Genomic DNA, 57671 nt, shown 5'->3' with positions numbered 1-57671 from the left:
CTATAGTATGGGTCGCGATGAAAATATTATCTAATGTTTTAGGAAACTTAATATCCACAACAATTAAAGAATGCCCAAAGTCTTCAGTAGGTTCAAATCTTAATTGAATCAAATCTCCAAGTTGTATATGCTTCATATCTACTTCTGAGGCAACTGGCCCTGGCCCATTGTTTTTAGTCAGAAATTTATAAAGGTATTTTACACTAGTCCAAGCAGGGGCTCTGTTGTTGATGTTTTCATAGTACCAGCCATACTTATCATAGTTCATCGGGCATCCACCTGCATTAATGACTTGAGAACAAAAATTTGTACAATCCCCGCCCATTTCATCAAAATTCGTATAACTAGGATTCCTCTTCAAAGCCCACTTGTTTGCATAATGCACAGCACTCATTCTATTATAACTATAAATCATAAAACTTCCCCTTTTTCTTATATTGAAACCCAAATTATTCATAGAATGTTTAAAGTGGAGCATTTTATGAATATGCTAGGAGCGAAAATACGTAGTAGAGTTTTAAATTTTCTATAAATAATATGGATTTAAGCAATACTCCTTGAAAAATGTATTACTTATAACAGTATATATGTGATTTACAACAAAAAAATTAGTGATTTTTTATGTTAAATTCAGATAATTATGTTATGATATTACTATAGAAATCGCAATAAATCTTTTATATTAGAGGGGAGTAGTGCGTATGACAATAATGTCTTCTCGTTTAATTAGACACCAAATCTGCATAGAAGAGTTGCGGAATTTGGGTGCCAAGGTAATTTCCATTCAAGGGATAATGTTTTATGTGAAATTTAAAATAAATGAAACTAAATTATCCTATATGTATCATATAAAAACTGACAATACTTACTATCTCGAAAGAATCAAGCCCTATTTCATGACTATAGGAGACTTTCATTCAGAAGAAGACATAATAGATATAATAAAGATCGATCTTGAACAATTCAGAAATGCAATGAATAGTAAGAACTTTAATAATTTCATTGAGATCGATAAAAGTATCACAAAGCTAGTAAGATATTTTGAAGACCTTTATCTATATTATAATATTTCAAAGGATGATATGGGTACTATAAAAGAAGAAGTAGGCCATCTTTTAGACAAGATTGTAGAAATTAAAAACAATAGCCAAAGAGTTTATCATAAGAAAGATCCAGATGTTTTAAAATGAAAACGCGTCAAAAACGCGTTTCAGGCTGCCTAACAATCCGAATTTCTTCGTTGTTGCCTAGGCCAAGAACCCTTACGTATGTCTGTATACGCTACGGCCTCTCGGTTTCAGCACGCCTCGAACTTCGAATTGTTAGGCAGCCTAACATCTTGTTGACTTTGTCAACAATCTGAAACGCGTCAAAGACGGGTTTTTTTTACATTCTTTCCGGTGCTGCTACACCAATAAGTTTAAGTCCATTCTTAATAGTTTGCTTACAAGCTGAAACTAATGCAAGTCTAGCCTTTTGTAATTCTTGATCTTCAACTAGTATAGAATGATCATGATAAAATTTATTGAATGCTTGGGCGAGGTCAATTGTATATCTAGTAACCACAGCTGGTTCATATTTCCTTGCGGCATCAAGGATAACATCTGGAAATTTATTTAGTATTCTTATTAAGTCCATTTCTTCCTTCTCAGACAATAAGCCAAAGTCTATATCCTTTGTATAGTCTATATTTGACTTTCTAAGTAAGCTTGATGCTCTAGCATGGGTATATTGAACATATGGACCGGATTCTCCATCGAAATTCAAGGTTCTGTCCCAAGAGAATGTGTAATCTTTAATCATATTGTTTGATAGTTCTTGGAACACAACTGCTCCAATACCTACTTCCTTAGCAACTCTTTCTTTTCCTTCTAGGTTTGGATTCTTTTGGCTTATGATTTCTTCAGTCTTTTCAACAGCCTTAGTAAGAACATCCTCTAAAAATACTACTCTTCCCTTTCTGGTAGACATAGTACCTTCTTCTAAACTTATCATTCCAAATGGAACATGTATACAATCATCGGCCCAATCGTGGCCCATCAAATCAATTATTTTTATCCATTGTTTGAAATGTAGGTTTTGTTGAGATCCAACAACATAGATATTTTTATAGAAATCATAGTGTTTTTTTCTATATATAGCAGCAGCTAAATCCCTTGTCATATAAAGAGTTGAACCATCCTTCTTAGTTATTAAAGCCGGTGGCATTCCATATTCTTCTAGATCAACTATTTCGGCTCCTTCTGACTTCTTCATAAGGTTGTTTTCCCTCATGGCATCAAGTACGGCTGGCATTTTATCGGAATAGAAGCTCTCACCTGCATAGGAATCAAACTTAATACCTAGCATGTCATAGACCCTATTGAATTCCATTAAGCTCACGTCTCTAATCCACTGCCAAAGTTCTACCGCTTCTCCATCATTATCCTCTAACTTCTTAAACCATATTCTAGCATCATCATCAAGCTTAGGTTGTTTTTCGGCTTCTTCATGAAACTTTATATAAAGCTTTAGGAGTTCCGGTATAGGGTTTGTTTCTATAACTGACTTATCACCCCATGCTTTTATAGCAACGATCAATTTACCGAATTGAGTACCATAATCTCCTAAATGGTTAATAGCTATAGTATTATAGCCAATATATTTATATATATTATTTATTGCACTACCAATTACCGTAGTCCTAATATGTCCTATATGAAATGGTTTAGCAATATTAGGTGAAGAAAACTCAACTATTACGTTTTTCTGCTGACCAAGGTCAGAGGAACCAAACATATCACCCTTATCCATTACCTCATCAATAACTGTTTTAGCATAAATCTTTTTGTTAATAGTGAAGTTAATATAAGCAGCGGCAGTATCAATATTTTCAAACAACTCATTTCCCAAAATAGCTTCGGCTATATCCTTTGCTATTAAGTTAGGAGCTTTCCTAAATATCTTGGCAAGCTTAAAACAAGGAAATGCAAAATCCCCCATATCAGAATTAGGTGGGATCTCAATCATGCCTATAATTTCTTCAAAATTCAGCTCGGATATTTTTTCATCTAAAATATTGGCAATTTCTTTTTTAAAATCTATCATTTTTTTACCTCCTAAGTTTTCTTATATGTATTGTTAAACTATACAGCTTAACAATTTTGATAATAATAAAAACTCGTCTCTTAATAAACTTAAGAGACGAGTTTGATTCCCGCGTTACCACTCTTATTGGTACTAAAATGTACCCTCTTTTTTTCCCATTAATGGAGGAAACCCATTTAGCATACTAAATTCAGCTAAAATCTCAAAGGTGCGTTTCAACTAAAACCGTATATCGGGCTTCCACCATCCCCGATTCTCTATAATACATATTAAAGCCTAATCTCCTTTTCAAAGACATGAAAATTTATTTGATTTTGAAATATAATTTACCATATTTGAAAAATTAAATCAAGTATTTTAATAAATAAATTTTACTTAGACTATATTAGCTTTTATTTCTTCAATTTATTTGTTAAAATTATTATATCTTTTTTAAATGGAGGTATTCACATAATCTATGATTAAAAATAAAAAATTTTACTTAACTTATATCATCATAGCCATTAATATTTTAATTTGCATTTTGATGTTTTTAATAGACAAATCCTTTGACTTCAACATATATACACTTATTAGATTTGGAGCTAAACACAATTCAATGATAGCTTCGGGTCAATATTATAGGCTGATTTCCCCTACGTTTTTACATTCAGACCTTACCCATCTTTTCTTTAACATGTACGCTTTGTTTATACTAGGTAAAAACATAGAAATTATATACGGAAAATCTAGATTTATAATCATTTATTTAGTAGCAGGTGTATTCGGAACTCTTGGGAGCTTTATATTCACCAAATCCATTGCAGTAGGAGCATCTGGAGCCATATTTGGTTTATTGGGAGCCCATGTCTCCCTTTATATAAGCAAACCTAATTTTTTCAATAAAAAATTCCTTAAAGATATATTGACAGTTATAGGAATAAATTTATTATTAGGTATTATTTTCCCAAACATCGATAATTGGGCTCATATCTGTGGTCTTATAGGCGGGTTTATTATTAGCTGGTCAATTGGAATAGAAGGTCAAAAGACCTTCACTTCAAAAAAAGTAATGGCTCAATTATTAACCCTTATACTATTGTGTACTTCCTTGATAGTAGGTATTAAGCTTACCCAAAATAGCTGGGAATATAATCTTTTTAAGGGAGAACAATATTTAGAAAGCAATAATATAGACAAAGCAGAGAGGGAGTTTAAAATAGGTATTTCTAGAAATGATGACATGGAAATTTTCCACTATTATCTTGGGCATATTAATTTGGCAAAAGGAAATTCTCAAAAAGCTAGGTACCATTTTGAAAAAGCAGTAGAAATAAATCCTAAATTTACTGAGGCCGAAGAAATTCTAGAAAAAATCAATTAAAATTTAGTTTCTATAGTAGCCTTAGGTATAGAAAAATACACCTCAAATGTTAGATATATTTGCCTAACATTTGAGGTGTACTTGTATCTAAAATTACTTTTTGTTTTCTATTTATCGGGGAATAATCCCTCTAGGAAAAACATGGGTTCAGAAACCTTTACTCCATTAAAGCTCTCTAAGGCTTCCCCTTCAACTATTATCTGTGCAGTTTCATTTCCCGGCACTGCAACCACTGAATTAACTATTCCTCCCACAGCCAACATTGCATCACTACTAGACATTTTCTTTTCTTTAAAGTCCTTAGAAAGATTAATTATTACATTATTATCTTCTCTTTCTATAGATAATAATTTAGTACCTTCAGGAACTGGACTAATAAATTCACCCTTTGGTTCATAATTAATAAGCTGTTCTATAATAAATTCTTCCATTGACTTGTCCTTAAAGCCTTCATCATTTATATTAACTGTAAAATATTCGTCATAAAGGAATGGTTTATCCTTATACCTTAGATACAGTATATATTCCACGTCTTCTTGGGCTTCTTCCTTTGTTTCCGTATCACTAGCAGCATCCACAGTTTCCATTTGACTTTGTACATCGGGTTGTTCTAAATCCACTTCTTCAATTTCATCCTTTTTCTTACATCCTGAGAATAAACTCAAGGCTAAAACGGCTATAAGTAAATAACTCAATATTTTTTTCATTTGTTTTTCCCCCTTAAAAATAAATACCCTTCATATGGATTACATATATTCTTTATAATTTTCTTCATCAAGCACTAAAATATTATTTTTCTTAAGTAATTCTGCTGTAACCCCACTTCCCTCTTTAAGCTTACCATTAAAATTTCCATCATAGATATTAGTACTCCCACAGGATGGACTTCTTTTCTTTAGTATAGCGACCCTTACATTATATAGGTCTGCTATTCTTAATGTTTCCTTAGCACCCTTGATAAATTGTGTAGTTACATCTTCCCCTTGTTTATTCTTTATCCTACCTACTCCATCTAAAACAGCTTTGCCATCTCCATTTATTATTTCACTGGGAATCCGTGGAGTTGGTAACCCCCCAAGCTGTTCAGGACAGGCTATAACAAACTCCTTATCCCTTAAGAAATCTAGTAGTTCTTTATTTAGATTACTTTCCCCATTATATTTACAGTCTAAGCCAATAAGACATGCGCTAACAAGGATCATACCGGGCTCACTCCTTACTTTAAATCAACAATAGTTACTCCTGATCCACCTTCACCATATATTCCTTCTCTATATGCCTTAACATGGGTATGTCTCTTAAGAAAATCCTTGATTCTCTTTCTTAAAGCCCCTGTTCCCTTTCCATGAATAACGGTAACTTGTTGAAGCCTGGCAAGGTAAGCGTCATCTAAATACTTATCAAGATTAATTGATGCTTCCTCAAAGGTTTGACCCCTTAAGTCAATTTCATTTCTTATGCTTTGGGTTTTGGATTTCATTATTGAGCCTATATTTGTTTTTTTGATATTACTTTTTTCTTCATTCATAAGTCTTAGATTTGAAATATTTACATTAATTTTCATTATACCAACTTGGACGGTTAATTCACCGTTATTATTTGGCTTAGTTAATACAGTTCCCTCTTGATTAAGGTTTATAACCTTGACCTGATCACCCATATTTAAATCTTTAGGTGGTTGAGAATAAACAGTATCATCGCCAAAAAACACAGGTTCATGGAGTTCATCAATATTGTCCTTCATTTTTTTTCTTAGTTCTTCAATTTTTTTATTTCTTTCTCTTCCAACATCCTTAGATATATCTCTTAATTCTTTGATTATTTCATCCGCTTCTTTTTTCGATTCCCTCAATAACTTTCTAGCTTCCTCTTTGGCTTCTCTGATTTCTTTATCCCTTTGCTGCTGCAGCTTGTCATATTTTTTTTCATAATCTTGTTTAAGTCTTTGCACTTCCAATCTCAGTTTAATTGCTTCATCTCTTTCCTGCTCAGCAGTTTTTCTATTGTTCTCAATGGTCGATATTATTTCCTCAAATTCAATATCTTCTTTTGTAATAAATTCCTTAGATTTGTTTATAATATCTTCACCGAGACCAAGTCTTCTTGATATCTCCAATGCATTTGACTTACCAGGCACTCCAATAAGCAGTTTATATGTAGGACTTAATGTCTCTACATCAAACTCCACACATGCATTTTCTATGCCTTCATTCGCCAGTGCAAATTGTTTTAACTCACTATAATGGGTAGTTGCTACGGTTTTTACACCCTTATCATAGATATGGGTTAAAATGGCCATGGCTAAGGCAGCCCCTTCAGTGGGATCTGTCCCTGAGCCTAACTCATCTAATATGACTAAATCATCACATGATACATTATCTAATATCTCAACAATATTTGTCATATGGGATGAAAAAGTACTAAGACTTTGTTCAATACTTTGTTCATCACCTATATCTGCATAAACACTATTAAATATAGAAATCTCTGTCCCATGATCCGCAGGTATATGCATTCCTGATTGAGTCATAAGCACCATAAGCCCAAGGGTTTTTAGAGTTACAGTTTTTCCCCCTGTGTTTGGTCCAGTTATAAGCAAAGTATTAAATTTATCTCCTAGCCAAAGGTTAGTGGGAACCACTTCCTTTGGATTAATCAAAGGATGTCTTCCATTTTTTATTCTTATATACCCTTTATCATTCAACTCCGGCTCCATACCCTTCATGTCAAGTGATAATTTTGCCTTTGCGAATATGAAATCCAATTTTGCCAGGACTTCTTGATTAATCTTGATATTTTCTGCAGCTTCACCAACCTGTGCTGATATTTCCCTAAGAATCCTTTCAATCTCTGCCTTTTCCTTGAGCCTAAGCTCCTTTAGTTCATTGTTCATTTCCACTATAGCCATAGGCTCAATAAATAGCGTTGCTCCACTGGATGATTGATCATGAACTAGACCTGGAACTTCTTTCTTATTTTCCGCCTTAACGGGAATAACAAACCTATCCTGTCTTATGGTTATGATTGCATCCTGTAAGTACTTTTGAGTTCTTGAAGAATTTATTATTGCATTTAGCTTATTCCTTACAGCAACATTTTTATTCTCAATCTGTCTTCTAATATTTTTTAAAGCATGACTAGCATTATCAGATATTTCATCTTCACTAATAATAGCTTCCTCTATTCGACTTTCAATATTTTTATAGGTACTAATACTTGATATCAAGCTTTGTAGAGGTGAAAAACTATCATCCTCTGGGGCTTTAATGAAATTTCTTAGAACCCTTGCAGTTCTTAGTGTATCTCCTACCTCAAGTAGTTGTCCAGGATATAGGTATGAACCTATTTCCGCAATTTTCAAATACCTTCCAAGATCATATATAGGTCCTATGGGTATACTACCCTTCTGAATCATTAAGCTAACAGCCTCAGATGTCTCCATCAACCTATTCTTCACTTCATTAAAATCCTTTATTGGTTTAAGCTCTTCTACAAGTTCTCTTCCAAGATTAGAAGTTGCTTTATTTTTTAATTTGCTTTTTATTTTTTCATATTCCAAAACCCTAATGGTTCTTTCATTCATAAATATATTCTCCTTATACTCTTAAATAACGCCCCTAGAAAAATTTCCTTTAGTAAAATCTCCTTTAGCTTCCCTCCTAAGTCCATTATTTCCATTCAAAATCCCTTGAAGCATTTCCTGGTAAGCTTTTACTATACCTATTATTTCATTTTTATATTCATTTGTAAACTGTAATCTTAGAATCCCGACTCTGCTTTTAACAATTTATTCCATACCTATCCCTCAAGCCCTAGCTTGAATTTTTACATACACCACAGCTTTTTTCACATTATCACTCCTAAATCAATCAAATCAAGGATGATATTCGTATATTATAGAGAGTTCCAAGTAAATCTTAATTTATACATGTACAAATACTCAGTGTTTCTGGGAGTTTTGGACATGTATAAATTAAAGTTCTGACTGGAATCTCTATAGATTTAGCCAAGTAAGAGTTATGCAATTTCCTCAAATACAATAAAAAAGTAGTAGTATTATTATATCACTACTACAGAAACAAATTTCATTATAAGCATTATTTATCGAAAACCTCAATAAATTCTTGAAGCTCCTTTTTGGTTTGCACTAACTTAACCTCACTTTGTACAAGTTTATTTTTTAAATCCTCATTGATTTTTTCTGCTTTTTTAAGCTTATTATCCTTGATATTTGCTTCATAACTTAACCTGTTTACTTCTTCCCGTAGCTCCATATGATTAGCCTCAATATTCCTTAAGCTCTCCTTCATCCCTTCGTATTCCTCTAGTAGACTCTGATAATTTTTTTCTCTTTTATCCATTTCCAAAGTGGATGTTGCAAGGAGTTCCTTAGTTTTTTCCAATTCTTCAAAGGGCCTTCCGTGTTCAGTTTCGAGTTTATGGTGTTCATCCACTAATTTAAAATACTCATCTCCAATATTAACAGCTGTCAAAACAGCTATCATAGCTGTGCTAAACTTTTTATTTTTATCCGCTATTTCGTTCATTTTATCATCAACATAGTTAGAGACCCTTTGCATAAATTCCCTCGGTTCATCGCCAACAATTGTATATTCCTGTCCAAATATTTTTACTATGACCCTATTTTTATTTATCATCTATTATACAACCCCTTTAGATTAAACAAATCCTATAAAATACATATTTCTATATGAGAATAAAATTTCCTTCTATAACTTTTATGCTAAATTAAAGTTTTGACTGGAATCTCTATAGGGATTTTAGTATAAACCCTAACTTATACCATGAAATTTCTCTATCATTGGTTTTAGATTCTAAATATATTTTATCATATTTTAAGTTTAAATTATCTGCAATATATAATAAACAAAAAATAGCAGTCAAATAATATATACCCCCATTAGTCTAGTTAGTAACGAATATTTCTATTTAGAATTTGTTTTAAAAAATAAACTAGTCATCTTACTCGTCCCTTTAATTATTTTCCCTATTACTTTATCCCTTACATACAGGGAGTACGCCCACGATAAAGTGCCTAGAAAATAATCAAAATCACTTAGCAATCTGACTAGTTTATTTTTTTATATGCCTAACCCATGGGTTACTTCTATTTATCTTAGCTCAGCATTTAACTTCTCCCTTAATTGGCTTAATATCCTATCAAATACTTTGTTTACCTCTTCATCAGTAAGTGTTCTATCCATTGCTCTAAATATCAATGAGTATGCCATACTTTTATATCCCTCGTCAATTTGCTTTCCTCTATATATATCAAATAATGTACATTCCTCAAGTATAGAACCACCATTTTCTAAGATAATATCTTCAATTTCCTTGTTATAGACTTCTTCCTTTACTATAATAGCCATATCCCTTGATGTTGTAGGATACTTCGGTAAAGGCTTATAAACCCTATCTAATCTTGTTATTTGAAGCATGATATTGAAGTCTAAATCTGCAATATATACTCTATTATCAAATCCATAGGTCTCTAATACTTCGGGATGGATTTCCCCTAATGTTCCTAATATATGGTTGCCATATACTATGTTTGCACATCTTCCAGGATGGAAAGAAGAATGTGTCTTTTCAGGCTCAAAGCTTAAATTCTTTATACCTAATTTATTAAATAGCTCACAAACAACTCCCTTTAAACTAAAGAAATCTATTTCATTACCATACATACCTAATGTAAGCATTTTCTTTTCAATAGGAAGTGAAGTCACAGGAATTTCATGGGGTATAAATATATTTCCCAATTCAAATGCCAGTGCAGCCGGTACATTTCTGTTATAGTTTGTGGCTAGAACATCTAGCATGTTCGGTATCAAGGATGTCCTCATAACACTGTATTCTTCACCTAAAGGATTAATAAGCCTAACACTTCGTCCTAAAAAACTATCCTCTGAGATATTTATTGAGCTTAAGCTCTTAGGGCTGACAAATGAATATGTAGTTATTTCATTAAGCCCTAATCCATTTAAGGTATCCTTTGTATAATCTTCAATTTCTTGAGCATTTGTTTTAGCTCCCCATGTTGAACCCTTTGGGAGGGTTGATTCTATAGAATTGTATCCATATATTCTAGCAACCTCTTCCACTATATCTATCTCTTTAACTAAGTCCTGTCTAAAAGTAGGTATGGTTACTACAAGCTTCTCGCCCTTTTCCTCAGTAGTCAGCTCTAATCTATTTAAAATCTCAGCTATTTCCCTTGTACTAAGCTTTGTTCCTAAAAGGTTATTTATCCTTTCAGGTCTAACCTCAATAGCCCATTTATCAAGCTTATCTTCATAAATATCTATTTTACCCTTTACAACCTGTCCTGCTCCCAGCTGTTCAATAAGCTGACAAGCTCTTTCAATAGCTAATTCAGCAATATTTGGGTCTATTCCCTTTTCAAATCTTGAAGACGCTTCTGTTCTAAGTCCCAGTTTTTTTGAAGAAGTTCTTATATTTTTTTTGTTGAAATTAGCTCCTTCTAAAAATATAGTCTTTGTAGCATCGGATATCTCAGTATCTTCTCCACCCATGATCCCTGCAATACCAATTGTATCCTTTGCATCAGCTATAACAAGAAATTTTTCATCAAGCTGCCTTTCTGATCCGTCTAAAGTAGTAGTTTTTTCATCATTTTTTGCTCTTCTAACAATTATCTTTTTATCCGCCAAAGTATCTAGATCATATGCATGTAAAGGCTGACCATACTCAAGCATAACATAGTTTGTTATATCAACAATATTGTTTATAGCTCTAATTCCTGCCTTCATCAATCTCAACTGAAGCCATGTTGGTGACTCTTCGATCCTTATATTTTTAACAACTCTACCAAAAAATCTTCTGCATAAATCTGGCGCCTTAACTTCAACGTCAATATAGTCCTTTATATCATCTACCTCATTTTTTATTTCTATCGATGGGTACTTTGTCGATAATTCAAAGGTAGCACATGTCTCTCTAGCCATACCTATCATACTTAAACAATCAGGTCTATTTGGAGTAATTTCAAATTCTATTATATAATCGTCTAAATTTAAGGCTTCTTGTATATCCATACCAAGGGTATAGTCCCCATTTAGTATCATTATTCCATCCCTCATATTTTTAGGAATCACACTGTCACTGAAACCTAATTCCTCACAAGAACAAAGCATACCATTAGATACTTCACCCCTTAGTTTACCCCTCTTGATTTTTATGCCCCCCGGCAATCTAGAACCAACTAAGGCAACCGGCACATAGTCCCCAACATTAATATTTGTTGCTCCAGTCACAATCTGGATAACCTCTTCTCCAATATTAACCATTGGAATTATCAATTTATCTGCATTAGGATGTTTTTTTATTTCAACTATTTTACCAATAACAATTTTTGTTGCTTCTTCCATGGTCTTTCTAAAGCCTTCTGTATTTGAACCAGATAATACTAATTTTTCATTCAATTCTTCTATAGGAATATTGTCTATTGGAGCATAATCCTTTAACCAACTTACAGGTACTAACATATTCTTCCTCCTTATGATAATCGGCTGATACCATTCAGCCCTAATAAATTAATCTTATGATCTATATTTTATCTAATATTTGCTGCTAAATTAGTGCATAGCAATCCTAGAATTGCTCAATAAATCTCATATCATTTTCTAACAAAAGACGTATATCTTCTATTCCATATTTAAGCATAGTTATTCTATCTAATCCCATACCAAATGCAAAACCACTATATATCTCTGGATCAATTCCACATTCCTTTAAAACACTAGGATGAACCATACCACATCCTAATATTTCTATCCATCCACTACCTTTACAAACTCTACATCCGCTTCCGCCACATTTAAAACAGGATACGTCCACTTCCCCACTAGGCTCTGTAAAGGGAAAATAATGAGGTCTAAACTTAGTTTTAGTATTCATACCAAAAAGTCTTTTTGCAAATATATCTAAAGTCCCCTTCAAATCTCCAAAAGTGATATTTTTGTCAATAACAAGCCCTTCTACTTGATGAAACATTGGAGAATGGGTTGCATCAATCTCATCCGACCTAAAGCATCTGCCGGGAGATATAACTTTAATCGGTGGTTTTTGTTTTTCCATGGTTCTAATTTGCACAGTTGATGTATGACATCTTAGAAGGATATCATCTGTTATATAAAAGGTATCGGAAAGGCTTCTAGAAGGATGGTCTTCCGGTGAATTTAAAGCGTCGAAATTATAATACACAGTATCTACTTCCGGTCCTTCAGCTATCTTATAACCCATACCAATAAAAATATTCTTAATCTCATCTAATACTTGTGTAAGAGGATGTTTATGTCCTATCTTACTAATTTTTCCAACCATTGTAACATCAATTACTTCACTTTCCATCTTAGCTTTATTTTCTTTTTTCTTTATTATAGCTTTACTTTCTTCTAAAGCATTCTCAATTGAATCCCTAACCTCATTTGCCATTTTCCCAATTATTGGTCTCATTTCCTTAGAAAGCTTACCCATTCCTCTAAGTAGAACAGTCAACTCACCCTTTTTACCTAAGTATTTAACTCTAAGTTGCTCTAATTGATTCATTGTCTCAGCTGCTTCAACATCATTTTTTACTTTTTCTAAGATTTCTAAAAGCTGTTCCTTCATTTTATATCTCCTTTCTGTATGGGGTTTATATAGTAAAGCTTAATTTGCACGTATGAAAATACTCAGTGTTTCCAGGAGTTCTGGATGTGTATAAATTAAAGTCTCTACTTAAATCCCTATAAACGAAAAACAAATTCAATTCATTTTTCCAAAAAATATTAAAACCTCCGTCCAAAAGGGACGAAGGTTACTATCGCGGTACCACCCTATTTGTTAAGCTATAATATTAGTCCTAATCCATATCAATGCATATATCCTTATGGGGCTAACAAGTATTCCTAACCACTCACTTGACATTATAACGGTGTCATCCGATAAAGCCTACTAAAACATAAAGTTTTCAGCCCTATGACTCCAGAGTGAACTTCTGATAAACCTTTAAATAGAAATGTTCTCAGCCCAAGACATTTCATCTCTGTAAATAGTATTTATCATACTTTTCTCCTTCATAGCCTATTAATATATATTTGTTAACCCATTATCTGCTTGTATAAGAGATAGGCATCTACATTACCAGTTAACATAAAAACTTTCCAAAAAAATTGAGCCATATACAACATTGATAGATGCACCCCTTTTCACTAGTCTGCTTTGCTTAAATTATAGCACAGCAAAAAAAGGTTTACAAGTAGTTATTTTGTTAAATTATTCAATTTTCTGAAATGTTTCTGTCTAACCAATTCATAAATAATTATTCCTGAGGCCACAGACGCATTTAGGGATTCGGCATTCCCAGACATAGGTATCTTTACTTTTATATTTGAACGTCTAACTAATTCATCAGACACACCATTTCCTTCATTACCAATTATAATTGCATTTTTTTTACCATAGTCCACTTGAAAATGATATCTATCAGCCTGTAAACTAGTAGATATGATGTCTGAACCATAAATCTGTAAAGTATCAATTAAATCCCCTACATTATCAACATATACTATAGGCATAGTAAATATTGATCCCATTGTTGATCTAATTGTCTTACTATTAAAGATATCTACTGTACCCTTTAGTGCAATTATTCCATCAACACCAGCTGAGTCTGCAGTCCTAATTATGGTTCCAACATTCCCTGGGTCTTGAAGTCTATCAAGGATTACTAAAAAAAGCTCTTCCTGCTCAATTATGTCCTTCAATAAATGGTGTTTCCTTTTTACGACTCCTAATATCCCCTGGGAATTATCTGTAGTAGCTATATTTTTGAAAATCTTATTGTTAACCTTATATAAATCTATATTTTTACTGTATATTCTCTGAAATAATTTATAGCTTCTTTCACTATTAGCTATCCCCTCATCATAGTATATCCCTTTAAATTCTGCATTATTATCTAGGGCATGTTCAATGATTCTAAAACCTTCTATTAAAAATTCATCATATGCTTCTCTATATTTTCTTTTATGAAGAGATTTAACATGCTTTATATTATTGTTAGCCGGGGATGTTATTTCTAAAGACACTTATAACACACCTATCTTTTCTCTATTTTTTGTATATCATCATTGTGACCAATAACAACCAAAACATCGCCTTCTTCAATTAAATCTGTGGCACTTGGGGAAATATCAATATTGGGTCCATGTTTTATAGCCATAACATTGATTCCATATGTAGACCTCATATTTAATTCTCTCAGGCTCTTACCTATCCATTCATTTAAGGTTGCAACCTCCACAATACTGTAGTCCGGTGCCAGTTCAATATAATCCATAATGTTTGAAGAAACTAGGTTATGGGCAACCCTAACCCCCATTTCTCTTTCCGGAAATACAACTCTATCTGCACCAATCTTATATAATACCTTTGCATGGAGTTCATTTTGAGCTTTAGCTACCACATACTTCACTCCAAGTTCTTTAACCATCAAAGTAACCAGTATAGAAGATTGAATATTTGACCCAATGGTCACTACAGCAACATCAAAATTACGTATTCCCAAGGATTTTATAGAATTTTCATCTGTGGCATCGGCTTGAACAGCATGTGTAACATGATCGGCAACACTTTGTATTGTTTCTTCATTTCTATCCACTACCAATACTTCATGGTCCATATTATATAGGGTTTTGGCAACACTTGAGCCAAATCTTCCACAACCAACGATTACAAATTGTTTTTTCATATAGCCACCCCTCTAACCTACCATTACTTTTCCCTCTGGATATCTTATTAAGCCCTTCTTTTTTTGCTGTTTTCTAGCTAGTGCAAATACTATAGTCAAAGCTCCTACTCTCCCGGCAAACATAGTAAAGGATATAACTATTTTACCTATCAAGCTAAGTTTTGACGTAATTCCTAGTGAAAGTCCAACGGTACCATAGGCAGAAACCGTCTCAAAAAAGATATCGAGAAAGTCCTTATTTGCCTCTGTGATTGAAAGAATCATTATGACAACTAAAACCCAAAGCATGCCTATTACAACTATGGCCAACGCTCTACTTAATACATCCTTAGCAATCCTTCTATTGAAAATCTCCGTATCATTTTTCCCTCTTATTATCGAAATAATAGACAGAATTAGCACTCCAGCCGTAGTAGTCTTTATACCCCCAGCTGTAGAACCAGGTGATCCTCCAATAAACATTAGGATTATTATAAAAAACTTTGATGCCATTGTTAATTTATCCATTGGTAAAGTATTAAATCCAGCAGTCCTAGGAGTTATGGCTTGAAACATGCTTCCCAAGAATTTTCCCTTTGCACTAAGATTACCTAAGGTTTCAGGATTATTAAATTCAAAAATAAAACTAAATACAAAACCTGTTAAAATTAGTATTCCACTTATATATAAAACTAATTTAGTATGTAATGTTAATTTGCTGAATTTCTTAAATCTAAGTAAATCCATTATAACGGTAAAGCCTAAACCACCAATTATAATAAGAAGCCATATGACAACATTGACTAAAACGTCATCAACATATGGTGTTAAGCTTCTGCCTTGTCCAATCAAATCAAATCCTGCATTACAAAAGGCGGAAACCGAATGGAAGATTCCAAATAGTATACCCTTAGGTCTTCCATATTGTGGTATGAATCTCAAAGACAAAAAAAATGCTCCTATGCCTTCAATTATAAAGGTGGTAAAAAGAATATGTTTAGTTAATCTTACAAGTCCTGAAATATTGAATTGGTTTAAAGCTTCTTGCATAATCAGCCTTTCACGTAGAGATATACGCTTACCAATAATAAAAGCCACCAGAGTGGCCATAGTCATAAAACCTAACCCACCAATTTGTATCAACATTAAAATTACAATTTTCCCAAACATAGTCCAATACGTACCAGTATCTACCACAACCAGTCCCGTTACGCATACTGCTGAAGTTGCAGTAAAGATAGAATTGACAAATCCAACACTTTCACCGGTTGTAGAGGCAATAGGAAGATTCAGTAATATAGCTCCAAGTAGTATCACACTTGCAAATCCTAAAACTAATATCTGTGCAGGATTCAATTTATAGTTGTTTATAGTATTATTCTTTTCGATTGTAATCACCTCAATCGAATATTTTAATTTCAATTTATTTATGTAAGCAAATTGCATAATTACTTTCTATAAAAACCATCTATGATGATATTCCCATATGCAATTTCCTCATATATACTCAAAATATAACTTCCCCTATTAATTATTGTTCTATCCATTTTTATATTGTGAAAAGTACATATATTATATACATACCTAAACATATGTAAAACGAATAATTACCACATATGGTATGGAAGTCCTATTTTTTCATATCCTATATTATACCACTTTAATCCATTTTTTAAAAGTATAAACCCGAAAAACATTACGGGCCCATCATTACTATAGAAATCCCAATAAATCTTTTACTTTTTGATTCTTGGAAAAGCATTGAAACTTCGACCATACAAAAATCAAAATATGGATTTATAAGTAGGTTCTATATATCTGACTTAAATCAAAATAGACTCATTAAAGCATATGAAAAAATAAACAAGCCAGGTTACAAAGTGATTTTGATTATTTTCTAGGCGCTCAGTCACGGGCATACTCAATGTATGTAAGTGATCGAGCAACGACGAAAAAAATCAAAAGTACGAGTAAGATGACTGGTTTATTTTTTGAATTTGCCTAAGAGTCTATTTTATTTATGCATTTAATTTTGATTTTGCTACTTCTACAAGTTGCTTAAATCCTTCTGCATCATGGATAGCCATTTCAGAAAGCATTTTTCTATTTATATTAACATTAGCAAGCTTTAATCCATTGATTAATCTGCTATATGAAATATCATTCATTCTTGCTGCAGCATTAATTCTTGATATCCATAATTTTCTAAAATCTCTCTTTCTTAATTTACGTCCTATATACGCGTATCTTAGAGATCTTATTACTGCAGGATTTGCAGCCTTGAATATTTTACTTTTTGCACCATAATAACCTTTAGCAAGCTTTAATATTTTTTTATGCTTTTTCTTAGCATTAACAGCCTTTTTAACTCTAGCCATTTTGTCCTACCTCCCTTACTTTTCATCCTAGAATTTATAGATATGGAATAACTTTTTTGATTCTTTTTAAATCGCCACCAGAAACTAAGCCAGATTGACGTAGGTTTCTTTTTCTCTTAGAAGATTTCTTTGTTAATATATGACTTTTATAAGCCTTAGATCTTTTAACCTTTCCAGATCCTGTAACTTTTAATCTTTTAGCTGCTCCTCTATGAGTTTTCATTTTAGGCATTTTAATTCCTCCCTTCAACTATTCCTTACTAATTTTTTGGAGCTAATATCATTATCATACTTCTACCTTCCATTTTAGGCTTTTTCTCCATAGAACAAACTTCTGATACTATAGAGAAGAATTTATTCAAGACATCTACACCTAAATAAGTATGTCCTAGCTCTCTTCCTTTAAATCTTAAAGAAACCTTTACTTTATCACCTTTTTCAAGAAACTTAATTGCTCTGTTAGCCTTTGTGTTTAAATCATGTTCTTCTATATTAAGACTTAATCTTACTTCTTTTACATTAATTACTTTTTGTTTTTTCTTTGCTTCTTTTTCTCTCTTTGCTTGTTCATACTTGTACTTTCCGAAATCCATTATTTTGCATACTGGAGGTTTAGCATTTGGAGCTATCTTCACCAAATCCAGTTTGCGTTCTGCTGCCAATTCAAGAGCCTTTCTTGATGACACTATACCAAGCTGTTCTCCATTAGAGTCAATTAATCTCACTTCACGATCTCTTATAGATTCATTAATTTCCTGCTTCTTTTTAATAATTGTCCACCTCCTGAAAATTTTCCACACTATAATTAATAAAAAGATTTATAAACAAAAAGACGAATGTTTAAACATTCGTCTTATAGCCATAATTATATATTAAACAGGTTCTAAATTACTTTTTTTGGCCATATTAACCTTAATGATTTATTTCATAAGGTGAGAAACGAATGTCTCTACTTTATTTTTATGTTTGTATCCTTTTCCAAAAATAAGTTTATCACTTATAAAAGTATCTGTCAAGCTATTTATTATTTTTTTGCAGTAAGTTTTTTCCACGCGTGGAGTCCAAGGGAAACCCCTATTATTCCATATGCAACAAAGGCCCTAAAATATTCACCTATTTGAGCCGATCCGAAAAGATTGTTACCAGCCTTAGGCGATACATAGAAAAGTGTATGGAACAGAATAACTCCTAGAATCGCCTGCCCACTAGTGGCTCTAGATGCAGACGCCCCACCTATTAATATAGCAGCTATGGAAAATGTAGCTATCTGAACGTGGCTTCCATAGGTACTCAAGGTTCCTATATTCTGTAAAAATATAATTTGTCCCCAAGCCGCCAATACTATGGATATGGTTACAGCAATAATCCTAACCCTATCAACATTGATACCTGAGACCTTAGCTATATGCATGCTTTGTCCTACTGTCCTAAAGTCCTGCCCTAGCTTTGTTTTGACTATCAAAGCATTAAAAATACATAGAATACCTATAACTATAAATGTACTCATTGGCAATTTTAATCCTGCCACTCTTCTTGAATCTACAGCATATATTAATATAGTAGACAAAATAATTATTATACTAAAGGCAATATAGGTTTTCATTTTTTTTCTACTTACTATGCTAAACCTTTTATCCGACTTACTTTTTACAAGTAAAAATGCAAACACAACAGCCACTAAAACACTACATACAATTATCGTTTGTAAAAATGGCAATCTTAATATTCCATCTAATGCATATTTTATACCCCTATTTCTACTGAGATCAATGGTATTTCTAACGCCTACACCACCACTAATCATTAAAACCTTATTCTCTACAGGAATTACCGTACCCATCATTACTAAAAACAGGAATTGATAAAGGCCCATTGTAAAGAAACCAGCTATCATTCCAGCTATCATTTCTTGTCCCTTAGTTTTATTAAATAATATCCCTGTCAATATGCCAAATACTATTGCCAGTGGCGTAGCTACAGCTATACAAAGGAAAAATCCTGGTACACCGGACACGCCCCAATGGGTAACAAAAAAGATTGCGATTTGTCCAGCCATAGCTCCAATAACTATACCAAAATTCAGACCCATACCAGCAATAACCGGGATAATTAAAGAAAGTACTAAGAATCCATTCCTAGCCAATCTAGTAATTATTTCTCTAACTATAGACCCGGGAGCATACCCTGAATAATAACTACTAATCAAGCAAACTACAAGAAATAGAATTGTAACACTTTGCTCCTTAAGAAATTTTTTGAATCTAAATGTTTTCTTGGGAGAATCCTTTAGTTCGTCTATTTTAACTGTCATAACTAAGAATCACCTCCTACTTTAGTTAATGCATATAAGATTATTCCATTTTGAACTATCATTCTTAATATCTCCGATAGGTTTCCCTGACTGAAAACCGTGTTAGCAACGGGTAATGCCACAGTCAATAATCCTTGGAATAGGAATACTCCAATAATTACATGGGATATCTTAGCTTTCCTAGCAGAAGCTCCACCGATCAAAACCGCAGCTACAGCTGGGAATGCCATATATAGAGGTCCCGTATAAAGCTGCATAAAGCCATAACTTGAACAATATACTATCATCCCTATAGCCCCTAGGATTGTAGATAACGTAATACCTATTATTCTATATTTATCATCTATTATCCCCGATGCCGCGGCAAATCTAGGATTATCTCCCGAAGCCTTCAATGCTATACCCGTTTTACTTTGAGTAAATAACCAAAGTATAAGACAATTGAGGAAGAAAAATATCAATAACCCCGTGGGGATTTTAATACCAAACAAAGGGAATGACCATAGGTCATTAAGAACATAGGCAAATGTTGATTCTAATGAAACAGTTTGTCTTATTCCATTTCCTATGGGCCAAAGCATTTCAGGGTGCTTAACAGGTAATACCACCCATAATATACAAAACAACTGAACTACAGAAAATCCAGTATAAGTAGCAACAAGCATCTCGCTACCCTTGATCTTATTAAGCATCTTGCTATATCCATATCCTGCTAGTCCTGAAATAGGAATAGCTATAAGGATGGCGGGAACCAATCCATGCCCCAACCATATACTGTTTGTAAGTCCAAACTCTAGTGTTATAACAGTAGCTAGCAATCCACATACTAATCCAATAGGCAATGCAAAGTTAGGCCCTGTTCCGCATTGGATGGAGGGAACCATTGCCAATGTCAAAATACCAAACATCCCAAATCTTCTCAATACATCGGAGGAAAGGGATATCATTGGCAATTCAAGAAAGTAGGCAGATATACATATTACTATGAAAAGAGATGATATAATAAGCCTTGGTAACCCTATCTTTTTATACATAACCTTCATTGATTCAGTCATCTTCTACGCCTCCTCCCTATATATCTTATGATATTCTCCGGACATCATTAGTCCAAAATCCTTATCACTTGCACTAGGTTCTAATATACCTTCTACCTTACCTTCAGTGATTATTGCAATCCTATCACAAATAGTCCTTAACTCCGCCAATTCACTTGATGTCATTATTACGGTCACACCTTCTTCGCGATTGAGCTTGAGCAAATAATCAAGAACCAACTTCTTTGCCCCAATATCGATTCCCCTTGTTGGTTCAGAGACTAAAAGCACATCTGGTTTAAGGGTCAATGCCCTAGCAAGGCAAACTTTTTGTTGGTTTCCACCACTAAGCCTTCTTGTAAGCTGATGTGGTCCCCTACATCTAATATCTAATTTTTCAATTAAATCCAAGGCATGTTTTCTAATCTTTCCTTTATTTATTAAAGTAAACAGCCACAATTTGTGTATAAACTCATCCTTTATCTGAATAGCTGTAATTACAATATTATTTTCTATAGATGAATCTAAAAGAAGTCCGACTCCTCTTCTGTCCTCAGAAACAAAGGCAAGTCCATTTTTCAAGGATTCAGCAGCATCATTCAATTTTAAGCTCTCACCCTTTAATATGATTTCTCCATCTGCTTCATATAAACCCATAATTCCGTTGGCAATACCTATCTTACCCTGCCCTGCCAATCCTCCAATACCGAATATCTCTCCCTTTTTTATATTTAAATTTATTTCTTTAACCTCTTCGCCGGGCATATTAACGGTAAAATTCTTTAATTGAATAATATCTTCTTCTTTCTTAGAAAAAGATTCTTTATTTCTATCCTTATTTGTCATCTCAATTTTTCTACCCACCATAAGTTCGGCAAGCTCTTCCACATTAGTTTCTTCTTTCTTCTTAGTTGTAACCAGCTCGCCATCCCTCAAAATTGTTATATTATCAGCAGCTTGTATAACCTCATCTAATCTATGGGTAATAAATAGAATAGCAATACCACTATCAGCAAGTCTCTTCATTGCATTAATAAGATTGACCGCCTCACTTTCAGCTAAAACCGCTGTAGGTTCATCAAATACCAAGAGTTTTATGCCTTCTTTATCAATTTCTCTTGCTATTTCAACAAACTGCATGTGTCCAACGGGCAATCCAGCAACCTTAACATATTCCTCTATATCCAAGCCCAAAGTATCGAGTGCTTTTCGAGCATCCTTATGCATACTTTTCTTATTGAGGGACTTTAATGCATTTCCCCCCGTAAGTTTGCTGATTAGATTATCCTTCAAAAGTTCTCGATTGAGCTTAACATTCTCAGTTATAGAAAATTCCGGAATGAGCATGAACTCTTGATGTACCATTCCTATACCCATTTCCATCGCTTCCTTAGGAGATTTAACTTTACTAACTTCTCCATCCAATAAAACTTCACCTTCAAATCCACCGGTCGAATGAATAACGGCCATACCAAACAAGATATTCATAAGTGTTGATTTTCCCGCACCATTTTCACCTAACAGTGCATGTATTTCACCAGGTTTCACCTTCAAATCTATACCCTTAAGAACTTGATTACCATAGTACTCTTTCTTGATATTTTTCATTTGAAGTACAAACTTTTCTTCCAACACTATCACCGCCTTATGATTTCATAGAAAAGGTAAGGTCACCCTTATGGCAACCTTACATTATTTATACTATATTGATTAATAATTAGAATGTTAAGAAATCAAGTAATACCATTATATAATTGTCGTATTTATTTCCATTTTCTTCAAGAGAAGTCATTTTAATTTCTGTTTCAGCATAGGCTTCAAACTTATCTTTTAATACAGCTTGATCAAACTTACCCTCTGTTTCACCATCGATATATGCCTTAGCATAATCAGCTCCAGCTTCTATAAACATCATAGCTACGGGAACAGGCCATGTAGAGGTTCTACCTTCCATGCCAGCAGCCTTCATTTTAGCTGTGATTTCATCAACAACATAAGCAACATCCCCTTGTTTATCCTCAGGAATCTCGATACCAAGTGCTGACGGGAATCCATGATATGGAGATGGACAGCAAGGTTGTGGATATATAGCACCTTGATCTACAACTGATTTTATAAGAGGAACCTGCATAGCACAGTTAGTACTAAAGAATGCAGTATCCTTACCATATTTCTCTACCATTCTAGGTACATCTTCAAGAATAAATTGTTGCGCACCGGGAACCCCAGCGTCGCCTGTTGGGTCTGGAGCTGTGGCATCTACAAACTCCATTCCAAGCTTTTTACATTCTTCTTTAAATATGTCTCTTCTAGCGGAAAGAAGAGCATAGGACATATGTCTTGGGAATGAATAATGCACAAACACTTTTGCCCCTTGCTTCTTAGCTTGAGCCGGTATTTCTGTACCCATTCCTAAATCATCGGGACTAAGTACTATATCAGCTTTAGAAGATATTGTACCTGGATCTTCCCCCGGTTGACCTGCTATAACTAAAAGGTCAGGGTTAATTTCCCTTGCTTTATCTATGGCCGCAGATGCCCCTGGAACTGCCTGTACGAATATAATGGCTTTACAATCTGGATCTTCTGCCATACTAGCCACATTAGCTATAGTTGTCTCTTGCTCATCCATAAACTTATCTGGATAAGTCATTATCATAATATGCTCTTTACCATATTCTTTTAAAACTCTTTCCGCTGCCCTGTACTCTTCTTCATTTTGAGAAACAGTACCAGTCATTATACCTATCTTCCAGTTTCCATCAGCAGCTGGTTCTTCAGTTTTAGCTGCCGGCTCTTCGGTTGCAGGAGCTGGTTCTTCAGCTTTGGCTGCTGGTTCTTCAGTTGCAGCAGGTTTTTGTCCACATGCGGTCAATCCAACTAATAAAGTTAGAACTAATAAAATAGCTAAAAACTTCTTAAACATAAAAAAATCCCCCTCTATTTTCATAGAAATATTTTTGATTTGAAATGTTGAAAATTTACCTCCCTTCATTTCAAAATAGGTTGAAGATATATTTAATAGAAGATGCGCATGTAATATTATTGCAGTTTTGTTGATTTTTAACAGCAATAAGGGTTATGCATTCTCTTCTAAAAAACCTTTTGTAGACTTATTATGTATGGTTGAATGACTTTAAGAGATTAAGTAGACAAGTTAGATACAAAGAACAATTTCTTATATATTTACCGACTGGTATTACGAATATTTTCCTCAATTAATAATTATGTAGACATGCATAAATTAATTCCTTAAATAAAAATTTTTATAAAATTTAATTATAGATATTCCAGTTAAACAGTTAATTTATACACATCAAAAATCCCTAGAATCATCGGATATGCTTATATCCTAAGTAATTAAATCAAGGATGATATCTGCATATTAGGTTTAGACAAGTAAGAGCCATGTAATTTCTTCATTTAGTTAAATTTTCAAAATATCATAAATTATTTATCCATATACATTTTTTTAAAATATTACCAATATAATCTTTTCTAAGACATATAATTCTACATTTTTTTGAATATTCCTTCTTTATTAATATTCTTTATTTATATAATTTTATTAATATATAAAATTTTCAGAAATCATATAATTTTTGTTTTGATTTATTTTTTATCCTGACTTTGGGTACACTAATATCGAATATAAATAAAATTTACTATTTAACCATGAATATAGGGTTTACATAGTGAAACTTAGCTTATACATATACAAATACCTAGGGTTTCTGGGAGTTTTGGCCATGTTGTATAAATCAAAGTTTTTACTTTAATCCCTATATCCTCAGTCAAAATTACGATAAAATAAAAGGCAGGTGGTTTTTATTTTGAAAAAAAAGACCCTTTTTTTTATTTTTTTATCCTCAATAATTTTAAACATCATAATAGTTGCAGTATCTCGTATTAATAGTAAATCTGCAAGCCATATTAGTATTAGAGGATCTACAACTAGTCTACTAATAGTGATTAGTATCTTTTTATTGATATATTTTTTAAAGTTCGACAATAATTCACCCCAGTTTGCTCCCGCCCATCTTAAAAATGAAAAAAATGAAAAAAGAAACGAAAAGGCAAATGAAACTGCCATAGGTTTTAGGGATGTAGCAGGATTGGATGAAGCAAAGGAAGAACTGGCAGAGATAATTGATTTTTTGAAAAACCCAGATAAATACAGAACTATGGGAGCAAAGATTCCGAAGGGGATTTTGTTACATGGTCCTCCAGGAACGGGAAAAACTTTATTAGCCAGAGCCATTGCAGGTGAAACAAACTCAAAATTTATTCCCGCCAGCGGTTCAGAGTTTGTGGAAAAATATGTTGGAGTAGGAGCAAAAAGAGTACGATCATTATTTGAAAAAGCTAGAAAAGAAGCTCCTTCAGTCATTTTCATAGATGAAATAGATGCCATTGGAGCTAAAAGAACCCTAGAAAGTAATAACGAAAAGGATCAAACATTAAACCAATTATTAATAGAGATGGATGGATTTAACAACGATCAGACTGTTATAATCATAGGAGCCACTAATCGAATTGACATGCTTGACGAAGCCTTAAAACGACCTGGAAGATTTGATAGGAACATATTTATAGGTAATCCGGATATTAAATCTAGGGAAGAAATTTTTAAGGTTCACATTAAAAATAAACCTATAAGTCCCAAAATAGATGTCAAAGAGCTGGCAAAAAGAACCCATGGCATGTCTGGTGCCCATATTTCAAACATCGCTAATGAAGCTGCCATACTAGCGGTAAGAAACAATAAGAAAATAATTGATTTCGATGACTTTAATAATGCCATTGAGAAAGTTATCGGTGGTTTGGAAAGAAAAAATTTTTCCATTTTAGAAAAAGAAAAGAAAAGAGTTTCTTTCCATGAATCGGGCCATGCTTTGATGGGAAAAATACTGAGTACAGACTTAATTTCCAAAATTTCCATTATACCTAGAAGTCAAGCACTAGGATATGTGATGTATACTCCTGACGAAGAGCGTTTTTTAATAACCAAAGAAGAGCTTTATAACAAAATAAAGGTTATGCTGGGGGGAAGAGCCGCAGAAGAAGTGATCTTTGGTAATATTTCAACGGGAGCTAAGGATGACCTCCAAAAAGCAAATCAATTAGCTTTTCAAATGGTTTGTGAATATGGCATGAGTGATTTAGAAAATAGATTCTATGAACCAAGTCTCATCAAGAATTGCTATGACTCAATTGATAAAGAAATAAACAAAATAATCGATAATTGCTACAAGGATACATTAGTAAGAATTAAAGCTAATAAGGAGCTATTAACTAAGGTAGCCGGAGTATTGTATGAAAAAGAAACATTGACAGGAGAAGATTTAAATACAATAATAAAAAATTTTGACAGTTCCAAAAATCTTTCAATCATATAAAAAAGTCGTTTAGTTTTTCTAAACGACTTTTTTTAGGCAGCCTGCCATCTTGTTGACCTTGTCAACAATCTGAAAAGTCGTTTAGTTTTTCTAAACGACTTTTTCATCTTTTTCTTTTTATTCTTCAGATATTGACAATATTCTATTTTCTATTTCATTTATTACTTGTTCAATAAAATTATCTATTTCTTGGCTTCCCAATTCCCCTCTATCCCTAGAGCGTACAGATACAGTTTGTGTTTCTGATTCTTTATCTCCAACAATAAGCATATATGGAACCTTTTGAAGCTGTGCTTCACGTATTTTATAACCTATTTTTTCACTTCTGCCGTCAACTTCTGCCTTTATACCCCTTGCATCCATTTTCTTAGCAACACTCTCAGCATAGTCAATATGTCTATCTGTTATAGGTAGTACTCTAACCTGCTCAGGTGCAAGCCATGTAGGGAACTTACCAGCAAAATGCTCAATAAGTATTCCAATAAATCTTTCTATACTACCAAATGCCACTCTATGGATTACTATAGGTCTATGTTTTTCCCCATCCTTACCTACATATGTCAATTCAAACCTTTGTGGAAGTTGGAAGTCTAACTGAATTGTTCCACACTGCCATGTTCTACCTATACAATCCTCTAATTGAAAATCTATTTTAGGGCCATAAAATGCACCATCACCTTCATTTATCTTATAGGGCAATTCTAATTCTTCTAAAGCTTCTTTCAAAGAATTTTCAGCCATTTCCCAATCTTCGTCACTACCCATTGAATCCTCTGGTCTAGTAGACAATTCCACATGGTATTTAAATCCAAACTTTGTATAAACTTCATCTATCAACTTAGCTACACCTTTAATTTCATCCTTGATCTGCTCTGGAAGCATAAATATATGGGCATCATCCTGAGTAAAGGCCCTTACCCTCATAAGACCATGAAGTGCCCCGGATAACTCATGTCTATGAACTCTACCTACTTCACCAAGTCTCATTGGAAAATCCCTATAGGAACGCATCTCTGTATTATAAACTAGCATTCCACCTGGACAGTTCATCGGTTTTATAGCATAGTCTTCATCATCGATTCGTAAAGTGTACATATTCTCTTTATAATGATACCAGTGTCCAGAAGTTTCCCAAAGCTTTCTATTTAGTATGATTGGAGTTTCAACCTGTACATATCCCCACTTTTTATGGACTTCTCTCCAGTAGTCCATAAGGGTATTTTTTAACTCCATACCCTTTGGTAGGAAAAATGGGAAACCAGGTCCTTCTTCTAAAATAGTGAATAGCTTTAATTCCTTACCTAATTTTCTATGATCCCTTTTTTTAGCTTCTTCTAATCTATGAATGTGTTCTTCCAAAAGTTTTTTCTTTGGAAAAGAAGTCCCATAAATTCTTTGAAGCATTTTGTTCTTTTCGTCACCTCTCCAATAAGCACCGGCAAGACTTAAGAGTTTCAAGGCTTTAACTGGCTTTGTGGAAGGTAGATGGGGTCCTGCACAAAGATCTACGAAGTCTCCCTGCTTATAGAAAGAAATAACAGCGTCTTCGGGTAAATCTGTAATAAGTTCAACCTTATACCCTTCCCCTTTGTCTTCCATATATTTTAAAGCCTCATCTCTAGGAAGCTCAAATCTTTCTATTTGCAAATCTTCTTTAGCTATCTTAGTCATTTCTTTTTCAATTTTTTCTAAGTCTTCAGGAGTAAATTTATGTTCAGAGTCAAAGTCATAATAATATCCATTTTCAATGGCTGGCCCAATAGCTAAAGTTGTTTTGGGATACAATTTTTTAACTGCTTGAGCTAATATATGGGCACTAGTATGTCTAAATACATCTGCTCCACCTTCATCATCAAATTTTAATATATTAACCTCACAATCCTTATCTAGCTCGTAGTTTAAATCTACAACATTACCATCTATCTCACCAGCCATGGCTTCCTTTGCAAGTCTTCCACTTATACCCTTAGCAAGTTCTAGTATTGTTGTTCCTTTTTCCACCTCTTTTGCTGAACCATCCTTCAAAGTAATTTTTACTTGTTCCATACAACAAACCTCCTCGTCACCTATTTAGTATTATTTTAGGCTCAATTTAAATATAAAAAACCCCTCGTCTCTACATAAAGTAGGGACGAGAGGTTGCTCCCGTGGTTCCACCCTAATGGATAATATATCCACTCTAACGGCATTAACGTTGCCACCCGGTAGATTTTTCGTCTAAGACTACTAAACTACTGCTCAAGGGGTAGTTTTCCTATAACCATATCAGAAATGCTCCCAGCCAATGGCATTTCCTCTCTGAAGACAGAATCTATAGTACTCTTCCCTATCATAGCATTACTATTATTGGTTTAATATAATTATATTGATAAAAATCTATTTGTCAATAAGTTTTTGTGTTTTATTTATTTATTATACACTAAAATTGTAAAATTATTATACCTTGCATAAAACCTATAACAAACCCTATAAGCCCACCCAGAAGCTCTATATGCTTCAACTCTTTTTTGGCAATGCCTATAATTATTTCTTCTAACTTTTCTAATTCAAAATCATTTATCTTTTCTTCAATTATTTCAGAAATCTTTACCTTGCTAGTAGCCTTATGAATAAGCTTTTCACTTAATTCATTTATTACATTTTCCCCTTCACTTTCTATGATTTCATCTACATAAACAAGTATCATACCCCTTATGGCTCCAGGTATAAGGGAAGGCATCTTTTCTTCAGCAATAGTTCTAACTTTTTTCTTAATTTGTGATATGATTTGGCCTTTATTTTCTTCTTCAATCAATTTATCTATTATTTCCTCAATAGAAATAAGTTCGGTTTCCACTGTATGACCAATACTTCTAGCTATCTCAGATTTTCTCTTTGGAATCAACCCTTGAATAGAAAAATTTAAACCAGGTATTTTTATGGGGTTTAAGGGTCTAAAAATCAACTTTACTGCAAAAACATTTGTCATCCATCCTATTCCAGCTCCAATTATAGACAATATCATTACTTTTACCCAAAACATTTTTTCACCTCTTATATCTTTATCTTATGCAAACAAAATAAAGTATACCATATAACCCTAGTCCTTTCAATAGCAATAAGAAAGAGTAGATTATGTTCATATCTACTCTCCCTTTATATCCTTATTTATATTGCAAATTTTGCAGTTATTGCATATATAAACCCTGTCGTCAAATATGTTTTTTATAGTTTCAATTATTTCTGTATTTTTTATATTCGAAGCTAGGTGAAATATTATTTTTTTAGGTGCTATTGTTATAAGAGAGCTTACAAGAAAATCATCATTATTCAAGTTATTATCAACTAGATCATCTATCAAACCCCTTATGTAGTTATCATCTATTACTTTGTTTTTTTCATCAAAGAAGTGATATTTACCCCCCTTGTCTACAACAATATTTATTAAGTCTATTTTGGATTCTTGGATATTTACAAAATACCTTAGAAGCTTAATAAACTCATTATATTCCTTTTCCATCACGAATTCTTCTACGACTCTATCAATCACCTCATATATGTCATCAAGATAATTCCTCAACCTAAAATTGACAAATCCTTCTATGTTCAAGCTATCATTTTCAGCAAAAAAATCCATTAATTTATAGATTATTTTGGCTTTTCTATTTACTTTATATGGTACATCAATACTATCATCATAAATCTCATTATCTAAACAAATATTTAATTGCTCTATGATAGTTTTCTTTTCACTGGCCTTTAAAAAACAATAATCGGCTTGAAGAATTTTTTCTATTATACTTAATTCCAGAACATCTACTATATAATTGGAAATACCAACAGCCGCATAATGTTTGAACACATTAAAAAAATCATCATATAAAATATCATTCTTATTAACCATTTTTTCATCTATATAAAATCTAATTGTATTAAACTTGCCATCCTTTGCTGTACTATTACTTACTACCATGTCTTTATTATTATAGTTTTTGGTTATCATATCAACTACACTGCTGTTAACTTCTTCATTTTCATAAAAAGTAATGGAAAGTAGATCCACTATTATCACTCCCTCCTTTCAGTAGTAGTATACGGGATTAAAAAAAAGCATATACAAATAATGTTCTGTTATATTTTGTTTTTACTGTCATTTATGAAGAATTTACATACAATTCATGGGTTTATATTTCTGTAATGGGTATAATGGAACCTATATCAATAAGTTTTTTATCTTCTACAATATCAAACCCAACTGAATATTTCTCTAAGAATTTTTTTATCATCTCAAAATCAGGATGTTCCCTTATATCACCGGAAAAAAACATTTTTTTATTTTCAATCAATCCCGATGTTCCACCTATAAATCCATAATCTAAACCTGGCAAATCAATATATCCACTTTTTATTAGCAATACATCTATATCATATTTTTCTAGCTTTCCAGCAATTCCTCGATCCGATGTAATTATGGCTTTTTCATTGACTATACATATAGAACATTTGGAGTATCCTTGATTTACATTTATTAGCTTTAATCGTTTTTCTTCAAGACTTTTAATAATTCTTTTATCTGTATATTTAAAGTTGTGTACAGCTATTTGGCCTATTCTCCCTACATTATATGCAATATCGTCGGGATAGGTACTCTTTAACATAGTATTCCCTTTAATTACTTTTAAATTTAATTCTTTAAGTTTGATATATATATCATCATAAATATTTGGTGCCACAACAATTTCATTGCCTCCCATATGATGCATAAGCATATCCGGGTGAGCCGAGACCGCATTATACAGGTTATCACAATAAGGAGTCTCAATAATATTTATACCTTTAGCTCGTATTTTATTCTGTACACATTTTGGAACCCTTTTGTCTACTATAACCGTTTTTACTTTACCCTTAGGTAAAAAAGGAGTTTCTATAAATTTTTCCATAAATTCAATCCACCCTCTTGCAATAAAAATTCTATATAATAGAAGCTTAGTGTCTAGAGTCCATTGGAACTCTCTATAAAATAGCAAAAGACATCCTAAAGGATGTCTTTTGGTTTTGGAGGCGGCACCCAGATTTGAACTGGGGAATAAAGGTTTTGCAGACCTCTGCCTTACCACTTGGCTATGCCGCCATATTATTTGATTGGAGCGGTAGAAGGGATTTGAACCCTCGACCCTCGCCTTGGCAAGGCGATGCTCTACCACTGAGCCACTACCGCATATGGTGCCCAGAGGCGGAATCGAACCACCGACACGGGGATTTTCAGTCCCCTGCTCTACCGACTGAGCTATCTGGGCTTATTAAAGAAGTCTTTTTACCTACTGATAAAAACCACAAAACTTCCCTTGAACCTAAAGGTTCGCTACAAAGTTTTGTTGACTTGGTGGGCGCAACAGGACTTGAACCTGTGACCCCCTGCTTGTAAGGCAGGTGCTCTCCCAGCTGAGCTATGCGCCCCTTTGATCAATATGACAAATATTATATTACAGCAAAATGAAGTTATTGTCAATAAAATTTTTACATAAATTTAACCTATTTAATAATAAAGTATAACTATATACTTGTATTTACAACATATTTATGGACCACTAGGTATACATCTAATAGTCCATAAAAGCTTTGTATATAAGATTATTTATTACCTAAAGCATAATCAAGAAGCTGGGTTAGCTCCTCTTTATTAAACATATATTTTTTATTACAAAAATGACACTTTAATTCTGCTTTGCCATCTTCCTCTATTATATCCCTTAATTCCTTCTCCCCAATGCTAATTAAGGCCTTTTCAAGCTTTTCTCGTGTACAGTCACACATGAAATCTACTTTTTTATCCTCTATTATTTCCACATCAAAGTCTTTTAAAACATTTTTCAAAATTTCTTCAGCAGTCATACCTTTATCTATCATAGATGTAACCGGAGTCACATCCTTAATTGCTTCTTCAAGCTTAATCAAAACCTCTTCTTCCACATCTGGAAGGGGCTGAATAATAAATCCTCCAGCTGCTTTAACTGATCCATCGGTATTCAATAAAACCCCTAAGGAAACTACAGAAGGCTGCTGTTCAGAATACATATAATAAGCGGCTATATCCTCTGCTATTTCCCCTGTTATTAGATTGGATTGTCCAACATAGGGTTCTTTAAGTCCAAGATCTTTTATAACAATTAGCTTACCATTTTTCCCTATGGCGCCTCCCACATCTAGCTTACCTTTTTCGTTTAATTTTACATCTATATATGGATCTGAAATGTAACCCTTCACATATCCCTTAGAATTTGAAACCGCTACGATTGACTTTATTTCATTAACACCCCTCACTTGTAAGGTCAAGGTATCATTATCACCCTTTAGCATATATCCCATCATAGACCCAGCAGTTATTAACCTTCCCAAAGCTGCTGTGGCAACAGGGGTAGTACCATGAATTTCTCTAGCTTTTTCTACCATATCAGTTGTTACAGCTCCAAAAACCCTTATGCTTTTATTTGCAGCCAAACCTCTAACTATATAATTCTTCAATCTAATCCCTCCAACTGCTTTATGTGAACAAAAGCATCCAATGATACTTTCGTAATTCTAAATGATAAGTTCTAAGATTTAGGTTTGATTAGTTCTGGTTTTCAACAAGTGATCCACAGCAATAAAGCCCTGAACTAGTCAGGGCTGGTAAGCTTATTAATTCATTTATATAAATTAAAGCTTAGTAACTTGAGTTGCTTGAGGTCCTTTATCCCCATCAACAACATCAAATTCAACTTCTTGCTCTTCGTCTAATGTCTTGAATCCGTCTCCAAGAATTGCAGAGTAATGTACGAATACATCTTTTCCGTCTTCTCCAGTGATGAATCCATAACCTTTTTCGCCGTTAAACCATTTTACTTTACCTTTCATGTAACAATCAATCCTCCTAAAACTTTCAAAAATTAAGATTAAGCTAGCTCATACTAATTTTAACACAGCCCTGTTGCAGTGTCAATCAAATATATAGAGATTCAAGTAAAACTTTTAATTAATACATATACAAAATATCCTTAAGCATCAAGTATTTGCCTATGTATAGGTTAAATTCTACTATACTAAACCCTATATTTTAAAACCTGTTTTTATTAAGATGCTCAACCTTTATAAATATTATACATGTTTTTCAAAAATATATAAAATAAATTTATTATTTTCTACATACAAAGTTCACTCTGTCGTCATCAGCACTATAGCTATCAAAGGTAAAAGCTTTATATACATCAATACTTTTAAACCCAACTTTTTTTAAAATACTCAATACTTCTTGAACCCTGTAGGCTCTTTGATAGTGATATTCCCGGTGCCTCTCAAAAAGTCCATCTTTTCTTTTGAAAATCGTTAAATCTAATTCACAAATACCTACAGCTTTGTCGAAATAGTTCTCCCAAATATATGATATATCTTCAAAATTTTCAGCATATACATTATTACCTAAAATCTCAGAAAGCTTGTAATAGGAGCTTATATCAAAAACAAATAAACCATCCTTCTTTAACAAAGAATATACCCTCTGAAACACTTCTAATAAATCACTTTCATCAAGTATGTAATTAACTCCGTCACATAAACATAATACACTATCTATACTTTTATTATAATCTAGCTCTTTCATATCCTGATTAAGATATTTTACGTTAATGCCCATATCCTGTGCCTTGTCCTTAGCAAAGGTCAGCATCTCGCTAGATATATCCACCCCAATGATATCGTAGCCTTTTTTGGCTAATCTATTGGTGATGTTTCCTGTTCCACAGGCAAGCTCCAAAATGGTATGGGGCTTTATACCTTCTTTATGATATGTTTTTTCTATATAATCTACCCATCCATCATAGTCTACATCTTCCATTAAAAAATCATAAACCTGAGCAAATCCACTATATGCTTCCATGAATATCACTTCCAATTTTTTAATCTCTATACAATAGTAAATTATACATAAAATATTTTAAAAAACAAATTAAAAAATAAAAAAGAGATAGAAAATCTATCCCTCCTGTACTTGTTTTTCTTGATCCTGCATTTTTTTTATTTTTTTCTTTCTCACAGTTATTAGTCCACCTATTCTTCCGGTTTCCTTAGCGGTAAGAGCCCCCCAACCATTACTTAAAACTTTATCAAGAAGACCCAACTCCGAAGCAATTTCATACTTCCACTTATCTTCCACAGTTTCAATTTTAAATTTTTTATTCTTGTCCCTATTCTTTTTTGACAAATTGATCACTCCCCTCTCAAATATTATTGAGTAAGGGGTTAGTTTTTATACATAAAACAATTATATTTTTAGAATTTTTGTAATAATTGGTTATTTTTGCTGATATTTTTTTTCATAAATCCTATGCTTTTAAATGTTATTATATTGTCTTCCATTCCCCCCTTTAAATATATATTCAAATCCCAAGATTCATACGGTCTTCGCGGCATTTTTTTAGATAGAGTTTCACCTTGATTATTTAGAATATCGTAATACAGAAAAAACAACATACATAACTATTACTAATAAAATTGGAATAAACTTAAGCAGTATAAATTTTTCTTCTTTAATGATTATCTCCTGCTGATTTGATATATTCTCTATTGAGGTTTCATCATCTACACATTTACTTAAATTTATATCATTTTTTATAACCCTTATAAGCAGATAGGCAATTCCCCCAGTAATAGCAGCAATAACTCCTATCATTATAGTCGCCATAAATAGCTTCGCAGTATTTAAAACTGTACTATCCACAGGCATATCCCCATATTCACTTAACCTTCCTTGCAAAACATTGGATACATACATTAAAGTAACGGCAAAGCCATTATTAGTAATATGCCCTATAATACCAGCATAAATAGAATCAGTAATTTGTACTAGATATCCAAAAACTAATCCTAAAACAATAGGCCCTATTAAATTTTGCAGATTGAAATGAAATAAACCAAACAAAATTGCCGTTATTACAAGCCCACTCATTTTAGATTTTTTCTCATATACCCTTAATAACAATCCTCTAAAAAATACTTCTTCACATATTCCCGCTGAAACTGCTATGATAAAAAACAATACAATATATTGTATTAAGCTATCGGCAGTAGGTATGGGCACAGGCTCTATATTTAATCCAAAACAACTTAAAATAGTAAGCATAATTAAGTTAAAAAACATTGCCACAGGATAGATACATAGGGTGGCTAAAACGATAATTGATCCATGCTTTAATTTAAGTTTGTTTAATCTTAAAAAGGATTTCAAATTAATGTGCTTTAATTTCAATATAATAACAACGGGAAGTAGCACCAATATATACTCGGTAATTAAAAGTCCACTCTTTATGTTTAGAGATTGGACATAGGCACCAAGAAAAACTAGCAATAAAGCCATGGCGAAATATAGAATATTTACCTCTAATATAGTAAATTTACCTTTTTTCATAGCCTTCACCTCCACTATTATATTTCCAATGCATCACTATGAGAAAGTATGCTTACATAAGCCTGAACTCCAGTTAGCAATACATTTTCATCAAAATTGAACTTTGAATTATGAAGTGAATAAACAAAATCTTTTTCTTCATTTCTGACTCCCAAGAAGAAGAATAAACCCGGTACCTCTCTTTGATAGTATGAAAAATCTTCAGCGGTCATCTGGGGTTTGACAATTTCAATATCATCTACACCTATGGCCTTGATAAATTCATCGACTAATTTATTATCATTATCTACAAAGGGGTACATATCTCTAAAAACAATGTCAATCTCACAATCGTGGGCCATTGCCAAGCTTTTAGATATGATAGTAATTTTTCTCTTCATCTTTTTATATATGGAATCATTAAAAGCCCTCATCGTTCCTTCCATTGTAACTTCACCAGCTATCACATTCCTTCTTTCGCCACCTTCAATTCTTCCTATAGTTATGACAGCAGGTTCGACGGGATCCAAATTTCTACTGACAATTTGCTGTATTAGTCCCACAAGCTCTGAAGCAATAACCACTGAATCATTGGCATTATGAGGCATTGCACCGTGTCCACTTTTGCCCTTCACCACGATATCAAACTCTCCTGTCTGTGCCATCAATGGGCCTGCCTTTATCCCTATCTTACCCTGTGGGATATCAGGATATAGATGAAGTCCATAGATAGAATCCACATTGTATTTTTTTAGAACCTCTTCTTTAATGATAACCTCCGCTCCCCCAGGGCCTTCTTCGGCTGGTTGAAAAATCAAAAGTATATTATCCTTGATCGTTGATTTATTCATGGATAAATATTTTGCAAGCCCCAATAATATGGCTGAGTGTCCATCATGACCACAAGCATGCATTTTGCCTTCATGCAGGGAACTGTATTGTGCATCGGTTTTTTCTATAACGGGTAGTCCATCCATATCAGCTCTAAAGGCCAGGGTTTTTCTACCCTCACTTCCTTTATAATAGGCTATGGCTCCTGTTCCAGCAACTTTTTCTATTACATCGGCATTTAACTTATCAAGAAAGCTTAAAATATAACTGCTGGTTTTATATTCTTCAAAGCCTAACTCCGGTATTCTATGCAGCTCTCGTCTTATTCTAATAATCTCATTACCCATTTCCTGAATAACATTATTTATCTTAATCATTATCTCACCTCAATATATTATTTCTTTTCTAATTCACATGATTTTCTATACATCCTTATGTCGTTTAATCCATTTTATACTTTTTTGTTATTTTCTACAATATAGCAATGAAACATGATGATTTTTATTCAAAAAAATAAATACCCTATTTTATGTTGACATACTATGGTATCAGTGTTACCATATATGTAATTTAAACACAATTAAGGAAGAAAGCCTGTTTTCTTTTTGCTGTTTTTCAATGGAAAAATTCAGTATTTTTATTAGCGTTCCTTTATAATCATTACATGTAACAATCCTTATTCTTTGGGCATATTATATATTTAAACAGTAATTTCTTTATAAAGGTACACCATTAAGTTTAATAGGCGGTGTACATAAAAAGATAGATGCCATTATTTAATTCAAATGAAGAATGGGAGGTTAAGGCATGAAAAAGGTAAATATAGCTATTGTAGGTGCAACAGGAATGGTGGGAAGAACTTTTTTGAAGGTTCTAGAAGAAAGGAATTTCCCATATGAAAATCTATATGTATTCGCTTCATCAAAGTCGGCAGGACAAAAAGTAAGGTGCAAGGGTACCCAATATACTGTTGAAGAGTTAAGGGAAGATTCCTTCGACAGAGATATAGACATTGCTCTTTTTTCAGCCGGAGGTAGTATAAGCGAAAAATTTGCCCCTATTGCAGCTTCTAAAGGAGTAATAGTTGTAGATAATAGTAGTGCATGGAGAATGAAGGAAGATGTCCCTTTAGTTGTTCCAGAAGTAAATCCCGAGGATTTAAAGTGGCATAAAGGCATTATCGCCAACCCAAACTGCTCAACTATTCAAGCTGTAGTTGCTTTAAAGCCTCTACATGATAAATACAATATTAAAAGAATTGTTTATTCTACATATCAGGCCGTATCTGGTTCTGGTGTAAAAGGAGTAGCAGATTTAGAAGAGGGTTTAAAGGGAAACAATATTAAAAAAGCTTATCCTCATCCAATAGCTAACAATTGTCTTCCACATATTGATATATTTATGGAAAATGGATATACAAAAGAAGAAATTAAAATGATAGATGAAACTAAAAAAATACTTGGTGATTATGATTTAAAAATAACTGCAACCGCTGTAAGAGTTCCATTATTCGATTGTCACAGTGAATCTGTAAACGTTGAAGTTGAAAAAAACTTTGAAATTGAAGATGTAAAGGATTTATTTAATAATAGTCCAGGAATTGTTCTACAGGATGACCTTAATAATAATGTTTATCCACTAGCAACTACGGCCAAAGATACTGATTTGGTTTATGTTGGCAGAATCAGAAGAGATTTCAGTGTAGATAATGGATTAAATATATGGGTTGTTGCGGATAACATTAGAAAAGGTGCTGCTACTAATGCAGTACAAATTGCTGAAGAATTATTAAAAAATCTTTAAACTACAAAAGAAAAATCAATAAAAGAATATCTTTGTTGTGATATAGAGGCCGCAGTTTGCAAAGAGTACTTCAGATTAAACTTATTGGGGAATATAGTTCTGTAGGAAAGGTGCAGCTGCCGAAACACATACCAAATCCCCCGAAACTATGTGTTGGGACTATACTGAACAAGTATAGTACTGTCGTCAATAGATTGCCCAGTCTTTTGATGGAGTGCTATTTCACACAGGGCAAAAAGGAACTAAGCTGACTTCCAAACAGTCAATTGCACTTTTTGCTCTTGACTGTTTATTTTTTTGCTTTAAACAATAATTTGTGTACAATAATATATATATGATTTAAAATAATACGGTATCAGCATATAAACCTAGCTACATTAATTATACCTATTAAAATGAAAGGATGATCTGAATGAATCTTTTTAGAGGTTCCGGTGTTGCATTGGTTACGCCCTTTAAAAATAACAGGGTGAATTATGATAAGCTTGAAGAAATACTTGAGTGGCACATACAGCAAGATACAGATGCCATAGTTATTTGTGGGACTACAGGAGAATCAACTACCTTAAGTGATAAAGAGCAAAAAGAAGTTATTAAATTCACAGTAGAAAAAGTAAATAAAAGAATCCCTGTTATAGCAGGTACGGGAAGCAATTGTACTCAACACGCTATTGAATTAAGTAAGTATGGGGAAATGGTTGGGGTTGACGGTCTTTTAGTGATAACTCCATACTATAATAAAACTACTCAAAAAGGTCTTATTGCACACTTTACTGCTATAGCTAATGAAGTAACTACACCAATAATTGTTTATAATGTGCCTGGACGAACAGGCGTAAATGTACTTCCTAGTACATTAGCAGAGCTTGCTAAGATTCCAAATATAATGGGCATCAAAGATGCCACCGGTAATATAGCCCATATTGCTGAAATAGCTAGATTAGTACCCGATGATTTCTACATTTATTCTGGAAATGATGATATGATTGTTCCTTTGATGTCCCTAAAGGGTGCTGGAGTGATCTCAGTGGTAGCTAATATTGCTCCTAAGGACACCCACGATATCGTTCAAAGGTTTATAGATGGTGATATTAAGGGCTCATGTACCCTTCAATTAAAAATGAAACCATTAATAGATTCACTTTTCATGGAAGTCAACCCTATTCCCGTGAAAACTGCCATGAATCTAATGGGACTGGATATGGGTAAGCTAAGACTGCCCTTAGTGGATATGTCCGATGACAATTTAGAAATTCTTAAAACTAGAATGAAAGAGTATGGATTACTTTAATATAGGGTAGGAGGTTTTACATTGATAAAGGTATTACTTTGCGGCAGTAATGGAAAAATGGGTCAGGTACTTACAGCTCTTATTGGTGAAGACAGTAATATGAATGTTGTGGCTGGCATAGATAAAAACGTTAGTGATATATATGACTATCCTGTATTTAGTCATTTTAGCGATTGTAATGTTAAAGCAGATGTAATAATTGATTTTTCCCATCATTCTATGGTTTCAGATCTAATAGATTACTGTGTTAGAACAAAAACTCCTGCTGTTATTTGTACAACTGGATTAGATGAAACTATTGTTAAAAAAATTGATGATGCCTCAAAAGCAGTTTCTTTGTTTAGATCAGGTAATATGTCCTTGGGCGTCAACCTAATTATGGACTTAGCAAGAAAAGCTGCTAAAGTTCTAAAAGATGATTTTGATATAGAAATTATAGAAAAGCATCATAACAGAAAGGTCGATGCTCCAAGTGGAACCGCATATATGATCGCAAAGACCATTAATGATGAATTGGAAGATAGTAAAGAATTTTCATATGGCCGATATGGAAGATCAACTAAAAGGCAAAAATCAGAAATAGGCATCCATGCAATAAGAGGTGGAACTATAGTGGGAGAACATACAGTTATTTATGCTGGGTCTGATGAAATAATAGAAATAAAGCACTCGGCAATGTCCCGAAAGGTATTCGCCGCTGGAGCAGTTAAAGCAGCTAAATTTTTAATTACTAAAGAAAATGGTTTATATAATATGGATGATATATTAAAATAATACTATCATACATTTTAAGAAAGGATTGATATAACAAATGACGAAGGAAATTAATTCAAAAGAGTTTGACATGACAAATCCATACGAAATAGCAAAATTTATTAAAGACGCTAAAAAGGCTACTCCTGCAAAGGTATATGTCAAAGGAAATCTTGAATCCATAGAAGATGAGTCCATTAAGATTTTTGGAAGCAATGATTTTTGGATGCTGTTTGGTCAAAATGATGATATTGCAACATTTTTAAGGGAAAATAGTTCTTTGATTCAAGATTATATAATAGACAATGATAGAAGAAACTCCGCAATACCTTTATTAGACTTAAAGAATATCGATGCTAGAATTGAACCCGGAGCAATTATAAGAGATAGAGTAAAAATTGGGAAAAATGCTGTCATTATGATGGGAGCAGTAATAAACATAGGCTCTGAAATCGGAGAAGGCACCATGATTGATATGAATGCTGTATTAGGAGCTAGAGCAACTGTAGGGAAAAACGCCCATGTAGGAGCAGGTGCTGTTTTAGCAGGTGTACTTGAACCACCAAGTGCTACTCCAGTTACAATAAAGGATAATGTTTTAATCGGCGCCAATGCAGTTATATTAGAAGGTGTTACTATTGGAGAAAATTCTGTAGTTGCTGCAGGCTCTATAGTAACTACAGATGTCCCTACCAACGTAGTTGTGGCTGGTACTCCTGCAAGAGTAGTTAAAGAAAAGGATGAACAAACTATTGATAAAACACAGCTTTTAGATGATTTAAGGGGGTAAAAATGCGTTGCAGCGCATTTTTAGTTCTAAGGTTTGAGTCATTCCTATGGACCTTACAAAAATTAGACTTTAAAGTCTTTCTCCTTGTCAACTATAAAAAGTCAGTAGCATGTTAATTTTGCTACTGACTTTTGTTTTTAAACTCCCCAAAAACTTGCTCCAAAACTTTGAACTTAGAACTTACAACTCAAAGAGATCTTGGTCTCTTTGCCTAGTCTACAAAAGCAAAAACATAAGGAACATTTCTGTAATAATCACCATAGTTCAAGCCATAGCCCACTATAAATTTGTCCGGTATAGTGAATCCAACATAATCTGCTTCTAATTCTACCTTTCTTCTCGATGGTTTATCTAATAAAACACAGCTTTTAATGCTATTTGGGTTTTTAGATTTTAAATAATCGATAATAAATTCCATAGTTATACCGGTATCCGCAATATCGTCGGCTATTAGTACATCATATCCCTCTAAATTCTCTTGTATATCATATAAAACCTTTACTTTCCCAGTACTTTCTGTAGAATGCCCATAGCTGGAAGTAGCCATAAATTCTATTTTAACAGGTGTATTGATTTCTCTAACCAAATCTGCCGTAAAAATAAAGCTTCCTTTTAGTAAAGAAACAACTACCAAATTCTTTCCCTCATAATCCTTTGATATCTCTCGGCCCAACTCTTGAACTCTTTTTTGTATATCTTCTCTACTAAATAAAACCTCTTTTCGCTTTTTTTCTATTTCCATGTTAGCATAACCTCCAGTTTTTTACGTTTATAATTAATTCTATAGAACACACTTATAAGAACAAAAAGATTTATTGCGTTTTCTATATTCTAAATAATATTGCTTAAGTTGTCAATTATATATATAGGTTTTTCATAGTATAAGTTAAAGTCTATACTAAAATCCCTATAGAGAGTTTAGGATGAATCTTAATTTATTTCAATCCAGTTGATAGAGGAAATTGCATAACTCTTACTTGGCTAAACCTAATATGCGAATATCATCCTTAATTTAATTACTTAAGATATAAGCATATTTGGTGGTATAGCTCTGAAAATTTTAAAACTACATGTAGTAGATGGTTATTATAGAAAGTAATTATGCAATTTCCTCGATAGATAATTTTAATAACTTTGGATGTATATTATTGATATTTTTCAATCTCCATATATATGATTCTCAAAGATTCAACTCACCTGATAGCCATTTTGCACGTACTGGAAAATGGAGCTTTTGAAAATTATTACAAATATTTAAGTTTTTAATTAGTATCAATTAATTGAAAGTTGCAAACTCTAATTGTACAATTAAAATATTAAAGATTACTAAATATTATTTTAAAGGTGGTATGCTTATGGAAAACGTTAACAAAAAAATCGTGGTCACCGATTCATCATCTAGAATGAAAAGATCTGTATCGATGGAAACCTTTATATTTTTGGCTATTATCACTTTATGCTTTGGATATCTAAGCTCAAGGATGGGTGTGGGAGTAATGTTTAATGTAATAATGAAAACAGCCCACGAATTATTACTAGACACGGTTTTCTTTATTATGGCTATTGCCGTTTTAGCCGGGTCCTTTGCAGCTCTTTTATCTGAATTTGGTTTTGTAGCACTTATAAATATGATAATCTCACCTATAATGAAACCCTTATACGGTCTTCCTGGAGCTGCTTCAATAGGAGCCATCACTACCTACCTATCTGATAATCCTGCAATAATATCATTATCAAAGGATAAAGGATTTATTAAGTATTTTGAAAAACATCAGATCCCAGTATTATGTAATCTTGGAACCGCCTTTGGTATGGGTCTTATATTATCTACATTCATGATCAGCCAAGGTGATGGAACAGAATTTATTATACCTGTTGCAATAGGTAATTTAGGTGCTGTATTTGGAAGTATAATCAGTGTTAAGTTTATGCTCAGGTTCACAAAAAAATATTATAAAGTAGATTCTAATGTTAATGATTTGAAGTCTAAAAAAAATGTTAATTACAATAAACTTCGAGAAATTAGACCAGGCAATATTTTAGAAAGAGCTTTAGATGCTATATTAGAGGGTGGCAAAAACGGAGTTGAAATGGGTCTTGCAATTATTCCTGGAGTATTATTTATATGTACAATAGTAATGATACTAACATTTGGTCCAAGTGATGTGCAAAATGGAGTTGAGGTATACAAAGGTGTAGCCTTTGAAGGTGTAAACCTACTTCCAAAGTTAGGTGGATACCTTTCTCCTATATTAAAGCCACTATTTGGCTTTAAACATGCTGAAGCCATAGCATTCCCCATTACATCCTTGGGATCGGTGGGAGCTGCTTTAGCCTTAGTTACAGAATTCCTAAAAAGTGGTATAATAGGTGCAAATGAAATTGCTGTATTTACTGCTATGGGCATGTGTTGGAGCGGATATCTAAGTACCCATGTAGGTATGATGGATGCCCTTGGAGTTAGGCAACTAGCTAATAAGGCTATATTAAGCCATACAATAGGCGGACTATGTGGAGGCATATTTGCCCATTATATATATTTATTATACACTCTAGTATTATAAAAAAAGCGCTTAAGCGCTTTTTTATTTCCATGTTCCACGTTCCAAGTTGAAGGATTGTGGTCATTCTCTTGAGCTACGACAATAAAGCTCTTTATTTTGACCTAGTAGACCTATCTAAAAACGTGGAACGTGGAACTTGTAACAACTAACTTATCTTAAGATGCTTTTGTATCCATATTTTTCATTATATTGAGGATAACCTTATCGGTAACATTCATTCCATCTGTACCTAATACGCCTAAGTTTCTTATGGTTTCTTCTACCCCTTGAGCTATAATGCCATTACGTGCTGGGACTATATTATCATTAATGGCTAACAAAGAACATTGTACTGCCGTAGAAGCGGCTGTAGCAAGCTTTAAGGCACATCCTACCTTGGCTCCATCACATATCATGCCGCTTATATTTGCAATCATATTTTTTATAGCTCCATCTATTTGATCATAGTCTGCATTCATAAGCCATGATATAGCTGCACTAGCTCCAATACCAGCCGCAACTCCACATCCACATAAACAGGAAAGTCTTCCTATATAACTCTTAATATATCCTGTAATAATATGACTTATTGCTAAAGCCTTTACCATTTTTTCATCACTAACATCACATTTTCTTTTATAGGCAGCTAAAGGAAGAATCGCCGTCAATCCATTATTACCACTTCCACTACTACTCATAACAGGTAGTGATACTCCTGACATCCTTGCATCTGCCCCAGCGGCAGTTAACATCATAGCATTATTGGCTAAATCATCGGCTATTAGTCCATCTTTGATGTTTTTATTAAATCCTGCTCCAACACCCATACCTAGAGTTTTTTCTAAGGCAATATTAGCAATTTTTTCATTCATTTCTATACCATCCATAAGGAATCCTAGATCATTTGAATCCATAGCTTCTATAGACTTTATTATATCCCTAATTTTTAGCTCATATAGATCATTTTTGTTCGTACTGCTTACAATATCTTCAACTTTACTCTGCAATATAACCTCACCATTTGCTTCTAAATGGATAAAATTATTATGTCTATCCTTAATTATTACCCTTGTATGACCTTTATCCGTCTCAAGCACTACTTCTACATAAACTCTTTCATCGGTATCCTTGATACCAAGATCTATTAAATTCTCTTCAATAAGGGATTTGGCATTTTTTATATCATCATCCTTCAATCCTTCTAGCACTCTCAAATCCTTTGCGGAATTACCTCCAGTTATTCCTAAGGCTCCAGCAATACTTAATCCTACCTCATCGGTATGGGGTATACCAACACACAGCCCATTCTTATATATATTGGGACTAACTAGAATAGTTACTTTTTTAATACTACTGTATTCTAATAACTCCTTTGCTTTAGAACACGCTAAAGCCACTGCCACGGGCTCAGTACATCCCATTGCAGGCAAAACTTCATTTTTTAATGTATTTAATATTTTTTTCTTCATACTCATGGCACATCCTCCAATTTATTTTCTCATTAGAATATATATGCAATTTTTGTGCCAAAGCTGTATACCCCTATTTTGAACATGTGGTTCTCATAATGCGACTAAGGAGCGAAGCGTTTTTTCTCCTTTTCAACCCTAAGTTTGAATTTTAAAGTTATAGATATCAGTATTTGCCTGGATAGTCTATTAAATATCTTTATAAAACACTTCGATTTCGATTCCATAGAAAAGGTCTCAAAACGAGACTTTATTCTCTTTTTGAGACCTTCCCCAACTCAGATTATCCATATAAAATCCGAAAATATCAGACATGGTTTTGACTGTAAATCCTATACAAATAATTTACATTAAATGTTATATTCTTTGATTTTTCTATAAATGGTGGCTCTACTGATTCCTAAAGCCTTTGCGGATTTTTCCATATCCTTTTTACTTCTTCCAAATTTTTGGATGGCTTTAATTATCTCCTTTTTTTCCAGCTCTTTTATTTGGATTATACCTTCTTCGTTTTTCGATTCAATTTCATAATCATTTATTCTTATCCTTTTAGGTAGATCATATTTTGTAATGGAATCTGCGGTAGCCATATTAAGGGAATACTCTATAGTATTCTCCAGTTCCCTTACATTACCAGGCCAACTATACTCCATAAACACCTCTAGAACTTCTTCATCAATTTCTAAGATATCCTTGTTCAATTTACAATTAAACTTATGTAAAAAACTATTGGCTAATACATGTATATCCGTCTTTCTATCCCTTAAAGGTGGTATATATATAGGTATAACATTTAATCGATAATATAAATCATCTCTAAATGCTCCTTCAAGAACCATATCTTCAAGCTTCTTGTTAGTGGCTGCTATTATCCTTACATCAATAGGTATAAATCCTTTAGCACCTATCTTCTCAATGAGATTTTCCTGAAGTACTCTTAAAAGCTTGGTTTGCAGATGAAGTGCCATGTCTCCAATTTCATCAAGAAATATAGTGCCTTTATTTGCCAATTCAAACTTTCCTGTTTTCCCACCCTTTTTTGCTCCAGTAAAAGCCCCTTCTTCGTATCCAAATAGCTCACTTTCCAATAAATTTTCGGGTATAGCAGCACAATTTATAGGTATAAAGGGATATTTCCTTCTATCACTTGAAAAATGAATAGCCCGTGCAAACAATTCCTTTCCTGTCCCACTTTCACCTTGAATGAGTATTGTAGATGTACTTTTTGCGGCTTTATCCGCATATTTTTTAACTAAGTCAATACTTAAACTCTCCCCAATAATATCATCAAAGGACATTTCAAGATTTGTTCCAGTAACTTGATTAACGACATTTATAATTTCATTCATCTTACTAAATGTTAAAACTACTCCAACGATTTTTCCTTCAACCAATATGGGACTTGCATTATATATGCCCCTAAGATTATGGCCCTCCACATTGTAATAAAATTGCTTGTTTTTTATTTGTTTCTTAGTTTTAATTATTTTTTCTAATTCAAGATTTCCTAAAAGCTTTTCAATATGGCTAAGATTTTCTCCTTTGTTTTTTATATGGAAGATGTCCATTGTCTTTGAATTATAATGAAGAATATTACCATTTATATCCACAGACACAACCCCCATATCCATCGAATTCAGTAAAACCTCCAATTCCTTGGCTAATAGATTTATCTTCTGAGTTTTCTCTTCTTCTACTAATTTAGTAGCAATCAAGTCCCCCATCCTTGTGAGAAACTGCAATAGGTTTTCCTTATTGGTTACCATTGATCGTTTTTGTTCCTGATCAAATGCGATAAGACCTATCACGCCCTTAACCCTTCCATTAATCTTTATTGGACAACAAACTTGAGCATATTCTTTACAGCCCTGTTTAGCTTCACATTTTTCACATGCCTTATGTAGTCTTGGATCCTCTATGATAAAAGCTTCTCCCCTATGTAATGCATAGGACATAACAGTGTTTTTACTCACTTTATTCCCAATATTTTTTATATATAATCCCGTTGCAGCTATTCTGTTTAGTTTATCATCAATTATGGTAACATCGACATTTATAACACTCTCAATTGCCTCAGCTATCCTTTGAACATTTGACGAAATATTGATAAGTTCCATAGCCCTCTCCTTCTTTCAACCATATATATACAATTCCTTTTTTCTTATATATTTTACTATAACAGAAAATCATTAGAAATTAAAATACTAGACAATTTAAGATTTTCTCCAAAAAAAATAAACCTTGAGTCAAAGGTTTGTTTTTTATCACTTTATATTATACGGCATAAACGCTAATAGGGTTTTTATTCTACCCTTAAAAGCTCAACTTTATTATATAAGTGCTTAACATTGTTAATATCAACATATCCAATCTCTTTTTCAAGTGCATTTGCTGTACCACAAGCCACACTATATTTAATAGCATCTTCCATGCTATAATTTTCTATCATAGCCGTTGCATAACCTGCAATTAAAGCATCTCCAGATCCAACTACATTAACGGTTTCAATTTTAGGAATCTTGGCTTTGAAAACCCTGTCTTTAGTCGCAAATATAACGCCTTCGTTTCCTAAAGATATAACAACAATTCCGACTCCCTGTTTACATATATACCGAGATTCATGAACTATTTCAAATTCATCTTTCAAATCATATCCAACTAAAGTTCTAAGTTCACTAATATTAGGTTTTATCATATATGGCTTTGCTTCTATTACTTCTTCTAAAAATTTACCCGATGCATCTATAATTGGTATCACATTATTATCCTTTGCTATTTTTACCATATCCCTATAAATAGTTTTAGGTACTCCCTTTGGAACGCTACCGGATGCAATAATTATCTTACTGTATTTCAATATTTTTATATATTCTTTAATAAATCTTGTTAGTTCAGCCTTTGTAACAAAGGGGCCTTCTTCGTTAACAGTAGTCTCTGTATTGTTAATAGGATCTATAATTGCAGTAAAATTACGGGACTCCCCATCAATATTTATAAAGGATGTTGAAATACCCATTTTTACTAATTCTCTTTTTATGTATTCACCTGAAAGTCCACCTAGGAAACCGGTTGCATTTATCTGTTGCCCTAATATAGATGCAGTTTTAGCAACATTTATTCCTTTTCCTCCCACTGTAACAGTTACATCATTTACTCTATATTTATTATCTGCTTGAAAATTATTAATTATATATGATCTGTCTATTGCCGGATTTAAAGTTACAGTAGTAATCATCTTTATCCCTTCTTTAACAAACGTTGATTTTTTCAAATATAGATATTCCAGTTAAACAGTTAATTTATATATGCCAAAGCATCCAATGTCTCTGAAGAATTTTGATATATATAAATCAAAGTTCTGACTGGGATCTCTATAGATAGTAAAACTTAATCTATATCTACCAAATTACTCAAAACTTCCAATAGTTCTAAATTAAAGGCTTCACTTAAACTCCTATATGAAATCTAATTGTATATTTCATAAGTACTTACCCTATATATCAATTAAGCAAATCCCATAATTAACTTCAACAAAACTAATTTAAGAATTTAAAGCCAAGTAGTATTATACAATATAGAATTACGAATGTAAAGTTCTCATTTTAAATATTATTTCATTTTCATGGATCAATAAAGATAACTGGCCTCACGATTCAATAATTTGCATCTTAATTGGCATTCTATAATTTCATTATATATATAGGGTTTTCATAGTATAAGTTAAAGTCTATACTAAAATCCCTATAGTATTTTCATAGTATAAATTAAGTTTAACTTTTGGAAATCTATACTTATAGTATGTATATCCCCCATTAATGGTATAGGTATTGTTGATATTTAGACCCGTATTGCCCAGGAAATCCCTAGACTAATTCGATGACCTATTGTCCTTATCTAATCTATAAAGAATCTCTTTAATCTCTTTTAACAAAACTACCACCCTATTTAACGAGTATTGAATAGATGTTAAAATAATCAAAAGAATTAACGCACCAATAAATTTGTAATACATATTTTTTCCTCCATTTTTATGGGGTTCAATTATTATTTTACTCTTTTTAGCTATTTTTTCAAGGTTTTGTTTCTATTTTAACATATAAAGCTGACTATAGTGTCCCCATAAAGATAAACTTTAAAATGGCAAACTCAAACTTTCAGGGCTTATATTAGGTACATATACTTATTTTCAATATAACCCCCTATCAGGTTATAGATTATTACTATAGGACATATTCAAAAAATAAACTAGTCATTTTACTCGTTCCTTTAATTGTTTTTGTCTTTACTTGATCTCCCACATACAGTGAGTATGTAAGGGATCAAGTGCCTAGAAAACAATCAAAATCACTTCGCAACATGACTAGTCTATTTTTTTTATGTAACTTATTCATTTTCCAGCCTATTATTTTCATCGGGTATAACTTTCATTTTTGATATAGATACTTCATAGGCAGTCTTCTTTAATACCCTCTCCTCATCTAGTTTTTTCTGATAAACTCGGCTTTGTATTCGGCCCCAGATTTTGATCCGATCTCCAACCTCCATTTTCTGAGAATATCTTGCGTTTCTTCCCCATGCAATACAAGGAATATAATCGGATTTTCTATATGGTCTATTAACAGCTATAAGCATATCTGTGATTTCTCTTCCAAACGGAGTAGTTCTATAAATAGGTTGTTTGCATATATATCCATCCAAAAATATTTGATTGGGATTTGTGATATCTTCCTCCTTCTGTTCAACCACATCTCTAGCAAATATAGTCAATATGAGTCTGTTATTTCCATTTATGACTTTATTATAAGACCTTAACTGACCTTCCACTTTAAAGTATTTCTCTTCATTAAAACTCAAATTCACTATTAATCTTTCAGAAATTGTTATGGGCAAAACATCCTCATAATTACTCAATCGTGGTATCTTAAGTTTAAAATTATAAAACCCCTCACCATATACCTCATGGCTAAATTCTAGATCAGAACATGGTATACCAATAACTGAAGCCGTATTATTTTCAAACACTCTCAAACCTCTAGCCCCCTTACGCTCCTTAGAATTCTTTGTTTCTTGTGTTATAGAGTCAATTTTTTATTGACCTAGTCAATCTACAAATATATTTATTCTAGTATTTGGTAAAATAGAACATAAGATTTGAAATTTAAGTTAAAAATTTAATATGGCTACAAATCATGAAATCAATTTTCTATGAATAATCTAGGCTATATATGGTATTTTGAATATTGTCAATTGATACTTCGTATATGAGAGCTAGACTTATGGCAGCCAGAAAATCACATACATTAAAATCATCATAGGCCATGGTTCTTATTGGGAATTCCATTTGCTCGATCTCATTTCCATTGAAGGTAGTTATACCCCTTTGGATACAGCAATTGAATGATACTGTTCCATTAATATCTAGGCTTGACGCTGTTATGGTAGATTTTGTATTAAGGCCATAGGTCACAATAATTTTGTCCTTTAAACAGCTGAAATAATCATTTAACGTTTTGTTATCAGAATTAATAATAGCTATTCCATTTCTTTTCAAATTATTGAATATATTTATTTTTGTTTCCACCATCCTATTGTTCTGTTTATTACCTCCCATAAATTCGTCATCTATTAAAGTGTTAATTTCAAACTGTTTTGTTAGATCATACATGGACTTTTCCTGTAGGTTGTCAAAAATAATATAATCCAAGGAATTCTCATCCCCTAATAATCTTTCAATATCCCTCTGGTCATTTAATCTTCTTTTTTTACAATCTTCATTTACCCTAATAAAACCGTCACTTATCAAACCTACCTCCATTCCATTATTCTTAAACAACGAAAATATTAAGTCACCTATAATCTTACTATCATTATTTCTGATTAAACCAATAGACTTAACTCTTTTCATCCTTTCAGCTCCTTTGACGATATACTAAGAACAACAAATCCTTTAGAATTTGATTTTATAGAGAGTTTAGGGTGAATCTTAATTCATACATAGCAAAATATCCGATGCTTCTAGGGATTTTTGATATGTATAGATTAAAGTTTTGACTGAAATCTCTATATGAATAATAATCTGGGTATACTTATATTTTCTCTATTCTGTTGTATTTATTCAAAAACCTATGGTTAAAGGCATTAGCCTTAGGTTTTAGCTTAAGGCTTTAATGACCCCCATTTTAAGATTCAAAAAAGAAAAAGGAACTGTCTTAGGATATACTCCCTTGAACCTGTCCCTAGGGTATTTCAAAATGAATGAAATTTGTCATTGTGAACCATCTGCTTTTATCTAATTATATTAATTTTTAGATTCATCTAATTCTTTTTGCATTCCAGTATGATCAATATAATAATTATCCTTCATAATAATTTCTGAAATTGGTACTATTTTATAACCTTCTTTTTGTAGTTTTTCAATAACTAGGGGCAAAAATTCTAAAACATACTTTGCATTATTATGAAACAATACAATTGACCCATTCTCCACATTTCTGGTTACTCTATCAACTACTGGTTCCACTCCAAGCTCCTTCCAATCTAAGGAATCAACATCCCACTGAATAGTATAGTACCCGCATTCCTTTGCCGTCCTTATTAGGTTATTGTTATAATCTCCAAAGGGAGGCCGGAATAGATATGGTTTTTCTCCCGTTAAATTATGTATTTTTTCTCCCGTTTGATTCAGCTCATTAGCTATCTGCTCCTTAGAAAGCTTTGACATATGGGGATGAGTAGAGGAATGATTTCCTATATCATGGCCCCTCCTTTGAATTTTCTTTACCATATCGGGATATCTATCTACCCAAAAACCTACTAAGAAGAAGGTGGATTTTACATTATATTTATCTAATGTCTCCAAAATACCTTCAGTGTACCTATCCCCCCAAGCAGCATCAAAGCTTATAGCCACCTTTTTCTCCTGGGTTTCAACACAATATATAGGAATTAACTTATCAGGTGCCAAGGTCTCTAAAACCCTATAGCTAATATCATTAAAAAATAATAATGAGAATATGACAATTATACAAATTATAATAGTTAGAATTATACTTTTTTTAGTAACTACAAAAAGTTTCATGATTTCCCCCCTCATTTGTCTTATACCCCAGATTATTCATGGAGAGTTTGAAAATATGCAAGTAGTTTTGATTTCTAAGGCATTTATCAAATTTGAAGGCATACCTAGACGGTAGGTCAAGAATTTGATGAATGACTTAGAAACAAAAGGACAAAGTAGAGTTTTAAATTTTCTATGAATAATCTGGGTATATATTTAATTTATTCTTTAGCCCTGTTATTATTCTATATGTTTTATAATTTTTTTTATGAGTTTTTGGGTATAAAAAAACCCACCATAGGTGGGCGAGGTTGTTGACAAAGTCAACAAGATGGTAGTCTTTATCTATATTTTATTTAGACTGCTCCTTTAATTTATATGTTCGTAATTCTTTATCTCCTACTTTGTCCTTATTCACTAGATCAACTTTAGATTCCTGTATTGTAACAATATCTTTATCTCCATCACTTATATATCTTTTTTCTGGATGTCTATCAAAATATTCTAGCCAGAATCTAATACCCCATTTTTCTGAACTTCCATGAACACGAGGTATATATCTATAATTAAATTCATTGTGAATAGAAGCATGTGCTGGATTAGCTCCAACTGCCAATGCCCCAATATTTTCGTATGATATGCCTTCAAATGAACCTTCATAAAGATATTTTCTCTTATCCTCACTTTTTGGTCTATCTCCATAGGGTAATGCTAATGAATTTACTTCATAATCAGGCAAGTATTGTTTTATAAATTCTACATTTTTAGCCAATGACTTTTGTATATCCTCCGATGATAAAACACTTAGTTTATCATGTCCAGAAGTATGATTTCCTATATCCATACCTTTTTCAACAATATATTTAAGTTTGTAATCAATCAAGTCTTTTTGCCTAAATGGATTTTGTCCGTATATATAGAATGTGGATTCAAGCCCAAAATCTGGATGTTTACTATAAAAATCCTCTAAGATACCAACAGCACAATTTGGATCGATCTTTTTTTCTCCATTTTCCTCTATAATATTAAAATCAGTGATATTACCATCATCAAATGTAAATACTATAGGTGTTTTTCCCGCCTCTATATTGATCTCATTGTTTACAAAATCATTTAAACTAATTAATCTATAACCTTTTTCATAAAGAAGTTCTAAATCTTTTCTAAAATTTTCTCTAGTCCTTACAAAATCTTTTTCCTTATCTCCAAGGGCATGATACATGACAACCATAACTTGTCCAACCTCATTCGGTTTAATCTCTTGAAGATCTATTTCCTTAGGTTCATTTTCTTGTTGCTCTTTAGTATCCTCACCATTATCAACTGAGTCAGAGGAATCCGAATTACTTGAAGCCTCGTTTTGCTCTTTTCCATCAACTTTATTACCATCTGTATCTTTCATTTCTTCAACAGTATTTTCGTTATCTTCAACATTGTCTTGAGCAGAATTATTCACATTTATGGTTGAAGTAGTACATCCCGTAAATAAAGCAACTGATAAAATCATTGCTAAAGTATGTTTTGTGAATCTTTTCAAATTAATTCCTCCTTAGTTTTCTCTATGTCATGAATATAATTGTATGAAATTCAAAAACTATTATAGAGATTCTAGTCAAAACTTTAATTTACACATATCAAAAATTCCTAGGGACATGGGATATTTCGAGATGTATAAATTAAGATTTACTTGGAACTCTCTATATAGGGTTGATTTTATGATTAACCTAATATATATTAATTGAAATTTGGTTAATTTAATCGATAACTGAATTAAAAGGAGTGTTGATGTTGTCAATTATTAGAAGCCAATATACAAATATAAAAGGTAAAAGAACCGAATTAGGTAGAAGAACATTTAAAGAAGAAGATAGGCATTGGCATAAAGAAGCAAAGTCTCAAAAAGCTCAGCTGAAAAGCTCCCATAATCATGGTAATCGTAAGGATGTAAAGGTTAAAATGGATAGAAAGCTAACATAACATAGGTTCATATCCCATAGTAGTTTATAAAAATTTATTAATCTTTAAACATGTAAGCCCTGTATAAATATATTCTATAGGAATTTAAGCAGCAACTTTAATTTATACTATAAACCCCATAAAGATAAACAACTTCATGCCTTAATAGATTTTGAATGGCAAGGTTCAATTTATATGTTGGTAAAAAATTTTACAATATTATAAATTGAACCTTTGCCCCATCCTACTATCTAATTTTAATTACTTTAGATCCCCTTGGACAATTTTTTATACAAATACCACAAACAGAACCTCTACCAATATGCTTATAATAATTAGACATATGTTCACTACATGCTTGGGCATCAATTAACTCTTCTCGTTTTATACCTGGATACCAATTACTCCCCCTTAAGGCTAATGCCGGACACATATTAACACACTTATTACAGTCTCCACATAACGAACTAGTAATAGGCTTATCATAGATCACTTCCATATCAGTAAGTATAGTTCCTAACCTTATTCTAGGTCCAAATTCTTCAGTTATAAGACATGCATTTTTACCTATCCACCCAATACCAGCCCTTGTAGCAGCCGTCCTATGGGGAAATACTCCTCTATATTTATTGCCATCTATATTCACTGACTGAGAAGCAGCAATTGGCATAGCTAAAAATCCCCACTCCTGAAGTTTTGAAACACCTGTCAAGATAATCTGATCTATCCTAAAGTTCACAGTCCTATAATGATGAAAATAACTATGTGTTGGTTCTTCTTCAATATCGTTAATTATTTGATCCGATAACCTAAAAGCCAATGATAGTCCTGTTTTTAGGTGTTTGAATTTTTCAGGCAACACATCTCCAACATAACCAAAACCCACCTTTACAGCTCCTGCATCAATAAGTATATTTCGCAGTTCTTCCCTATAATTCATTATCTTCCTCCAATATGATTTTATATAAAATCATAAGTATCATACAATTGAGGAAATTGCATAACTCTTCCCCAAAAACTTAATCCCAAATAATACATATAGGGTTTCCATAGTATAAGTTAAAGTCTATACTAAAATCCCTATAACTATGATAAGTCAAAATTATAAAATTCCCTCAATTATATTTTACTATACTTTTTAAATTTTTGTTTTAAAATTTTTATACATATTTTAGTCAAATTATTATTTATATGTTATATTGCTAAAAATTATTCATAAAAGATCAAATTGTAAACATAATTTCAATATAAAATGGTTAAATTAATAATGCAACATAAAAAATATAATTTCAAATTCAGATTAATTTAGAAAAGGAGGATAAATAATGTCACGTAATAAAGCTGTAGTACCTGAGGCTAGAGCTGCACTTAATAGCTTCAAGCTTGAGATAGCTAATGAATTAGGTTTAACAAACTATGATACTATAGATAAAGGAACTTTGACTTCTAGACAAAACGGTTATGTTGGTGGATATATGACTAAACGTCTTGTTGAAATGGCAGAAAGACAAATGTCTGGCGGAACAAAATAAATATTAAGATAAATTTCACCCATAAAAATACTGAAAAACCCAGGGATATCAATCCTTGGGTTTTTCAGTATTTTTATTTATAATATTTTTTATATGATTGATTATAGTAAATATGATATAATTTATTAAGCGAGCAAATTTTTTGTTATTCTTAAGCCTTAAAGTGTGGTGGTAAAATATGTTTGATAATAATAGTAAGGATGAAGCTAGAAATAAATTAGTACTTTTATATATTTTTGATAAGTTTGAAATCGCTATTACCAATAATCAGATTACAGACTTTATTATGGAAAACGAATTACTTAATTATTTTGTTCTTCAACAATTTTTATCTGAGTTGGTGAATACATCATTATTGGAATATACTCAAAATGAAGAACATTATTATTATTTAATTACTGAAAAGGGAAAAGATACCCTTAATTATTTTAAGGATAGACTATCTGACAAACTACTGAAAAAGCTAAATGAATCAATTGATAAAAGAAAAAAAATAATTTTGAAGGAAACACAAATTTCTGCTAACTACAAGAAAAAATCTAAGAATGATTACTTAGTTGAGCTTAAGGTTGTAGAAAACGATATAACTTTAATTGATCTAAAATTAGATGTGGTATCTAACAAACAGGCCAAGATCATTTGTGATAATTGGAAAAACAAAGCTCAAGATATATATGGAGAAATAATCAAACTCTTAATAGATTAAATAGGTTATATATCTAAATACATATTATACCTGTAGGCTCTTTGCCTACTTTTATATTTTTAATAACATAAAACCTTTTTAAGTCAATAATAGAAATAGTATTGTCACCAATATTAGTACAAATAAGATACTTATTATGAGTATCTAACTTTATACTAAGGGGCATTTTTCCTACTTCTATACTGTCAATTATTTTTTTATGCTTTGTGTCTAAAACAAAAACCACATTCAGTTCCATATCTGTAATATATAGATAGTTTTCATTTAACCCGCATGTGACATCCATGGGGGTCTTTCCTATATCTATTTTATCTTCAACCTTTAAATTCATAGTATTCAGTATGGTTATGCTTCCCTTTCTAAGACTAGAATAATTTGTGTTAACTATATATAACTTCTTACCATCTCTACTTAGATTCATATGGTAAGGGTTTGAGTTAACATAGATATTCCTTTCCCTTTCATTAGTTATGGTATTAATAATAGATAGGGTATTTGTTTTAAAATTACAAATAAAAAGTAAACTTCCATCACAATTAAGTTTCACATCATGGGGCATCTCCCCAACAGGAATTTGTGCTTGCAATACCATTTTTTTTGCATCTACCACAGAAATGGAATTTGAATCCTCATTTGCCACATAAAGTAATCCGTTCTTTTTGTTAAGTACCAGATGACATGGATTGCTTCCTACATAAACGGTATCTATAATCATATCCAGAATCAAATCGTATTTACACACACTAGAATTATATGAATTTGAAATATATAGATACTTATTACATAAATCTCCCACAACATGATGAGGTCCAAAGGATTTTTTGAGGAATATCTTTCGCACCTCGCATAAGCGTGGCATATTAATAATTGAGAGCGTATCATCACCAACATTAGAAATTATGGTTGTTAATGGGTCAATATTCCTCATCCATATACCTCCAAAAAAAAATATTAAGATGCTTATCTTAATTACTATAGTATGTAATATTCTCTTGTCATGTGCTAATGGTTATGAAAAAAAAGAAATTATGATAAAAAAAATAGCGGTATCACCGCTAGAGGAAATTGCATAACTCTTACTTGGCTAAACCTAATATGCGAATATCATCCTTGATTTAATTGCTTAAGATATAAGCATATTTGATGGTATGGCTTTGAAGAATTTTAGACTACATATGGTAGATAGTTTTTGTAGAAGGTAATTATGCAATTTGCTCA

At 32.5% G+C, this 57671-nt stretch carries 51 protein-coding genes, 4 tRNA genes, 1 riboswitch and 3 other annotated features (1 of these 59 running past the window's edge); of the genes, 11 read left to right on the top strand and 44 right to left on the bottom strand.

The window, feature by feature from the left end; all coding sequences use genetic code 11:
- Positions 1-415, bottom strand: the 5' portion of a protein-coding gene (locus N4A68_16635) for an amidase domain-containing protein (GenBank protein MCT4565922.1). It extends 77 nt beyond the left edge of the window; 415 of the gene's 492 nt are visible here — the first part of the coding sequence; the start codon lies at positions 413-415; the stop codon falls past the left edge of the window.
- 286 nt (positions 416-701) lie between these two features.
- Between N4A68_16635 and N4A68_16630 the strand changes: the two genes are divergently transcribed.
- Complete coding sequence (locus N4A68_16630; GenBank protein ID MCT4565921.1) at positions 702-1190, top strand: hypothetical protein; 489 nt, start codon at positions 702-704, stop codon at positions 1188-1190.
- A 196-nt stretch (positions 1191-1386) separates the two neighbouring features.
- On the opposite strand, the gene argS is transcribed toward N4A68_16630, so the two are convergent.
- Complete coding sequence (gene argS / locus N4A68_16625) at positions 1387-3087, bottom strand: arginine--tRNA ligase (protein MCT4565920.1); 1701 nt, start codon at positions 3085-3087, stop codon at positions 1387-1389.
- Between the two features lie 89 nt (positions 3088-3176).
- Positions 3177-3388, bottom strand: a binding site (T-box leader).
- Between the two features lie 156 nt (positions 3389-3544).
- Here argS and N4A68_16620 point away from each other — a divergent pair.
- The gene (locus N4A68_16620; GenBank protein MCT4565919.1) at positions 3545-4450 is read left to right on the top strand and encodes a rhomboid family intramembrane serine protease; all 906 of its coding nucleotides are present in this window, start codon (positions 3545-3547) and stop codon (positions 4448-4450) included.
- A 107-nt stretch (positions 4451-4557) separates the two neighbouring features.
- On the opposite strand, the gene N4A68_16615 is transcribed toward N4A68_16620, so the two are convergent.
- From N4A68_16615 to N4A68_16535, 17 genes are all read right to left on the bottom strand, one after another.
- Entirely contained in the window at positions 4558-5157 is a 600-nt protein-coding gene (locus N4A68_16615; GenBank protein MCT4565918.1) for a GerMN domain-containing protein, read from the bottom strand.
- 39 nt (positions 5158-5196) lie between these two features.
- On the bottom strand, positions 5197-5652 hold the full coding sequence (locus N4A68_16610; protein ID MCT4565917.1) for a DUF523 domain-containing protein: 456 nt from the start codon (positions 5650-5652) through the stop codon (positions 5197-5199).
- A 14-nt stretch (positions 5653-5666) separates the two neighbouring features.
- Positions 5667-8033: an endonuclease MutS2 gene (locus N4A68_16605; protein MCT4565916.1), complete on the bottom strand. Its 2367-nt coding sequence runs from the start codon at positions 8031-8033 to the stop codon at positions 5667-5669.
- A 514-nt stretch (positions 8034-8547) separates the two neighbouring features.
- Positions 8548-9108 (bottom strand): cell division protein ZapA, encoded by a 561-nt coding sequence (zapA, locus tag N4A68_16600; protein MCT4565915.1) that lies wholly within the window; start codon positions 9106-9108, stop codon positions 8548-8550.
- 474 nt (positions 9109-9582) lie between these two features.
- Positions 9583-11976, bottom strand: coding sequence for a phenylalanine--tRNA ligase subunit beta (gene pheT / locus N4A68_16595; protein MCT4565914.1), 2394 nt, complete (start codon positions 11974-11976; stop codon positions 9583-9585).
- Between the two features lie 106 nt (positions 11977-12082).
- Positions 12083-13102, bottom strand: a complete 1020-nt coding sequence (gene pheS / locus N4A68_16590) for a phenylalanine--tRNA ligase subunit alpha (GenBank protein MCT4565913.1) — start codon at positions 13100-13102, stop codon at positions 12083-12085.
- A 173-nt stretch (positions 13103-13275) separates the two neighbouring features.
- Positions 13276-13561, bottom strand: a binding site (T-box leader).
- Between the two features lie 11 nt (positions 13562-13572).
- Positions 13573-13653 carry a YqzL family protein gene (locus tag N4A68_16585; GenBank protein MCT4565912.1) on the bottom strand — a complete coding sequence of 27 codons (81 nt, stop codon included), beginning with the start codon at positions 13651-13653 and terminating at the stop codon, positions 13573-13575.
- Between the two features lie 81 nt (positions 13654-13734).
- Complete coding sequence (gene rlmB / locus N4A68_16580; protein MCT4565911.1) at positions 13735-14562, bottom strand: 23S rRNA (guanosine(2251)-2'-O)-methyltransferase RlmB; 828 nt, start codon at positions 14560-14562, stop codon at positions 13735-13737.
- A gap of 11 nt (positions 14563-14573) precedes the next feature.
- Positions 14574-15224 (bottom strand): TrkA family potassium uptake protein, encoded by a 651-nt coding sequence (locus tag N4A68_16575; protein MCT4565910.1) that lies wholly within the window; start codon positions 15222-15224, stop codon positions 14574-14576.
- Between the two features lie 12 nt (positions 15225-15236).
- Positions 15237-16649 carry a TrkH family potassium uptake protein gene (locus N4A68_16570; GenBank protein ID MCT4565909.1) on the bottom strand — a complete coding sequence of 471 codons (1413 nt, stop codon included), beginning with the start codon at positions 16647-16649 and terminating at the stop codon, positions 15237-15239.
- Positions 16650-17221: 572 nt separating this feature from the next.
- The gene (rplT, locus tag N4A68_16565; GenBank protein MCT4565908.1) at positions 17222-17581 is read right to left on the bottom strand and encodes a 50S ribosomal protein L20; all 360 of its coding nucleotides are present in this window, start codon (positions 17579-17581) and stop codon (positions 17222-17224) included.
- A 34-nt stretch (positions 17582-17615) separates the two neighbouring features.
- On the bottom strand, positions 17616-17813 hold the full coding sequence (rpmI, locus tag N4A68_16560; GenBank protein ID MCT4565907.1) for a 50S ribosomal protein L35: 198 nt from the start codon (positions 17811-17813) through the stop codon (positions 17616-17618).
- Between the two features lie 28 nt (positions 17814-17841).
- Positions 17842-18351 carry a translation initiation factor IF-3 gene (gene infC, locus N4A68_16555; protein MCT4565906.1) on the bottom strand — a complete coding sequence of 170 codons (510 nt, stop codon included), beginning with the start codon at positions 18349-18351 and terminating at the stop codon, positions 17842-17844.
- A gap of 254 nt (positions 18352-18605) precedes the next feature.
- Positions 18606-19892 (bottom strand): ABC transporter permease, encoded by a 1287-nt coding sequence (locus tag N4A68_16550; protein ID MCT4565905.1) that lies wholly within the window; start codon positions 19890-19892, stop codon positions 18606-18608.
- A gap of 2 nt (positions 19893-19894) precedes the next feature.
- Entirely contained in the window at positions 19895-20947 is a 1053-nt protein-coding gene (locus tag N4A68_16545; protein ID MCT4565904.1) for an ABC transporter permease, read from the bottom strand.
- Between the two features lie 3 nt (positions 20948-20950).
- Positions 20951-22558: a sugar ABC transporter ATP-binding protein gene (locus N4A68_16540; GenBank protein MCT4565903.1), complete on the bottom strand. Its 1608-nt coding sequence runs from the start codon at positions 22556-22558 to the stop codon at positions 20951-20953.
- A gap of 85 nt (positions 22559-22643) precedes the next feature.
- Positions 22644-23852: a DUF3798 domain-containing protein gene (locus N4A68_16535; protein ID MCT4565902.1), complete on the bottom strand. Its 1209-nt coding sequence runs from the start codon at positions 23850-23852 to the stop codon at positions 22644-22646.
- A 907-nt stretch (positions 23853-24759) separates the two neighbouring features.
- On the opposite strand from N4A68_16535, the gene ftsH reads away from it, so the two are divergent.
- Complete coding sequence (gene ftsH, locus N4A68_16530; protein MCT4565901.1) at positions 24760-26325, top strand: ATP-dependent zinc metalloprotease FtsH; 1566 nt, start codon at positions 24760-24762, stop codon at positions 26323-26325.
- Positions 26326-26442: 117 nt separating this feature from the next.
- Here ftsH and thrS read toward each other — a convergent pair whose 3' ends face one another.
- From thrS to N4A68_16460, 14 genes are all read right to left on the bottom strand, one after another.
- On the bottom strand, positions 26443-28371 hold the full coding sequence (gene thrS, locus N4A68_16525; protein MCT4565900.1) for a threonine--tRNA ligase: 1929 nt from the start codon (positions 28369-28371) through the stop codon (positions 26443-26445).
- Positions 28372-28449: 78 nt separating this feature from the next.
- Positions 28450-28667 (bottom strand) — a binding site (T-box leader).
- Between the two features lie 77 nt (positions 28668-28744).
- Positions 28745-29347, bottom strand: coding sequence for a DUF445 family protein (locus N4A68_16520; GenBank protein MCT4565899.1), 603 nt, complete (start codon positions 29345-29347; stop codon positions 28745-28747).
- Positions 29348-29449: 102 nt separating this feature from the next.
- Positions 29450-30367 carry a putative sporulation protein YtxC gene (gene ytxC, locus N4A68_16515; protein MCT4565898.1) on the bottom strand — a complete coding sequence of 306 codons (918 nt, stop codon included), beginning with the start codon at positions 30365-30367 and terminating at the stop codon, positions 29450-29452.
- 121 nt (positions 30368-30488) lie between these two features.
- The gene (locus tag N4A68_16510; GenBank protein MCT4565897.1) at positions 30489-31244 is read right to left on the bottom strand and encodes a hypothetical protein; all 756 of its coding nucleotides are present in this window, start codon (positions 31242-31244) and stop codon (positions 30489-30491) included.
- A gap of 116 nt (positions 31245-31360) precedes the next feature.
- Positions 31361-31435 (bottom strand) — tRNA-Cys (locus N4A68_16505).
- Positions 31436-31447: 12 nt separating this feature from the next.
- Positions 31448-31522: transfer RNA gene (locus tag N4A68_16500), tRNA-Gly, on the bottom strand.
- A 3-nt stretch (positions 31523-31525) separates the two neighbouring features.
- Positions 31526-31601, bottom strand: a tRNA-Phe gene (locus tag N4A68_16495).
- Between the two features lie 84 nt (positions 31602-31685).
- A tRNA-Val gene (locus tag N4A68_16490) sits at positions 31686-31761 on the bottom strand.
- Positions 31762-31935: 174 nt separating this feature from the next.
- Positions 31936-32826, bottom strand: coding sequence for an Hsp33 family molecular chaperone HslO (hslO, locus tag N4A68_16485; protein ID MCT4565896.1), 891 nt, complete (start codon positions 32824-32826; stop codon positions 31936-31938).
- A gap of 174 nt (positions 32827-33000) precedes the next feature.
- A complete protein-coding gene (locus tag N4A68_16480; protein ID MCT4565895.1) occupies positions 33001-33198 on the bottom strand; it encodes a cold shock domain-containing protein in 198 nt (65 codons plus the stop codon).
- 277 nt (positions 33199-33475) lie between these two features.
- Positions 33476-34216 (bottom strand): class I SAM-dependent methyltransferase, encoded by a 741-nt coding sequence (locus N4A68_16475; GenBank protein MCT4565894.1) that lies wholly within the window; start codon positions 34214-34216, stop codon positions 33476-33478.
- A 96-nt stretch (positions 34217-34312) separates the two neighbouring features.
- Entirely contained in the window at positions 34313-34540 is a 228-nt protein-coding gene (locus tag N4A68_16470; protein ID MCT4565893.1) for an alpha/beta-type small acid-soluble spore protein, read from the bottom strand.
- Between the two features lie 234 nt (positions 34541-34774).
- Positions 34775-35743, bottom strand: coding sequence for a CPBP family intramembrane metalloprotease (locus tag N4A68_16465; GenBank protein ID MCT4565892.1), 969 nt, complete (start codon positions 35741-35743; stop codon positions 34775-34777).
- 17 nt (positions 35744-35760) lie between these two features.
- Positions 35761-36930: an N-acetyldiaminopimelate deacetylase gene (locus N4A68_16460; GenBank protein ID MCT4565891.1), complete on the bottom strand. Its 1170-nt coding sequence runs from the start codon at positions 36928-36930 to the stop codon at positions 35761-35763.
- Between the two features lie 430 nt (positions 36931-37360).
- Here N4A68_16460 and N4A68_16455 point away from each other — a divergent pair, with 430 nt between their 5' ends.
- From N4A68_16455 to dapD, 4 genes are all read left to right on the top strand, one after another.
- Complete coding sequence (locus N4A68_16455) at positions 37361-38356, top strand: aspartate-semialdehyde dehydrogenase (GenBank protein MCT4565890.1); 996 nt, start codon at positions 37361-37363, stop codon at positions 38354-38356.
- A gap of 35 nt (positions 38357-38391) precedes the next feature.
- A riboswitch (Lysine riboswitch) is annotated at positions 38392-38584 on the top strand.
- A gap of 184 nt (positions 38585-38768) precedes the next feature.
- Positions 38769-39647, top strand: coding sequence for a 4-hydroxy-tetrahydrodipicolinate synthase (dapA, locus tag N4A68_16450; protein MCT4565889.1), 879 nt, complete (start codon positions 38769-38771; stop codon positions 39645-39647).
- Between the two features lie 21 nt (positions 39648-39668).
- Positions 39669-40421, top strand: coding sequence for a 4-hydroxy-tetrahydrodipicolinate reductase (gene dapB, locus N4A68_16445; protein MCT4565888.1), 753 nt, complete (start codon positions 39669-39671; stop codon positions 40419-40421).
- Positions 40422-40458: 37 nt separating this feature from the next.
- On the top strand, positions 40459-41190 hold the full coding sequence (gene dapD / locus N4A68_16440; protein ID MCT4565887.1) for a 2,3,4,5-tetrahydropyridine-2,6-dicarboxylate N-acetyltransferase: 732 nt from the start codon (positions 40459-40461) through the stop codon (positions 41188-41190).
- A 211-nt stretch (positions 41191-41401) separates the two neighbouring features.
- Here dapD and hpt read toward each other — a convergent pair whose 3' ends face one another.
- Positions 41402-41932, bottom strand: a complete 531-nt coding sequence (gene hpt / locus N4A68_16435) for a hypoxanthine phosphoribosyltransferase (protein MCT4565886.1) — start codon at positions 41930-41932, stop codon at positions 41402-41404.
- Positions 41933-42545: 613 nt separating this feature from the next.
- Here hpt and N4A68_16430 point away from each other — a divergent pair.
- Positions 42546-43754 carry a hypothetical protein gene (locus tag N4A68_16430; protein MCT4565885.1) on the top strand — a complete coding sequence of 403 codons (1209 nt, stop codon included), beginning with the start codon at positions 42546-42548 and terminating at the stop codon, positions 43752-43754.
- A 155-nt stretch (positions 43755-43909) separates the two neighbouring features.
- On the opposite strand, the gene N4A68_16425 is transcribed toward N4A68_16430, so the two are convergent.
- From N4A68_16425 to N4A68_16390, 8 genes are all read right to left on the bottom strand, one after another.
- Positions 43910-45208 carry an L-serine ammonia-lyase, iron-sulfur-dependent, subunit alpha gene (locus tag N4A68_16425; GenBank protein MCT4565884.1) on the bottom strand — a complete coding sequence of 433 codons (1299 nt, stop codon included), beginning with the start codon at positions 45206-45208 and terminating at the stop codon, positions 43910-43912.
- A gap of 344 nt (positions 45209-45552) precedes the next feature.
- Positions 45553-47319 carry a sigma 54-interacting transcriptional regulator gene (locus tag N4A68_16420; GenBank protein MCT4565883.1) on the bottom strand — a complete coding sequence of 589 codons (1767 nt, stop codon included), beginning with the start codon at positions 47317-47319 and terminating at the stop codon, positions 45553-45555.
- Between the two features lie 185 nt (positions 47320-47504).
- Positions 47505-48437: a 1-phosphofructokinase family hexose kinase gene (locus N4A68_16415; GenBank protein ID MCT4565882.1), complete on the bottom strand. Its 933-nt coding sequence runs from the start codon at positions 48435-48437 to the stop codon at positions 47505-47507.
- 633 nt (positions 48438-49070) lie between these two features.
- A complete protein-coding gene (locus tag N4A68_16410; GenBank protein MCT4565881.1) occupies positions 49071-49214 on the bottom strand; it encodes a hypothetical protein in 144 nt (47 codons plus the stop codon).
- A gap of 371 nt (positions 49215-49585) precedes the next feature.
- Positions 49586-50230 (bottom strand): single-stranded DNA-binding protein, encoded by a 645-nt coding sequence (locus N4A68_16405; protein MCT4565880.1) that lies wholly within the window; start codon positions 50228-50230, stop codon positions 49586-49588.
- Positions 50231-50405: 175 nt separating this feature from the next.
- Complete coding sequence (locus N4A68_16400; GenBank protein ID MCT4565879.1) at positions 50406-51107, bottom strand: Mur ligase family protein; 702 nt, start codon at positions 51105-51107, stop codon at positions 50406-50408.
- A gap of 393 nt (positions 51108-51500) precedes the next feature.
- Positions 51501-52280 carry a polysaccharide deacetylase family sporulation protein PdaB gene (gene pdaB, locus N4A68_16395; GenBank protein MCT4565878.1) on the bottom strand — a complete coding sequence of 260 codons (780 nt, stop codon included), beginning with the start codon at positions 52278-52280 and terminating at the stop codon, positions 51501-51503.
- 331 nt (positions 52281-52611) lie between these two features.
- Positions 52612-53796 (bottom strand): polysaccharide deacetylase family protein, encoded by a 1185-nt coding sequence (locus N4A68_16390; protein ID MCT4565877.1) that lies wholly within the window; start codon positions 53794-53796, stop codon positions 52612-52614.
- 251 nt (positions 53797-54047) lie between these two features.
- On the opposite strand from N4A68_16390, the gene N4A68_16385 reads away from it, so the two are divergent.
- A complete protein-coding gene (locus N4A68_16385) occupies positions 54048-54236 on the top strand; it encodes a hypothetical protein (GenBank protein ID MCT4565876.1) in 189 nt (62 codons plus the stop codon).
- 226 nt (positions 54237-54462) lie between these two features.
- Here the strand turns inward: N4A68_16385 and N4A68_16380 are convergent, their stop codons facing one another.
- The gene (locus N4A68_16380) at positions 54463-55155 is read right to left on the bottom strand and encodes an epoxyqueuosine reductase (GenBank protein ID MCT4565875.1); all 693 of its coding nucleotides are present in this window, start codon (positions 55153-55155) and stop codon (positions 54463-54465) included.
- Positions 55156-55537: 382 nt separating this feature from the next.
- Here N4A68_16380 and N4A68_16375 point away from each other — a divergent pair, with 382 nt between their 5' ends.
- Together N4A68_16375 and N4A68_16370 are read left to right on the top strand one after the other, a co-directional pair.
- Positions 55538-55747 carry an alpha/beta-type small acid-soluble spore protein gene (locus N4A68_16375; protein MCT4565874.1) on the top strand — a complete coding sequence of 70 codons (210 nt, stop codon included), beginning with the start codon at positions 55538-55540 and terminating at the stop codon, positions 55745-55747.
- A gap of 178 nt (positions 55748-55925) precedes the next feature.
- Positions 55926-56453: a DUF4364 family protein gene (locus N4A68_16370; GenBank protein ID MCT4565873.1), complete on the top strand. Its 528-nt coding sequence runs from the start codon at positions 55926-55928 to the stop codon at positions 56451-56453.
- A 13-nt stretch (positions 56454-56466) separates the two neighbouring features.
- Here the strand turns inward: N4A68_16370 and N4A68_16365 are convergent, their stop codons facing one another.
- Positions 56467-57381, bottom strand: coding sequence for a beta-propeller fold lactonase family protein (locus tag N4A68_16365; GenBank protein ID MCT4565872.1), 915 nt, complete (start codon positions 57379-57381; stop codon positions 56467-56469).
- Positions 57382-57671 lie beyond the last annotated feature (290 nt).

Origin of the sequence: Maledivibacter sp. (genome assembly GCA_025210375.1) — a bacterium.
GTDB lineage: Bacteria > Bacillota > Clostridia > Peptostreptococcales > Caminicellaceae > JAOASB01.
This window is presented reverse-complemented; position numbering and strand designations above follow the sequence as displayed.

Bases quoted from the DNA above. Each gene is read 5' to 3' on its own strand.
- N4A68_16630 (MCT4565921.1), top strand. From the start codon at position 702: ATGACAATAATGTCTTCTCGTTTAATTAGACACCAAATCTGCATAGAA.
- argS (MCT4565920.1), bottom strand. From the start codon at position 3,087: ATGATAGATTTTAAAAAAGAAATTGCCAATATTTTAGATGAAAAAATA.
- N4A68_16620 (MCT4565919.1), top strand. From the start codon at position 3,545: ATGATTAAAAATAAAAAATTTTACTTAACTTATATCATCATAGCCATT.
- N4A68_16615 (MCT4565918.1), bottom strand. From the start codon at position 5,157: ATGAAAAAAATATTGAGTTATTTACTTATAGCCGTTTTAGCCTTGAGT.
- N4A68_16610 (MCT4565917.1), bottom strand. From the start codon at position 5,652: ATGATCCTTGTTAGCGCATGTCTTATTGGCTTAGACTGTAAATATAAT.
- N4A68_16605 (MCT4565916.1), bottom strand. From the start codon at position 8,033: ATGAATGAAAGAACCATTAGGGTTTTGGAATATGAAAAAATAAAAAGC.
- zapA (MCT4565915.1), bottom strand. From the start codon at position 9,108: ATGATAAATAAAAATAGGGTCATAGTAAAAATATTTGGACAGGAATAT.
- pheT (MCT4565914.1), bottom strand. From the start codon at position 11,976: ATGTTAGTACCTGTAAGTTGGTTAAAGGATTATGCTCCAATAGACAAT.
- pheS (MCT4565913.1), bottom strand. From the start codon at position 13,102: ATGAAGGAACAGCTTTTAGAAATCTTAGAAAAAGTAAAAAATGATGTT.
- N4A68_16585 (MCT4565912.1), bottom strand. From the start codon at position 13,653: ATGGCTCAATTTTTTTGGAAAGTTTTTATGTTAACTGGTAATGTAGAT.
- N4A68_16575 (MCT4565910.1), bottom strand. From the start codon at position 15,224: ATGAAAAAACAATTTGTAATCGTTGGTTGTGGAAGATTTGGCTCAAGT.
- N4A68_16570 (MCT4565909.1), bottom strand. From the start codon at position 16,649: ATGCAATTTGCTTACATAAATAAATTGAAATTAAAATATTCGATTGAG.
- rplT (MCT4565908.1), bottom strand. From the start codon at position 17,581: ATGGCTAGAGTTAAAAAGGCTGTTAATGCTAAGAAAAAGCATAAAAAA.
- rpmI (MCT4565907.1), bottom strand. From the start codon at position 17,813: ATGCCTAAAATGAAAACTCATAGAGGAGCAGCTAAAAGATTAAAAGTT.
- N4A68_16550 (MCT4565905.1), bottom strand. From the start codon at position 19,892: ATGACAGTTAAAATAGACGAACTAAAGGATTCTCCCAAGAAAACATTT.
- N4A68_16545 (MCT4565904.1), bottom strand. From the start codon at position 20,947: ATGACTGAATCAATGAAGGTTATGTATAAAAAGATAGGGTTACCAAGG.
- N4A68_16535 (MCT4565902.1), bottom strand. From the start codon at position 23,852: ATGTTTAAGAAGTTTTTAGCTATTTTATTAGTTCTAACTTTATTAGTT.
- thrS (MCT4565900.1), bottom strand. From the start codon at position 28,371: ATGGAACAAGTAAAAATTACTTTGAAGGATGGTTCAGCAAAAGAGGTG.
- N4A68_16520 (MCT4565899.1), bottom strand. From the start codon at position 29,347: ATGTTTTGGGTAAAAGTAATGATATTGTCTATAATTGGAGCTGGAATA.
- N4A68_16510 (MCT4565897.1), bottom strand. From the start codon at position 31,244: ATGGAAAAATTTATAGAAACTCCTTTTTTACCTAAGGGTAAAGTAAAA.
- N4A68_16480 (MCT4565895.1), bottom strand. From the start codon at position 33,198: ATGAAAGGTAAAGTAAAATGGTTTAACGGCGAAAAAGGTTATGGATTC.
- N4A68_16475 (MCT4565894.1), bottom strand. From the start codon at position 34,216: ATGGAAGCATATAGTGGATTTGCTCAGGTTTATGATTTTTTAATGGAA.
- N4A68_16465 (MCT4565892.1), bottom strand. From the start codon at position 35,743: ATGAAAAAAGGTAAATTTACTATATTAGAGGTAAATATTCTATATTTC.
- N4A68_16460 (MCT4565891.1), bottom strand. From the start codon at position 36,930: ATGATTAAGATAAATAATGTTATTCAGGAAATGGGTAATGAGATTATT.
- N4A68_16455 (MCT4565890.1), top strand. From the start codon at position 37,361: ATGAAAAAGGTAAATATAGCTATTGTAGGTGCAACAGGAATGGTGGGA.
- dapA (MCT4565889.1), top strand. From the start codon at position 38,769: ATGAATCTTTTTAGAGGTTCCGGTGTTGCATTGGTTACGCCCTTTAAA.
- dapD (MCT4565887.1), top strand. From the start codon at position 40,459: ATGACGAAGGAAATTAATTCAAAAGAGTTTGACATGACAAATCCATAC.
- hpt (MCT4565886.1), bottom strand. From the start codon at position 41,932: ATGGAAATAGAAAAAAAGCGAAAAGAGGTTTTATTTAGTAGAGAAGAT.
- N4A68_16430 (MCT4565885.1), top strand. From the start codon at position 42,546: ATGGAAAACGTTAACAAAAAAATCGTGGTCACCGATTCATCATCTAGA.
- N4A68_16425 (MCT4565884.1), bottom strand. From the start codon at position 45,208: ATGAGTATGAAGAAAAAAATATTAAATACATTAAAAAATGAAGTTTTG.
- N4A68_16420 (MCT4565883.1), bottom strand. From the start codon at position 47,319: ATGGAACTTATCAATATTTCGTCAAATGTTCAAAGGATAGCTGAGGCA.
- N4A68_16415 (MCT4565882.1), bottom strand. From the start codon at position 48,437: ATGATTACTACTGTAACTTTAAATCCGGCAATAGACAGATCATATATA.
- N4A68_16410 (MCT4565881.1), bottom strand. From the start codon at position 49,214: ATGTATTACAAATTTATTGGTGCGTTAATTCTTTTGATTATTTTAACA.
- N4A68_16400 (MCT4565879.1), bottom strand. From the start codon at position 51,107: ATGAAAAGAGTTAAGTCTATTGGTTTAATCAGAAATAATGATAGTAAG.
- pdaB (MCT4565878.1), bottom strand. From the start codon at position 52,280: ATGAAACTTTTTGTAGTTACTAAAAAAAGTATAATTCTAACTATTATA.
- N4A68_16380 (MCT4565875.1), bottom strand. From the start codon at position 55,155: ATGAATTATAGGGAAGAACTGCGAAATATACTTATTGATGCAGGAGCT.
- N4A68_16370 (MCT4565873.1), top strand. From the start codon at position 55,926: ATGTTTGATAATAATAGTAAGGATGAAGCTAGAAATAAATTAGTACTT.
- N4A68_16365 (MCT4565872.1), bottom strand. From the start codon at position 57,381: ATGAGGAATATTGACCCATTAACAACCATAATTTCTAATGTTGGTGAT.